Here is a 49,359-nt window from a genome sequence, read left to right as displayed (position 1 = left end):
CGCCTACTCGAACATGAGACGGCGATTCCCGCTGCCGCTTGACAGGCATAGGAGCGTCATTTTGGGAGGCTGCCGGCGGCGAAGTAGGCCGCGGCCCGGCGCAGGATCTCGTTATCCATCTCCAGCCGGCGCTTGTCCCGGCGCAACTGCACCAGCTCGTTCTGCTCGGCGCTGGTCTGCCCGTCGACGACGCCGTCATCGACGTCGGCCTGGCGCACCCAGCGGCGCACCGACTCGACCGAGATGTCGAAGTCGGCAGCGACCTCGGCCTGGCTCAGGTCCCCTCGTCGGGCGACCCGGACGACGTCGCGCTTGAACTCCGGCGGGAACTTCTTGGGCACAGCGACATCCTTCCCGCGGGACAAGGTCCCGCAGAACGAGTGTCAACTGAAGTCGCAACAGTCCCCTTGTTCGGTTGAAGTAGGCCTCGTCGTCCAGCAGCCGGTCCGGTCGGGTCCGCGGTCGCCCGGACCACCGCGGCGCACCCTCAAGCGCCGCAGCCGGCGCAGGTGTCCGGCCGTGGACCACGACCTCATCGGGTGCTTCGGCCGGCCGCAGTGTGCGCCCCTCCCGTCCCGGCTGCCCGCCCGGCTTGCGCCCGGACCGGCCGCGCAGCGACTTCGGCGTCGGCTTGCCCGGCCCGTCGGCCGACGGCGGCCTGGAGGAGTTCCGCGAAGACGCGGCCGGCAGCCGCCTCAACTCCGCGATCTGCGCGTCCTGCTCGGCGATCCGGACCTGCAGCTCGGCGATGATCCGCTCCTGGGCCGCGACCAGCGTCGCGAGCTGCTCGTAGGACGGAGCGGTCATGAACCGATCCTTCACACCCCGGCGCTGATCACCTGACTACGACACGTCAGCGTCCACGACCTGAACAGTCACCGTTTTGCGGCACGCGAAGAAACGCCTGCACCGGTGATCGGTCCGGGCGGAAGCCCATGTGCACGAAGCCGATTTACACCTCCGCGTCCTGTTTGGCAAGAACTACGTCTCTTCTTCTCCTACTGGCTCGCGTGGTACGCCTATTCCAGTCCGCAACTGAATGCGAGAGTCTTCGAACCAGAGAGGTTTTTCATTTCTCAGCATACCAACAAGAACTAAAAATTCCTCAGGACTATTGGTGTTGTGGAAATGAAGGATGTTATCGCTTGTGTCGTACAGCTGGATCCGTCCCTCGTGGGTATCAAGATCCCAGCGACTGTAGTAACTGCCTACTTCTATCTCAGCCATGACATGCACACCTTCGATTGAGGTTGGTTACGGAATAGCATCGCAATCTGCTGGCAACTGTGAATAAGTCCACACCTCCTGTAATTTGTCCGTCAACTTCTCAAGCTAGCTTGGGTGGCGTCACCGCTGCGTCACGACGACGTCACAGCGTTGTCAGATTGAGGCGATGGGAATGAGCCATTCCCAGTAACGGCTGGGCCAGGTCGATGATCATGGCGTCCGGCCGTGCTCGTGATGGAGGAGGACGAGGGCGGCGGCGGTGATCGCGCCGATGCGCCACGGCAGAGGCTGACCCGGCGAAGCGCCTTGAAGGTGGTCTTGAGCAGCGAGTTGCCGCGCTCGGCCGGAGCCCGGGTGGCCGCGTGCAGCAGGTTGACGGTGCGCTGATCGTCGGTCAGCGGCGCGTCGGTGGTCTTCTCGATCGGCGTGGTCAGCGCCGCCCGCTCGCCCTCGTAGCCCAGGCCGGCCAGCACCGCATGGGCCTGGTCGGTCCACTCGGCCAGCAGCGGCAGTGTCTCGGGTTGGGTGCGCAGCGCGGTGGTGTCGTGCTCGCGGCCGGGCCGTACCGGCGAGGTCCAGATCGGCCAGCCGTCGGGGGCGGCGATGACCTGGACGTTGCCGCCGTGGGCGGCGTGCTTGCCCGACCACCACAGGTCCACTTGCCGGCCGCATCGGTCGGTCCGGGCGGTCGGGGCCCGGAACGTGGCAGCGAACGGTACGGAGCAGCGTCCCGTCCACCGTCACATGCGGATGGCCGGCGGCGCGGGCGGCCAGCAGGGCACCCCGCAGCCCGGGTGCGGCCGCGGCGAGAACGTCGATGCCCTCGTGCAGATACCAGTAGGCCGTCGAGGAGCCGATCCGGTTGTCGGCGGTCAGCCGGGCCAACCGGGTCCCGTCGAGAAACCAGCGCAGCACGAGCACCGCCTGCCGGTAGCAGCCCAGCGCCCGCCGCCGGCCACGCGTACCGCGGCGACGGCGCTCGGCGGCCAGCAGGCCCGACACGAACCGTACGGTCTCCTCGGCGACCGGGAGCACGGCGGTGTAGGTGACAGGATCGGACACAGCAGGACCTCGGGTGGGAAAAACGATCTGTGAGAAGACGTCCCTCCTACGGAGGTCCTGCGCTTCCTCCCGTCACGCCGCGCTCGTCGGCGTGTCCTGGTCCGACCTGCCAGCCGCCCGCTACTGGGAAAGGCTCAATGGCCCAGGGCGACGGTCGCGCACTCGCAGTCCGCACAGATTCCGCAGAAAGTCCGCAGATGTCCACGGTGAGGCATCAACGGCCAATCGCTTCGCTCGCTCGTGCACGCAGGTCAGGACGGCAGTCCGTCCCGTTCGGGCATGTCAGTGGCCCACGCTGAGATACTCCGAGATGGCCAGGTGCAGCCGCGACCCGGACCAGCGCTTTCTGTCCGTCGACGGACTTTTGGCGATCGTCTGCTGCCTGCGAACCGTGGCAGCTTCCGAGCTGCCATCGATAGGTGGTCACCCCCTTCGAGCGGGGATAGTTCAATCCCCACCCGAACGACCGCCGGCGAATCAGCATTACGAGCCAGTGCAATTTCCTACCGGACTACTCGCAAGCGCGAGATGCCACGCCGATCACCGAGTCGGCGCCAGGCTCTTATGACAGGGAAGACTCGAGGTCCTCGCGGTCAAGAATGTTAACGCGAAGCTGCTGACGCTCGAGAAAGCGCCTCAACTCATGCAAGCGGAAGTCAAGCACTTCAACCCACGGCCGCTCATGCAACGCCTCAGGCAGCATTTGCGACCTAAGGATGCTTGACGGTCGCTGCATGACGAGGCTGTCCCCCCTTCTCGGAGCAGAGCTGAGGGCGGTGTCACAGCGAGGACAGCCGACAAGGTTCGCTTAGATGCAGGCGGATCTGCAACGGCGCCGGGTGACTCGCGCTGGTCAAAAAGGGATATGTCCTGGATCTCGGGGACCCTGCCCGCATCGAGGGACTCCGCCGACAACTCCTTTCCAGGCCGGCGTAGCCGCATTGGTCGCGTGGGTCCGGGACGGGGAAGGCGGATCACCGCCCAAGGACTCGTCCCTCGGTTGGATTCGGAGGAAGGCGTCACCGAGGTCTTCGAGGACGAGGTCGAGTTGGACGGTCCTCCCGCCGGTCAATACAAGCTCCTGAACGTCAACCTAGGCCTGTCCGTCAATCCGGACCACGGACTCCCAGTTTTTCTGATCGAGACACACAAGGCAGTCGAAAAGACGTGGATGCAGCCCCTTGAAAACGCTGCCGATGAAGTAGCAGTTGCCGAGCAGGTCAAACGCCAGGTGCAGCTCGCGGTCGAGTAAGAAATCGCGGAAGGCGGGGCTTCGATTGGCCCCACCCTGACCGATCACCACACACGTCGCTACGCCTGGTCGAGGAGGCCTCAACCCTGCCGGTCCGAGGCGACGGGTCAGCGCCTGGCGCTGGCGGTCTCGGACGTCAACCCCGTCGTGTTGCGGAAGGCTGAGTCCGACAGGGGCCGCGGTTCGTGCGGAGCGGCCCCAGCGGCGAGCAGCACCCCAGCTAGAGCACTGACGTTCACGCGGGCCAGCAGGGCAGCTGCCATGGGCAAGAACCCCTCAGCAGCTTGAAGGCGACCCGACCGGGCACCGGCAGCACGAGGCCGGTAGCCCTGCCATTGGCGAGACCAAGGAGAACGCTGTAACGCACGCAGCAACCACGACATAGTGCCCTAACGCGCGTAATGGTCAGGGCTGTTGCGCGTCTAGGCTCCCACGGCAAGGACCCGGCGCCGGGTCACTACAACCCCGGGTGACGTCCCAAGAAGTGGTGTAGCTGGTCGGAGATCCTGAGCTCGTCGGCGAGGTGGTGGCGTGCGAGGGGCCACCGCGTGCCTGTTCTGCGTGTTCCCGCTCGCGTCTTCTGCCGCTGCGGTCAGCGTCGGCGACAGGGGCAGCGGTAGCGGGTATGCGGTGTCCGTCATCAGGTGCCGCATCACCCAGCCGACTCCGAGCGACGCAGACGAGCAGTGCCGGCCGGCTGACCCCTCGATCCATAGGCGGCAAAGCATTCTGCTACCCACGGCCGTGCCCGCTGCGTGCCCGTAGTACGGGCACGCAGGGGTCATTGGCGGTAGCCACCGGTCTCAGCAGTACCGTGGTTGACCTCCGGAAACGGTTGATCGGCGTTGGTTCGCGAAGAGCCTGTATCAGGCTTGAGAACCGCTATGGGGTGACACCCATCGTGGGCTCGAATCCCACGCCCTCCGCCCGCGTCGGTGCGCCCCGCACGACCAGTTCGCAGCCGTCCGCGGCCAACTCCCGGCGCAGCTGCTGCAGGACGGCCAGGCCGGCCGCGTCGGCGGCGCGGACGCCGCGCAGGTCGACCACGACCCGGGTGCACCCGCCGCTCCGCAGGGAGGCCGCCGTGCCGCGGACCAGGTCGGCGCCCTGACAGGTGAGGTACCCGCTGGCCGCGAGGACGCCGTCGGGACGGACGACGAGGTCGGTGCGCCTCACGTCCGCGGGGAGCGCCCCAGGTGCTCCGCCACCCCGAGGGCGCCCGTCGTCAGCACCATGGCCAGGCCGACCAGGGTCAGCCAGAACCAGCCGGTCACGACGGCGCCGACCACGACGACCGCCAGCCAGGCGAGCAACAGCACGAGGATCGGTCCGGGCATCGTGCACCTCCAGGGGACGGGGGGAGCGGGTCATGCCACGGCCTGCGCGGGCTCGACGGCCAGGACCCGCCACAGGCCGGTGCGGTGCAGCAGGTCCCGGGTGCGGCGGTCGGCGCCGCGCAGCACCACGGCGCCGCCCCGGGCGCGGCAGGTGCGGTGCGCCGAGAGGAAGCTGGCGACCGCCGAGCTCGACAGGGAGCGCACGCCGGAGAGGTCCACCACCAGGTGCCGGGCACCGGCCAGCAGCGCGTCGTGCAGCAGCCACCGCACGTCGGCCAGGCCGTCGGCCAGCAGCGCGTCGTCCAGGTGGACCGTCACCACGTCCGCCCCCGTGGGCGCCAGTGCCGTCATCGTCGTCCTCCTGGGTCCGTGGGGGCGGTCCTGCCGCCTGCACCTGACAGGGTCGTCGGGGTTGTTTGCGATCCGGCCGGGCGTTGCTTTGCGATCGCGTGACGCCGGGCGGACCGGGCGGGGGCCGGTGGCAGCATGGCCGGGGTGCCGCTGCGTCTGCTGGTCGTCGAGGACGACGACCCGATCCGCACGGCACTGCGCTGGGCGCTGGAGGACGAGGGCTACGACGTCGCCGAGGCGGTGAGCGGGGAGGAGGCCCTCGCCGTGGTCGCGACCGCGGCCCCCGACCTGATGGTGGTCGACCTGATGCTGGGCTCCATGGACGGGTTCGCCGTCATCCGCGAGGTCCGCCGCGGCCACGACCTGCCGATCATCGTGGTCAGCGCCCGCGCCGACACCCACGACATCGTCACCGCGCTGGAGGCCGGCGCCGACGACTACGTGACCAAGCCGTTCGAGGTCGAGGAGATCACCGCCCGGCTGCGCGCCCTGCGACGGCGGGCCGGGGCCGGCGTCGGCGGCGGCGGACCGGCGGAGGTGGTCCTCGACCGGTTCCCGGACGCGCCGCTGGTGCTGCGCGAGGCGGCCGGCACGGTGCACCGCGGCGAGCAGCAGCTGCCGCTCACGCTGACGGAGTTCCGGTTGCTGTGCGAGCTGGCCTCCGCCCCGGGCCGGGTCTTCAGCCGCCAGTTGCTGCTCGAGCGGGTGTGGGAGCACGGTTTCTTCGGCGACGAGCGGATCGTCGACGTGCACGTCCGGCGGCTGCGCACCAAGGTCGAGCGGGACCCCGCCAACCCGCGCACCGTGGTCACCGTCCGCGGGCTGGGCTACCGGCTGGACCCGCAGTGAGGCGGGCCCTCGCACCGCGGGGGCTGCGGTCACGGATCGTCCTCGGGTTCGCCGCGGGCGCGCTGCTGGTCTCCGTCGTCCTGGCCGGTACCACCTGGCTGCTCGCCCGCGGCTACCTGCTCGACCAGCGGGAGGCCCTGCTCACCCGGCAGGCGTTCGCCGACGCCAACGTGCTGGCCGGCCGGCTGTCGACCGCGGGCGCCGACGTCGGCGAGGCCGTCGCCGAGCTGGTGCCCTCCGGCGGCGCGGACGTCATCGTGCGCAGCGGCGACTCCTGGTACTCCTCCGGCCTGGACGCCGGCGCCCGCGACGTCCCGGCGGAGCTACGCGCCGTCGTCGGCCGGGGCTCCGCGGGGACGCTGCGGGTCGACACCGCGGACGGCCCGGCGCTCCTGGTGGGGGTGCCGGTCGACAGCGCGGACGCGGAGTTCTACGAGCTCGCCCCGCTCACCGAGCTGCAGCAGGTGCTCCGCACGCTGGCCGCCGTCCTCGCGGCCGGGGCGCTCGTGGCGACCGCGGCCGGGGCCGCGTTCGGTCTGTGGGCCAGCCGGCGCGCGGTGCAGCCGCTGGAGCAGGTGGCCGGGGCGGCCACCCGGATCGCCGGCGGCGAGCTGACCACGCGGCTGCCGTCCACGGACGACCCCGACCTGCTGGCGATCGTGGCGGGCTTCAACAGCATGGTCGACGCACTGGCCGCACGGATCGACCGGGACGCCCGCTTCGTCGGGGACGTCAGCCACGAGCTGCGCAGTCCGCTGACCGGGGTGGTGACCAGCGTCGAGGTGCTCGCCGCCCGGCGCACCGAGCTCTCGCCGCGGGCCGACCAGGCGCTCACCCTGGTGCAGGGCGAGCTGCGCCGGTTCCGCCGCATGCTCGACGACCTGCTGGAGCTGGCCCGCATCGACGGCGCGCCGGGGACGGCCACGACGGAGGTGCCGCTGGCCGCCCTGGTGCGCGAGGTGCTGGCCGCCTGCGGCCGGGACCCCGGGCTGCTGGTGGCCGACCCCGACGAGGAGACGGTGGTGGCGGGCGACAAGCGGGGGCTGGAGCGGGCGGTGCGCAACCTGCTGGACAACGCCGACCGGCACGCGGGCGGGACGTGCGCGGTGCACGTGCACCGGCGCGAGGGGACGGTGGTGGTGAGCGTGGACGACGACGGGCCGGGCGTGCCCGCCGAGGACCGGGAGCGGGTGTTCGAGCGGTTCGCCCGCGGGCCGAACGCGGCCCGCCGGTCCCTGCCCGGGGCCGGTCTGGGCCTGGCCATCGTGGCCGAGACCGCCCGGCAGCACGGCGGGGCGGCGTGGTGCAGCGCGGCCCCCGGCGGCGGCGCCCGGTTCAGCGTCTCCCTGCCCGCGGTGCACCGGTGAGCGCGGGGCGGTGGGCGGCGGCGGGACTGCTCGTCCTGCTCGCCGGGTGCGCGGTGCCCACCGGCGGCGCGGCCAGGGCGATCCCGGCGTCCGAGGTCCCCTACGGGCTGGCCTCCGCGGCGCCGGACCCGGCCCCCTCGACGGCTTCAGACCCCACGGTCGGACCCGGGGAGGTCTACCTGGTGGACGCCTCCGACGCCCTCGTGCCCCGGCCGCGCGAGGTGGCCGGGGCGACGGCGCAGGAGCGGCTCGACGTGCTGCTGGACGAGCTGGCGGCCGGCCCGACCGCCGACGAGCGGGACCGGCAGCTGTCCACCGCGCTGCCCCCCAAGGTCGAGCTGTCCGCCGTCGAGCTCACCGACGGGACGGCGACGGTCGACATCGCCGTCGCGACGGACGCCCCCGCCGGAGAGGCCAGCCGGCCGGCGGTGGCCCAGGTCGTGCTCACCGCGACCAGCGTGCCGGGCGTGGTGGCCGTCGTCCTGACCCTGGACGGCGAGCGCGTGGAGGCGCCGCTGCCCTCGGGTGCGCTGACCGCCGAGCCGCTGACCCGCGCGGACTACGCGGCGGGACCGCCGCCCGCCCCGCCGTCCTGACGCGGCGGCCGGGAGACGAACCGGCCGGCCGCCACCGGCCGGGGCGCGCACGTCGGGCCCGGGTGCACGCTCACCGCCCGGCCGGCAGCCGGCGGACCGCGGCGGCCAGGGTGCGCCCGCCCAGCCGCCCCTCGGCCAGGCCGAGGGCGACCACGTCGTCGAAGACCCGCTGGTCGGCGGCCGCCGCGCGGACCGTGGCATCCATCAGCCGCGGCCACCGGGACAGCTCGGAGGCCGCCCGGGTCGAGCGCAGGTGCGCGCCGAGCCGCCGCCGCAGCGCCGCCCGGTACCGCGCGCCCGCCCCGGCGCCCGCGGACCACGCCCCGCCGGCCAGCGCGCCGGACAGCACGGCGTAGAAGATGCCCTCCCCGGTGAGCGGGTTGACCAGCGACGCGGCGTCGCCGGCCAGCAGCACCCGCCCGCCGGGCAGCCGCGGGCGGCCGGTGGACAGCGGCAGCCGGTGCGCGCGCAGCCCCTCCGGCGCCACCCCCGGCAGCAGCCGGTGCAGCCCCTCGACCAGCGCCGCGCGGGTCGCCCCGCCGGACACCAGCTCCCCGTAGCCGACGTTGGCCCGCCCGTCGCCGAGCGGGAAGGACCAGGCGTAGGCCGGCCAGCGCTGCTCGGTGGTCACCAGCACCTGGGTGGCGCCCTGCCCGGGCAACGCCGGCGCGTAGCCGCGGATGGCCACCGCCAGCCGGTCGGGCCGGTTGCTGCCGAGCCCCAGCGCCCGGCGGACGGCGGACTCCGCGCCGTCCGCCCCCACCAGCACCCCGGCCCGCAGGTCGCCGTCGACGGTCACCCCGTCCGCGCCGGCCGCCACGGTGCGCACGGTGCGGCGGCGGACCTCCGCCCCGGCGGCGCGCGCCGCGTCCAGCAGCCGGGCGTCGAACACCGCCCGGGGGACGACGGACGACGGCCGGTGGGTGTCCCGCTCGACCACCGCCCCGCCGGGGGAGCGCAGCGAGAGCCGGGGGACCGGCGGGTACCCGGCGACCAGCGCGGCGGGGTCGACGCCGAGACCGGCGAGGACGTCGAGCGCCTCGGGGGCCACGCCGTCGCCGCACACCTTGTCGCGGGGGAACTCGGCGCGGTCCAGCACCAGCACGGAGGCCCCGTCGCGCCGCGCCGCCAGGGCCGCGGCCGACCCGGCCGGGCCGGCCCCGACGACCACGACGTCCCAGCGCTCCACCCGCCCGACGTTAGATGCCGACGGCCCGCCCCGTGCCCCGGTCAGGAGCGGGGCGGGGCGAACAGCTGCAGGTCGTTGCCCTCGGTGTCCTTGAACGGGGCGAGCCGGCCCCAGTCGTACTCGGAGATGTCGCCGGTGAACTCCACGCCCTTGTCGCGCAGCGCCTGCACCTCGGCGTCCAGGTCGCCGTCGGGCCGGAAGGAGATGACCGCGCCGCCGTCGGCGTGCCGGGCCGTGCCCTCGCGGGCGTTGAGCCCGATCACCAGGCCGCCGGCGTCGAGCTCGCTCCACTCGGGCGACGTGGACCTCTCCTGCAGGCCCAGGGTGTCCCGGTAGAACCCCAGGGCCCGGTCCATGTCGTCCACCGGGACCCACACGCTCGCCACTCCGCTGGCCATGCCGCCTCCTCGTCGTCGGTGTGGCCGCTCTACCCGGTCGTTCCGGTGGCAACCGGGACGGGCGCCGGGCGCGCCCGCGCGGTTCACTGGGAGCCGTGCTCGCCTCCACCGACGGCTGGACCAGCTGCGCCCTCGGCCACCGGCACTGGGGGCGGGCCGGCGCCGCGGGGCTGCTGGTGCACCGCGCCGGCGACGACGGCCCCGAGCTGCTGCTGCAGCACCGGGCCGTGTGGTCGCACCACGGCGGCACCTGGGGGACCCCGGGAGGCGCGCTGCACGTGGGCGAGTCAGCGGAGCACGGCGCGCTGCGCGAGGTGCAGGAGGAGCTCGGCCTGCTCCCGCAGGACCTGAAGCTCGGCCCCGCCTCGGTCGACGACCACGGCGGGTGGAGCTACACGACGGTGCTCGCCCGCCCGGTGCGCCGGATCGAGGCCGCCGACCTGCGGCTGGACGGCGAGAGCGACGGCGTCGCCTGGATCGCCCTCGGCGACCTGGTGAGCGTGCCGCTGCACCCGGGCTTCGAGGCCTCGCTGTACCGCCTGCACGACCTGTTGGTCCCTTGACCCGGGGCGCCTGCTGCGTCAGTGCGGCGAGACGGTGACTGTGAGCGCGCGGTGGTCGCCGACCGGCAGCGCCGTCGTCGCCGCGTCCCGCCCGCGCAGGCCGTCGCCGACCGCCAGCAGGTGGTCCAGCTGCACCCGGGGGCCGGACGCCGGGAAGCTGGGAGCCCGCACCAGGGAGGTGGCGCCGAGCAGCCGGGCGGGCACGCCGCCGGGCAGGTTGAGGTCGCCGGCCAGCACCACCGGCCCGGCCATGCCGGCGATCCAGCGGCGCAGCCGGAACAGCTGGCGCACCGAGGTGTGCGGGGCGAAGGACAGGTGGGTGGCCACCACGGTGAGGTGCGCCAACCGCGCGGCGACGGCGACCCTTGGCTCGTCGGGGATCCACCACCAGCGCAGCCGGCCGGTGCGCGGGTCGGGGCCCTGCAGCGGCAGCCGCGCCCGGCCGGCTCCCAGCCCCAGCACCGACCACTCGAGCACCGGCAGCCGGCTGACCAGCGCGATGCCGTAGGCCGGGCCGTCGGGGCTCGGGCCCGGCCCGCGCAGCGCCGGGTCGGCCGGTGTCCAGGTGGGGAACGGGGACGGCGTGCCGGCCACCGTGGCCGCGGCGCGCCAGTCCTCCGCGCCCAGCCCGGTGGCCAGGGCGGCGGCCTGGTCGGCCCGGTGCGAGCGCGGCTGCCCGGCGTCGACCTCCTGGACGGCGAGCACGTCGACGTCCAGGTCGGCGACCGCCTGCCCGAGCCCGTGCGCGTCCAGCACCGGACCGGCCGGGCTGCGGCCCGAGGCGATGTTCGCGGTGCCGACTCGCACGGCGGGTCCCCCGGGCACCCCGGCGACGCTACGCCCCGGACGGCGGCACCGCGGCCGGTGTGCCGGCACCCGAGCTGCCGTGACACGCCCGGCCCCCTACCGTGGGTGCGCCCCGTCGTCCCCCGAAGGAGCCGGCAGTGTCCCCCCGCCCGCGCCACTGCTCGGCCGCCGGCGAGCTGGCCGGCAGCCTGGTCCCGTGAGCGCCCCCCGGGCGGGGATAGGTTCGCGGCCATGAGCGCGCGCGAGGACGTCTCCGAGATCTTCGACCGCGCGGCGTGGCGGCCGGTCGAGGGGTTCGACCTCACCGACCTCACCTACCACCGGGCCGTCGACGCCGGCGTCGTGCGCATCGCCTTCGACCGGCCCGAGGTGCGCAACGCCTTCCGCCCCCAGACCGTCGACGAGCTCATCGCCGTCCTCGACCACGCCCGGCTGTCCACCGACGTCGGCTGCGTGCTGCTCACCGGCAACGGCCCCAGCCCGAAGGACGGCGGCTGGGCGTTCTGCTCCGGTGGCGACCAGCGGGTGCGCGGCAGGTACGGCTACGAGCACGCCCAGGGCAGCTCCGGCCGGCTGCACGTGCTGGAGGCCCAGCGGCTGATCCGCTTCATGCCCAAGGTCGTCGTCTGCGTCGTCCCCGGCTGGGCGGCCGGCGGCGGGCACAGCCTGCACGTCGTCTCCGACCTCACCCTGGCATCGGCCGAGCACGCCCGGTTCAAGCAGACCGACGCCGACGTGGGGAGCTTCGACGGCGGCTTCGGCTCGGCCTACCTGGCCCGGCAGGTCGGCCAGAAGTTCGCGCGCGAGGTGTTCTTCCTCGGCGCGGAGTACTCCGCCGAGGACGCGCACGCCATGGGCATGGTCAACCGCGTGGTGCCGCACGCCGACCTGGAGCGCACCGCGCTGGAGTGGGGACGGCGCATCGTGGCCAAGAGCCCGACCGCGCAGCGCATGCTCAAGTACTCGTTCAACCTGATCGACGACGGCCTGGTGGGCCAGCAGCTGTTCGCCGGCGAGACGACCCGGCTGGCCTACATGGCCGAGGAGGCCGTCGAGGGCCGCGACGCCTTCCTGGAGAGGCGGGAGCCGGACTTCTCCCGGTTCCCCTGGCACGTCTGACCGAGGACCCGGAGGTCTGCCCGTGATCGTCGAGGTGGTGGGGGGCGCGGACGAGCGCCCCGGGGTGCAGGTGGTCGACGTCGACGACCTGACCGGGCTGCAGCTGGCCCTCGGGGCGGTGACCGACGAGGAGGCCGACCAGGCGCTCCGGGACGCGGGCCTGGGCCGGCTGCAGGACGCCGACACCGGCCTGCTCGACGTCGCCGCGCTCCGGGCGGCCGCCGAGCCGCAGGCGACCGGCGGGGACTGGGCGCGGCGCTGGGACGGCATGGTCCGGCAGGCGGGCCAGGAGGGCCGGCTGGCCGACGACGGCGCCACCCTGCACGTCGCCGTGCAGAGCGCCGCCGGCGCCTGACCAGCCCGTTCGGGCCGGCCGCCGCGGGCCGCCGCGGGCCCTCATGCCCGCCGCGGGACGCCCGACCAGCGGGGCTGTCGTTGTGGCGACTCCATCAGCAGGTCACCATGTGCGCGTGATGCACACCTCCCACCGGGGCCCGGCATGACCGGCACGCCCGGGCGCCCGCTGAGTCCCCAGCTGTCCGAGCAGCTGCTCGTCGTCGCCGTCGACATCCTGGCCGAGGAGGGGTGGGGCAAGCTCAACAGCGACCGGGTGGCCTCGCGCGCCCGGGCCGGCAAGGCGGGGATCTACCGCCGGTGGCCGTCGATGGCGGCCATGGCCCGCACCGCGGTGGGCCGGTTCACCCTCGTGGGCACCCCCGCCGACCGCGGCTCGCTGCGCAACGACCTCGCGGCGCTGATCGAGCGCTGGTGCCTGCCCCTCGACCGCGAGGAGCGGGCCGCCGCCAGCCTGGTCGGTGCCGCCCGGCACGAGGAGGACCTCCGCGCCGGCCTGGACGCCGCGCTGGTCCGCCCGCTCGCCGGGGCCGTCCAGACCATCGGCGAGCGCGCCGCGGCGCGGGGCCAGGAGGTCCCCCCGGCGCGCCTCGCGCTGCTCGGGTCGGTCATCGAGGCCTTCTGGTGGCAGCGCCTGACCACCGACCGCACGCCCATGAGCACGCAGGACGTGCAGCGCGTGCTCGACGAGGTGCTCATGCCCGTCGTCCTCCCGGACGAGGAGCGCACCCCGGTCTGACTCAGCCGGTGCGCTGCAGCGAGCCGGCCGGTGTGGCCAGCGCCGAGCCCAGGCCGGTGAAGACCTGGTCGGCGACCATGCGCGCGACGGCCTCGCCCTCCGCGGTGTCGGCCGGCAGGCCGGCCTGACCGGAGAGCGCCCGGCGGTTCTGCACGATGAGCGTCCGGACGGCGGCCAGCCACACCGCGGCGGTCACCGAGGCGGCGGTGCGCGCGTCGGTCGGGACCAGCGGGGCGCCGCCCTCGGCCGCCCACGCCTCGACCAGCGCGTCGGTGACCCGGTTGACCGCCTCGTGGTGCAGCTCGCGCTCGCGGGACCGCAGCGCGGGGGAGGCCTCCAGCGTCGTGTCGAAGGAGCGGCCCTCCAGCGTGCCGAGCTGGCGGACGTGTGCGGCCACCCGGTCGATGAGGTGGGCCTGCAGCGCCCTCAGGGGGGCGACGCCCGCGTCCCGGTGGCGGATCGCCTCGGAGGCACCCTCGACCCACGGGGTGTGCCCGTCGAAGAAGAGGTCCTCCTTCGTCGGGAAGTGGTTGAACACGGTCTGGACGGCGACGTCCGCCGCTGCGGCGATGTCGGCAATCGTCACGGCCTCGAAGCCGCGCTCGGCGAACAGCGCCTGCGCGGTCTCGCGGATGAGCGTCCGGGTCTGCGCCTTCTTCCGGGCGCGCTGGTCGATTGCCTGACTCACGGTACTGGGTTCTCTCCGCTCCGTTGGCGTGGGCGATGTGCCACGGTGCCTTCCGCCATTGTGCGCCCCGACCGGCCATCCGGCCACGGTCCCCTCCACCGGGCCGCCCGGGGGGAGGGGTTGCCCCACCAGCAGCCGGGGCAGGACGTCGGCATGGGCCACGACTCCTCCGGGGACCGCCTGCGTGTCGCGCTCGTCGGCGCCGGGGGTGTGGGGGCCCGGCACGCGCGCACGCTCGCCGGCTTCCCCGACGTCGAGCTGGTGGGCGTGGCCGACGCCGTCCCCGGCGCCGCCGACGCCCTGGCCGCCGAGCTGGGCGTCCCGGTCGCCGGCGACGTCGACCGGCTGCTGACCGGGGACCTCGACGGCGTCTGGCTCTGCGTGCCGCCCTTCGCCCACGGGGAGCTGGAGCTGGCCGCCGTCCGCGCCGGGGTGCCGTTCCTGGTCGAGAAGCCGCTGGCCACCGGTGTCGCGGTCGCCGAGGAGGTGGCGCGGGCCGTCGCCGTGGCCGGGCTGCCCACCGCCACCGGCTACCACTGGCGGCACCTGGACACCGTGGCCGCCGCCCGCGCCGTGTGCGCCGCGCACCGGCCCCGGCTGGTCGACGCCACCTGGCTGGACAAGGTGCCGCCGCCGGCCTGGTGGTCCCGGCGCGAGCGCTCCGGGGGGCAGGTGGTCGAGCAGCTCACCCACGTGCTGGACCTCGCCCGGCTGTTGGCCGGCGAGGTGGTCGAGGTGCGCGCCACCGCGGCGCCGTCCAGCGCGGACGGCCGGGACGTGGACGACGCGACCGCCGCGCTGCTCGCCTTCGCCTCCGGCGCCGTGGGCACGGTCACGGCCGCCTGCTCGCTGCCCGGCAAGGTGCGCGCCGGCCTCGACGTGGTGTGCGACGGCGCCGCGGTCGAGCTCACCGAGACGTCGCTGACCGTCACCACCGCCGACGGCGCCGACCGCAGCGAGCCCCGGGTCGACGGGCGCACCGCCGTCGACCGGGCGTTCGTCGACGTGCTGGCCGGCGGGGCGCCCGCCGAGGGCCTGGTCGACTACGCCGAGGCGTTGCGCACCCACCGGGTCGCCGTCGCGATCGCCGAGTCGGCCCGGTCGGGGGACGCCGTCCGCCCCTGAGCCGCCGCTCAGCGCAGCACCGGCCGGGCGGCGGGCAACCGCGTGCCCGTGCGGCCGGCGGCGCGGGCCAGCGTCGCGGCGTAGAGCCGCTCGTAGCCGTCGGCCATGACCGCCGGGGCGAACCGGCGGCGGGCCTCGGCCGTGCAGGCCCGCGGGTCCACCTCGTCCAGCCTGCCCAGCGCCGCGGTGAACCCCTCCTCGTCGGTGGCCAGGAAGCCGGTGCGGCCGTCGTCGACCAGCGAGGGCAGGCAGCCGCGGGCCATGGCGACCACCGGCGTCCCGGCGGCCAGGGCCTCGCACACCGCGGTGCCGCCGGGCTCCTCCCAGCGGATGGGGAACAGCACCGCGCGGGACGTGCGCAGCAGCTCGTCCTTGGCCGCGCCGCCGACGCTGCCGATCCAGCGGGCGTGCACGCCGTCCAGGTGCGGGTCGACGTGCTCGGTGAACCAGGCGACGTCGGGGTGCGACCGGGCCGGGTGCCCGGGGGTGGCCAGCGCGCGCTCCAGCGCCGCCCGGTCGGGCAGCCCGCCGACCGGGCCGGCGAGCACCAGCGGCACCCCGGCGAGCCGGCATGCCCTCAGCGCGGTGTCGATGCCCTTGGCCTCGCAGAGCCGGGCCAGCACCAGCACCGAGGCGGACCGGTCCGCCCGCGGCACCGGCGGCACGTCGTCCACCGGCACCGCCAGGGGGACGACGCCGGCCACCTGCGCGCGCAGCCGGGCCGGTGCCTGCGCCACCTGGGTGTCGGAGACGCCGGCGAACCAGACCCGCCCGCGGCCGTCGAAGGTGGCCCAGAAGTCGGCGTTGCGGCGGGTGTCCCAGTGCAGCGTGGCCAGCGTGGGCGGCGCGGCGTCCCCCAGGCCGGCGAGCAGCGCCGGGCCGACCACCTCGACGTGGCTGTGCACCAGGTCGAACGGCGCGCCGGCCAGGGCGTGCTCGGCGATGGCCGACACCACCACCTGCTCGTGCGCGTGCGCGGTGCCCACCACCTGCGGGTAGGGGCCGCCCAGCTGCTCGAACCGGCCGGTGGGGAAGGCGGTGACCAGCCCGTCGACCGGCAGCGTCGAGTCGCCGACCGAGGCCAGCACGACGGTGTGCCCGCGGGCCCGCAGCTCGGTGGTCAGGGTGGCGACGACGTTCTCCAGGCCGCCGTAGCCCGGCGGCGGCACCGGCAGCCACGGGCCGGCGTCCATGAGCACCTTCACGACCGTCGCCCCGGTCGGCGCTCGGCGTCCCGGACCGACCGCATCGGCGGGCGCTCCACCACCCCGACGTCCCAGCTCACGCCCTCCAGGCCGTCGGCGGTGCGCAGGAACTGCAGCAGCTCGCGGTCCGGTTCCGCCCCGCCGGGGCGCCGGGCCAGCGCGGTCTGCAGGATCTGCCCGGCCATGCGGCCCAGCGCGGCGTCGGCCTGGTGGCTGTGCTGGCGGGTGCCCAGGTCGACCTGCGCCAGCGCGTCGAGGCCGGTCAGGGCCACCAGGTCGACCAGCAGGCCGAGCTCCACGCCGTAGCCGGAGACGAACGGCACCTGCTCGAGCAGCTCGCGGCGGCCGGCGTACTCGCCGGACAGTGGCTGCACGAACCCGGCCAGCTCCGGCCAGAAGGCGTTGAGCAGCGGGCGGGCGAGCAACTCGGTGACCCGGCCGCCACCGGAGGGGACGATGCCGTCGGTGGTGGTCAGCGGCCGGTCGTAGAGGGCCTTGACGTAGCCGATGCCGGGGTCGGTCAGCAGCGGGCCGAGCAGGCCGACGACGAACCCCGGGTCGAAGGCGATGAGGTCGGAGTCGACGAACACCAGCAGGTCGCCGCTGGTGGCGTGCAGCGACTTCCACAGCGCCTCGCCCTTGCCCGGCCGGCAGCCGTAGCGGGGGAGCACCGCGTCCGCGCTGACGACGCGCGCGCCGGCGGCCGCCGCCACCTCCGCCGTCCGGTCGCTGGAGCCGCTGTCGATGACGACCACCTCGTCGACCAGCGGGCAGGCCTCGACCAGGGTCCCGCGGATGGCGGCCACGATGGCGCCCACGGTGCGCTCCTCGTCGAGTGCGGGCAGCACCACGCTGACGGTGGAGCCGCGGGCGCGCTTGGCGGCCACCAGGTCGGCGGCCCGCCACGTGTCGGCGGTGAAGGTGCGGTGGTGGAGCCAGCGTCGGACGTCAGGGCGCACGTGTACCCCCAGGCCGGGTGCCGCCGCGGGGGACGGCACGTGGTCCCCGTCGGGCGACAGGATGCACGACGACGGGCCCTCGCGTCCGGTGTGACGGTCCTCGCCGGGACGCTCCGACGCCGCCCACCGGTGTGGGCAGCGCGCGGGCGACCGGGGGGACGGGTACCGCGGGCGTCACCCGACCACCTGGTCGGTCAGCAGCGCCACGTACTCCGGCACCGTCACCATCGGGGGCCGCTCGTCGACCGCGACCGGTGTGCTGACCGGGACGAACCCGCCGCCGTCCTGCCGGAACTGGGTGAGCAGCCCGCCGGCCTCCGACCCGGTCCCGGCCCGGGCGAGCACGGTGGACACGACCTGCCCCGCCATCCGGCCGAGGGCCTCCTGCCCCTGGGAGGTGTGCCGGCGCACCCCGAGGTCGACCTGGGCCAGCCCGGCCAGCCCGGACAGCCGCAGCAGGTCGACCAGCAGCCCGACCTCCACGCCGTAGCCGGACACGAACGGCACCTGCTCCAGCGCCGACCGCCGCCCGGCGTACTCGCCGCCCAGCGGCTGCACGAACCCGGCCAGCTCCGGCCACAGTGCGTTGAGCAGCGGCCGCGCGGTCAGCTCGGTGACCCGCCCGCCGCCGGCCGGCGCCCACGAGCCGTCCACCTCCAGCGGCCGGGTGTAGCAGCCCTTGACGTAGTCGACCTGCGGGTCGGTGAGCAGCGGCGCGAGCAGGCCGGGCACGAAGTGCCGCACGTCGCCGAGCAGGTCGGCGTCCAGGAAGACGACGAGGTCCCCGGTGGTGGCTGCCAGCGACTTCCACAGCGCCTCGCCCTTGCCGGGGCGGGTGCCGTGCCCGGGCAGCACGTCGGCCGCGGCGACGACGTCGGCGCCCGCGGCGCGGGCCGCCGCGGCCGTCCCGTCGGTCGAGTCGGAGTCCACGACGAGCAGCTCGTCGACCAGCGGGGTGCCGGCCACCCACGACTCGTGCAGGTCGGCGACCAGGCCGCCGACCGTGGGCTCCTCGTCCCGGGCGGGCAGGACGACGCTGACCCGGTGCTGCCCGCGGCGCTTGGCCGCGAGCAGGGCGTCGAGGTCGAGCGCGTCCGGAGTGCGCGCCACGGTGGTGCGCAGCTCGAACCAGGCGCGGGCGTCGGGTCGCATCGGCACACTCTCGGCGAGCCGATCACCGGCGCGCCACGAGGCGCGAGGGAGTTCACCTGGCCGTCACCGCCCGTGCGGCCGGGCGTCACACCCGCACGCCGGAGGAGTGCCGGGCGGTCGCGCTGAGTTCGCCCATGACCGCGCCGTCACCGGTCGGCTCGGGGTGGCCCAGGTCGGTGAGCCAGCCGCGCAGCACCCGGTGCAGCGCCTCGGCCCCGACCACCTCACCCGGCGGCCGGAACCCCCGCGGGTGCAGCAGGAAGCCGTGCTGCTGCGGCCCGCCGAGCCCGCCGTGGGAGCCGACGTGTGGCTCGAAGGCCGAGGCCTCGTCGGTGTCCGGGTCGTAGCGGCTGTTGACGACGACGTCCGCGCAGCTGGCGAACGACGACCCGCGGGCCACCAGGCGGGCGGCGTGCGGCCCGTAGGGGGCCAGCGGGTCCTCGCCGAGCACCTCCCCGGTGGCCAGCCGGCGCAGCCCGTCGCGGCCGAGCACCACCGGGCCGTGCTCCTCGGAGTGCACCAGGACGAAGCCGACGCCGTCGTGGTCGACCAGGCCGGGCAGCAGCGCCGGCCAGTGCCGCTCGACCTCCTCCAGCGACACCCGCCCCGGGATGTCGGGGAAGGACACCATCGCGGTGTGGCCGGAGACGACGACCACCACACCCGGGGCCACCCGCGGCACCCGCCCTGCGCGGCCGGCGGGCAGCGCGTGGGTGTGCGGCACCGCCTCCGCGCGCTCCACCCGCTCGCGCAGCCGGCGCGCGATCGGCCCGCCGCCCTCGGCCAGCGCCGCCCCGACCTGCCACCCCTCGGTGAGCCGCCGGCTGTCCGGCGGGCCGGTCAGGGCGCGGTCGGGCAGGTCACCGGCGCCGCAGAGCCGGCCGACCACCTGCTCGACGGTCTCCCCGAAGCGGGTGGCGAAGCACTCGCCCTGGGTCTGCCCGTGGTCGGACAGGCACACCAGGTGGTACTCCCGCGGGGCGAGCTGGGCGGCGCGGTGCAGCCGGCCGACCTGCTGGTCGACGCTGCGCAGCACAGCCAGGCTGTCGGCCCGCTCCAGGCCGCCGTGGTGGGCGGCCTCGTCGTAGCCCAGGAAGTCGGCGTAGGCGACCGGCCGGCCGGCCAGCATGTCCTCCAGCAGCGCGAAGACGACGACGTCACGGGAGATCACCGTCGTCGCCGGGCGGGCCAGCGGGTAGACGCCGCCGCGCGGGACCCGCGGCCGCACGTCGTCGCGGCGCTCGCGGGCCGCGGCCGCCAGCTCCCGGTACACGTCGATGAGGGAGACCGCGAGGGTGCGCAGCGCGTTGACCGGGTTGGCGAAGTAGGCGTAGTAGCCCGCCCCCGTCCGCTCGCGCCGCCGCCGGGCGCGCCGGCTGGCGACCGGGACCACGTGCGCGAGCGAGCTCATCGTCAGGCTGACGTGGTCGGCGTCGCCGGTGAACAGGTTGCCGTGCCCTGCCCCGCCGCCGGCCAGCAGCCCGCGGCCGTCGGAGTGCGCCCGCTCGATGTCCGCGGCGTCGGTCGGCGAGGAGACCCGGACGACCCGGTCACGCCGCTTGTCGTACCAGCGGAAGCCGGGGATCTCCGCGTTGGAGCCGTGCAGGATGCCGCACACCGCGGCGCCGGTCTGCGAGCTCCAGTCGGTGTGCCAGGAGGTCAGCACGTGGCTGCCCGAGCGCAGCCAGGAGGCCAGGTGCGGCATCGTGCCGTCGCGGACGGCCCGCCGGGCGGTGTCGTGGGACAGCGCGTCGATCTGCAGGAACAGCACGCCGGGCGGCCGCGGCGCGCTGTCCGCCGCCCCCCGGGCGCGGCGGCGGGCGCGGCGGAAGAACACCTCGTCCTCGTCGATCGCCAGCACGCTGCTGACCAGCCCGGAGACGCCGGCCATGGCGACGGCGACCACGAGGGCGGTGCGCAGGTCGGCAACGACCACCCCGGGCACCAGGAAGGACAGGCCGAGCACCGCGGCGCCCAGCAGCAGGAAGCTGCCCAGCCCGAGGGTGAAGAAGGCCAGCGGCAGCACCACCCGCATGACCAGCGGCCAGACCACGCCGGTGAGCAGGCCGAGCAGCAGCGCGGTGAGCGGCGGCTGCCAGCCCGACGGCATGGCGAACCCGCCGAGCCAGCGGTCCAGGACGACGAGGGCCGCGGTGCTGGCCGCCCAGGTGAGCAGGACGCGCGCCGGCGTCCGGCCCCGCTGCAGGACCCGGCCGGGCGCCGCGGTCACGGCCGGCCGCGGGCCGGGGCGTCGCGCGCCGGCTCCGGGGTGCTGCGGCGGTGCGCGGAGACCGCGTTCAGCACCGCGCCGACCAGCAGCACCAGTACCGTCGCGAGCAGGACGGCGACCAGCGGCGAGTCGAAGACGCCGCCGCTGAGGACGCCGAGGGAGGCGTAGGCGACCGCCCACAGGAACGCCGCCAGCAGCGACGCCGGCAGCAGCCGGCGCCACGGGTAGGTGAGCGCGCCGGCGGCCAGCAGCACCGGGATGCGCCCGGCGGGCAGCAGCCGGCCGGCGACGACGATCTGCCAGCCGTGCCGCCGGAACTGCTCGCGGACCTCCTCGATGCGGTCGGCGTGCTGGCCGCGGGCCACCCAGCGCACCGCCGCGGGCCCGCCGGAGCGGCAGACCGCGAAGGTGACCAGGTCCCCGGCCCAGGCGCCCAGCGTGGCCACCAGGACGACGAGGGCGAGGTCCAGCTCGTGGGCGGTGACGGCGAACGCCGCCCCGGCGCCGACGACCGCCCCGGTGGGCACGACCGGCACGACCGACCCGAGCAGCACCCCGGCGAACAGCAGCGGGTAGCCGATCGAGCTGCCGTCGGCCCAGCCCGCGGCCAGCGCGCCGGCCGTCACGTCGCCGTCCCGACGCCGGCGGGCAGCCCGATCCGCTGCCCCGGCTCGGCGACCACCACCGCGGTGTCCAGGCCCCGCGCGGCGACGGCGGCGGCGAAGGCGCGCGGCGGGGCGGTGAGCAGCCGGCGCATCCGGGGCGTGCGGGCGGTGCCGGGCAGCGCGAGGGTGCCCCAGTGCACGGGGACGGCGACCCGCGGCCGCACCCGCGCCACCGCCTCGGCGGCACCGGCGGGGTCGAGGTGGCCGGGGCCGAGCGTGAGCCCCCACCCCGACACGGGCAGCAGCGCGACGTCGACGTCCGGCAGCCGCGCCATCGCGCCGGTGAGGGCCGTGTCGCCGGCGGCGTAGACGCGGCAGCCGCCGCCCTCGACCAGGTGGCCGACCGCGCGGCAGTCCGGCCCCGAGGTGAGCCGCGGCCCCCAGCGGTGCCCGGAGTGCGCGGCCGGGACGGCGGTGACCCGCAGCGCCCCGTGCCGCACCGTCTCGCCGGGCGACACCTCGGTCACGTGCCGGAAGCCGCGGCCCCGCAGCCACGCCCCGGCGCCCCTGGGGACGACCACCCGCACGTCGCGCCCGACCCGCCGCAGCGAAGGCAGGTGCAGGTGGTCGCCGTGCAGGTGGCTGATCAGCACGAGGTCGACGCCCGCGGAGTGCTCCGGCGCGGGCACGGGCACCACGCGGCGCAGCGGCCCGACGCGGCGGGTGAGCAGGGGGTCGGTCAGCACGGTGTGCCCGGCCAGCCCGACGCGCACCGTCGAGTGGCCGAGGAAGTGCAGCTGTGGACCGCCCACGGGGCCAGTATCGACCCGCCCGGTGACACGACGGGGCCGTTGTCCCCCTCCGGGGCGCCCGGCCCTCCGCGACCGCCGGCCCCTCCGCCTCCGCCCTCCGCCGCCCCTCGTCGTTGGTCAAGAGGGCGGTGCGGGCGACGCGCGACGACACGCCGACGTGGCTGGCGACGACCCCATGATCACGGCGACGAGCCGATCTCGTGCGTCGTCGTCCTCGCCGCGACCGGGGTGTGGGCCGCGGTCGTCACCGGGGTCGGGGCACTGCTGTCCCCGCCGGCTGGTCGGACGACGACGACTGGTCCGTCGACCTCGTCGACACCTCCCTCGGCTCATCGTCCTGACCTGGCTGGTGCTCTGGGCCTGGCGGGCAGCGAGCGCTCCCGGCGGGGAGGACTCCTCCGGCTCGCCGTCGTCCCCGACCACCCGACCGGCCAGCCGAGTCGATCATGGGATCGGTGCACCAGACACGCACCGACCCGCCGGCTGCGGCCATACCAACCCCATGATCACGGCCGGAGGTCCAGGCCGGTCAGGCGTCCACAGGGCGGCCCGGAGTCCACAGACGGACGTCGGCCCCACCGCACGAGCGGGCCCGCCAGCAGGCTCCCGGGCATGTCGGAGATCGAACTCGGCACCGCCTACACGTGGCGCGACGCGCGCAGCCGGGGTGCCACGCGGGGGCAGGTCGCCCGGGACGGCGTCCGGATCGGGCGCGGTGTGTACCTCTGCTCCGCGGCCGAGCCCGACCTGGCGACCCGCTGCCGCGCGTGGCGGCTCGCCCTCCCCGGTGACGCGGCGTTCGGCCACGGGACGGCGGCCCGGCTGCACGGAGCGCCGGTCGGGGAGCCGACGACCGTCCACGTCGTCATCCCCTCGCGACGCCGGCTGCCGCGGCGTGCCGGGCTGACCCTCCACGAGCGACACCTCGACGTCGAGGACGTCGTGGTCGCCGGCGGGCTGCCCGTGACCTCCGGCCCGCAGACGTCCCTCGACCTCGCCGCCACGCTGCCGGCCGCGGAGCTGGTCCCCATCGGGGACCCGCTCGTGCGCACCGGCCGGATGGACGCCGGGTCGCTGGCCCGGCGCCTGGACCGTGCCGACCGTGTCCGGGGCGTCGTCCGTGCCCGCGAGTGCGCCCCGCGGCTGGACGGCCGGGCGGCGTCCCGGCCGGAGAGCCTGGTCCGCCACTGGCCCCCGGTCACGGATCGGACACGGGAACGGCCCGTTGCCCCAGGTCGCGGCGGGTCCCGGGGAGCCGACGCGACAGGGGAGTGGCACAGTTGGCGCCGTGAAGACCTGGCTCGAAGCCTGGCCGGTGTTCCGGCAGCTGACCGGCCCCGACCCCCTGGGTCGTGGCAGCGCCGCGCGCAGCAAGGCGACGGAGGACGTGGTGAGCCGCACGGCCACCGCCGACCGGGTGGTGCAGAGCATCTGCCCCTACTGCTCGGTGGGCTGCGGCCAGCGGATCTACGTGAAGGACGAGCAGATCGTCCAGATCGAGGGCGACCCGGACTCGCCGGTCAGCCGCGGGCGGCTGTGCCCGAAGGGCAGCGCGAGCAAGCAGCTGGTCACCAGCCCGACCCGGGTCACCACGGTCAAGTACCGCCGTCCGTACGGGACGGAGTGGGAGGACCTGGAGCTCGACACGGCGATGGAGATGATCGCCGACCGCGTCCTGGACGCCCGCCGCACGTACTGGCAGGACGAGGACGGCGGCAAGCGGGTCAACCGCACCATGGGGATAGCGAGCCTCGGAGGGGCAGCCCTCGACAACGAGGAGAACTACCTCATGAAGAAGCTCTACAGCGCCATGGGCGCGATCCAGATCGAGAACCAGGCCCGCATATAGCACTCCGCCACGGTGCCCGGTCTGGGCGCCACGTTCGGTCGTGGCGGTGCCACGAACTCCCAGCAGGACCTGGTGAACTCCGACTGCATCGTCATCGAGGGTTCCAACATGGCCGAGTGCCACCCGGTCGCCTTCCAGTGGGTGACCGAGGCCAAGGCGCGCGGCGCGAAGGTCGTGCACATCGACCCGCGGTTCACCCGGACCAGCGCGATCGCCGACCTGCACGTGCCGCTGCGCGCGGGCAGTGACATCGCCTTCCTCGGCGGGCTGATCAACTTCGTGCTGGCCAACGACCTGTACTTCCGGGACTACGTCGTCGCCTACACGAACGCGGCCGCGCTCGTGCAGGAGCGCTTCCGCGACGCCGAGGACCTCGACGGCCTGTTCTCCGGCTTCGACCCGGACACGAACACCTACGACCAGGCCAGCTGGCAGTACGAGCGCGAGGAGGGCCGGGACGGCGTCTCCGAGGACGACCCGGCCCGCGCCGACCGGCAGGAGGAGCTCTCCCAGGAGTACTCCGTCAAGCAGGCCGACCAGGCGCAGACCTCCGGCTCCGGCGGGCCGCCGATCCACGGCAAGCCCAAGCGCGACGAGACGCTGCAGCACCCGCGGAGCGTCTTCCAGATCCTCAAGCGGCACTTCGCCCGGTACACCCCGGAGAAGGTCGCCGAGGTCTGCGGCATCGAGCCCGAGGTGTTCCTCAAGGTCGCCGAGTGGGTCACCGCGAACAGCGGCCGCGACCGGACGACGGCGTGGGTGTACTCGGTCGGCTGGACGCAGCACACCGTCGGCGCGCAGTACATCCGGACGGCGGCGATCCTGCAGGCGCTGCTGGGCAACATGGGCCGCCCCGGCGGCGGGATCCTCGCGCTGCGCGGGCACGCGTCGATCCAGGGCAGCACCGACATCCCGACGCTGTTCAACCTGCTGCCCGGCTACCTGGCCATGCCGCACGCGGCCCAGCACGAGACGCTGGACGACTACGTGGCCGACGCCGCCGGCGTCGCCGGGTTCTGGGGCAACAAGCGGGCCTACATGGTCAGCCTGCTCAAGGCCTGGTGGGGCGACGCCGCGACGCCGGAGAACGACTTCGCGTTCGACTACATGCCGAGGATCAACGGCGACCACAGCTCCTACCGCTCGGTCGCGGACATGATCCAGGGCAAGGTCGGCGGCTACTTCCTGGTGGGGGAGAACCCGACGGTCGGGCACGCCAACGGGCGCATGCAGCGCTTCGGCCTGGCCAACCTGGAGTGGCTCGTCGTCCGCGACCTGCAGATGATCGAGTCGGCCACGTTCTGGAAGGACGGGCCGGAGATCGAGACCGGTGAGATGGTCACCGAGCAGATCGCCACCGAGGTCTTCTTCATGCCGGCTGCGAGCCACGCGGAGAAGGACGGCACGTTCACCCAGACCCAGCGGCTGCTGCAGTGGCGGCACAAGGCGGTCGAGCCGCCGGCCGACGCCCGCAGCGACCTGTGGTTCTACTACCACCTCGGCCGCATCCTGCGCGACCGGCTCAAGGACTCCACCGACCCGCGGGACCGCCCGCTGCTCGACCTCACGTGGGACTACCCGCTGGAGGGCGAGACGCGGGACCCCAGCGCGGCGGCGGTGCTACGGGAGATCAACGGCGTCGGCCCCGACGGCCGCGCGCTCTCCGGCTACCTGGAGCTCAAGGACGACGGCTCCACGTCGTCGGGCTGCTGGATCTACTCCGGCGTCTACGCCGACGAGGTCAACCAGGCCGCCCGGCGCAAGCCCGGCCGCGAGCAGGGCCCGGTGGCCGCCGAGTGGGGCTGGGCCTGGCCGTACAACCGGCGGATCCTCTACAACCGCGCCTCGGCCGACCCGGACGGCAAGCCGTGGAGCGACCGCAAGAAGTACGTGTGGTGGGACGAGCAGGCCGGCCGGTGGGTCTCCACCGGGGACAACCCGGACTTCGAGGCCACCAAGCCGCCGAGCTACGAGCCGCCGCCCGGCGCCAAGGCGCAGGACGCGCTGTCCGGCCGGGACCCGTTCGTCATGCAGGGCGACGGCAAGGCCTGGCTGTTCGCGCCCAAGGGCGTGACCGACGGGCCGCTGCCGACGCACTACGAGCCGGCCGAGTCCCCGGTCAAGAACGCGCTCTACGACGGCGTGCAGTCCAACCCGACCATGGAGCACATCAAGGGCCCCTGGAACCGGGAGCACGGGTCGGCGTCCGACGTCTTCCCGTACGTGTTCACCACCTACCGGCTCACCGAGCACCACACCGCCGGCGGGATGAGCCGCACGCTGCCCTACCTGTCGGAGCTGCAGCCGGAGTTCTTCGTCGAGGTCAGCCCCCAGCTGGCCGCCGAACGCGGGCTGGTCAACGCCGGGTGGGCCACGCTGGTCACCGCGCGGGCGGCGATCGAGGCGCGGGTGCTGGTCACCGAGCGGATGCGGCCCATCCGCACCGCCAGCGGCGTGGTGCACCAGATCGGCGTCCCCTACCACTGGGGCGAGCGGGGCATCTCCACCGGCGACTCGGCCAACGACCTGCTGCCGGTGGTCATGGACCCGAACACCCACATCCAGGAGAGCAAGGCCGCGACCTGCGACATCCGCCCCGGCCGCCGGCCGCGGGGCCCGGGACTGGTCACCTTCCTCGAGGAGTACCGGCAGCGCGCCGGCCTGCCCACGGGGCTGGTGCCGGTGGGCGCCCGCGGGACGGTCGAGGGATGAGCGCACGCACGAGAGAGGAACGCGAGTGACCACGGTCAGCTCGGCCAGTCCCGGGCTGTCCGGGGACGGGCGCTCGAAGAACCGGCTGTACGGGCCGCTGCCGGACGTGCAGGAGGAGGCCGGCTACGACAGCGACCACCCGGCCCGCGTCGGCTTCTTCACCGACACCTCGGTGTGCATCGGCTGCAAGGCCTGCGAGGTGGCGTGCAAGGAGTGGAACCTGCTGCCGATGGACGACGCGCACGGCACGCGCGACGTCATCGGGCTGTCCGGCATGTCCTACGACAACACCGGCCAGCTGGGCGCCAACAGCTGGCGGCACGTGGCGTTCATCGAGCAGAGCCGCAGCGTCGACCTGCCGATGCCGTCCTTCCCGCCCGCGCCGGACGCCACCTCCCGGCAGGACGCCGGGAACGCCCCCGACGACACCGCGCCGGGCGACAGCGTCACGAGCGCGATGACCAGCGTGCTCAACGCCGAGTCGCTGTCCCAGTTCGACCCCCAGACCGGGCACTCCGGCGACCGGGAGATCCGCTGGCTGATGAGCTCGGACGTGTGCAAGCACTGCACGCACGCCGGGTGCCTCGACGTCTGCCCCACCGGCGCGCTGTTCCGCACCGAGTTCGGCACCGTGGTCGTGCAGCAGGACATCTGCAACGGCTGCGGCTACTGCGTGCCCGCCTGCCCGTACGGCGTGATCGACCAGCGCAAGGGCGACGGCCGGGTGTTCAAGTGCACCCTCTGCTACGACCGGACCCTCGACGGGTTGCAGCCGGCGTGCGCGACGGCGTGCCCGACCCAGTCGATCCAGTTCGGCAACCTCGACGAGTTGCAGGCCCGCGCCGACGCGCGGCTGGCCACGCTGAAGTCGCAGGGTGTGCAGACCGCCCGGCTGTACGGCCGGGACGAGGACGACGGCGTCGGCGGCGCGGGGGCGTTCTTCCTGCTGCTCGACGAGCCGGAGGTGTACGGGCTGCCGCCGGACCCGGTGGTCACCACCCGGGACCTGCCGGCCATGTGGAAGTCCGCCGGGGCCGCGGCGGCGATGATCGTCGGAGTGGCGCTGTCGGCCGTCCTCGGCTCGCGGAGGTCGTGATGACCGAGGGTCTGGCGACGCCGGGGGCCGGCTGGCGGCGGGCGGACGGCCCGCCGTCGGCCAAGCGGGAGAAGCGCCGCCGCCGGCGGGGCGGGGGCCGCCCCGGTGGCGAGGTGGCGATGGTCGAGGAGGCCGAGTTCACCTCCTACTACGGCCGGCCGATCATCAAGCCGCCGGTGTGGAAGACGCCGGACGTGCCGCTGTACCTGTTCCTCGGCGGCGCCGCCGGCTCCTCGTCGATCCTGGCATCGCTGGCCGACGTGACCGACCGGCCGACGCTGACCCGCAACGCCCGGTACGTCTCCGGCGGGGCGGCCCTCGCATCGGTCGTCTTCCTCATCCACGACCTCGGCCGGCCCGAGCGGTTCCTGCACATGCTGCGGGTGTTCAAGCCGACGTCGCCGCTGTCGGTGGGCTCCTACATCCTGGCGCCGTTCAGCGCGGCGGCGTCCGCCACCGCGGCGGTCGAGCTGCTGGGCTGGTTCCCGCGGCTCAAGCGGTTCGGCGGGGTGGTCGCGGCGCTGTTCGGCGGTCCGCTGGCCACCTACACCGGGGTGCTGTTCTCCAACACCGCCGTCCCGTCGTGGCACGCCGCGTACCGGGAGCTGCCGTTCGTCTTCGGTGCCTCGGGGATGGCCGCCGGTGGCGGGATCACGATGGCACTGACGCCGGTCGGGGAGGCCGGGCCCTGCCGGAAGATGGCGGTGACCGGCGCGGTCGTCGAGCTGGCCACCCTGCACCGGGTGGAGAACGGCATGGGGATCGTCAGCGAGCCCTACCACGAGGGCAAAGCCGGACGCTTCATGCGCGCGGCCCGGGCCTGCACCGCGGCCGGTGCGGCGCTCACCGTGGTGGCCGGGCGCCGGCGGGCCGGGGCGGTCGTCGCGGGCACGCTGCTCGGCGCCGGGTCGCTGCTCACCCGTTTCGGCGTCTTCGAGGCCGGCATGGCCAGCGCCCGGGACCCGAAGTACACCGTCGTCCCGCAGCGCGAGCGGCTCGCCGCCCGGGAGAACGGGCACGCGTCGACCGTCACCCGCTGAGGCCGGCGTCGGTCCGAGCCGACCACCAGCGAGGGGCTCACTGGCTGCTCGGCTGGGGGTCCGGTGACGTCCCCGACGCCACCGGACCTCCCCCACGGATCACCCGGAGACGGCCATGTGGCACCACATGGCCGTCCCGATCCCTAGGATGCGGGCAGCCGTCTGCCCATCGAGCTGCGTGAGGAACTGACCGGCACTCGACCCATCCACTCGGACCGACCCGCCCTCGAAGACCGGAGGAGCGACCTTGGCCGTGCCCCGGAAGCGCTGGACCGGCACGGGGAGGCGGCGACTGGCTGGCGTGGTCGCCGTGGTGACCGGTGCGGTGCTGGCCTCGGTCGCCCTCATGGCCGCGACCTCGTCCACTCCGACGTCCACCATGGCACAGGCTGCCGGGCTGTTCTACGGGTCCTCCCCGTCCGGCGCGGTGGCCTACGCGCATCCCGGTGGTCTCGTGGTGGCAGGCCGGGACAACTACCAGGACCAGGCGTTCAAGGACGTCTCGGCCGGCGGCGGCAGCGTCCTCATCTACCTCGACCCGATCATCGACAACCCGTACGGCCGCTATCACGACATGCTGATCAACCCGTCGGTCTGCGGTCCGGCGACCTCGCGGTGGCCCGGGGACCACCGGGCCAACCAGTGGGGGCACCTCACCGATTTCCGGGTCGGTTCCGTGTTGCAGGACAAGATCAGGTGCGTCCTGGAGACGATGGTCGCGGAGAACCCGCACATGGCCGGCTGGTTCGTCGACGACCTCGGGTCCCGCTCGTGGTTCCCCGGTTTCGACTGGGCGAACTTCCCGGACAAGGCGGCCTACCGGGAGGGCGCCATCGCGCTGAGCCAGACACTGCGCAGCGTGGCCGACGAGCACGGACTGGTCTTCATCGTGAACGGCACCTGGTCGCCGAACGACGGTGGCGGCTACCCGAATCCCTCGAAGTCCGGGAACGCCCTCGCCGACGGCGGCTTCGTCGAGCACCACGACGGCGAGATCGACTTCTTCGGGCCGTACGCCTGCTCCTCGCAGTGGGCTGCGCAGTCCTCGGTCACCAAGGGGGAGGCGATCAACTTCGCGGTGACCGACACCGCCGCGGGCCTGGCGGAGTACGTCGAGTCGGGCTGCTACGCCTACGTGAACCGACAGCCCACGGTCGAGTTCGGCGGGGTGGCTCCCTGGGGGAACTCGTGCATCACCGGGCTCCCGCCCGGGGTCTCGTGCTAGCGCACGAGGCGCGATCCCGGAGGCCCTGAGACGGACGTCCCGGTCCCTATGATGCGGCCAGCATGGCCGCAGGCAGGCAACGCTGGACCGGCACCGCAGCGCGGCGACTGATCGGGGCGCTCGCGGTGGTGACTGCTGCGGTGCTGATCCTGGTCGCCGTCCTGGCCACCACCACTGGGGTGCCCGAGCCCACCGCCGCCACCCCGACGCCCGATCCACCGCCCGCGGTCACGACCGTCACGAGCCTGCCTGCGCAGCCGGGGGCGCTCTTCTACGGGTCCTCGGCCGGCGCGGTGGCCTACGCGCATCCCGGTGGTCTCGTGGTGGCAGGCCGGGACAACTACCAGGACCAGGCGTTCAAGGACGTCTCGGCCGGCGGCGGCAGCGTCCTCATCTACCTCGACCCGATCATCGACAACCCGTACGGCCGCTATCACGACATGCTGATCAACCCGTCGGTCTGCGGTCCGGCGACCTCGCGGTGGCCCGGGGACCACCGGGCCAACCAGGGTGGGCACCTCACCGATTTCCGGGTCGGTTCCGTGTTGCAGGACAAGATCAGGTGCGTCCTGGAGACGATGGTCGCGGAGAACCCGCACATGGCCGGCTGGTTCGTCGACGACCTCGGGTCCCGCTCGTGGTTCCCCGGTTTCGACTGGGCGAGCTTCCCGGACAAGGCGGCCTACCGGGAGGGCGCCATCGCGCTGAGCCAGACACTGCGCAGCGTGGCCGACGAGCACGGACTGGTCTTCATCGTGAACGGCACCTGGTCGCCGAACGACGGTGGCGGCTACCCGAATCCCTCGAAGTCCGGGAACGCCCTCGCCGACGGCGGCTTCGTCGAGTACCACGACGGCGAGATCGACTTCTTCGGGCCGTACGCCTGCTCCTCGCAGTGGGCTGCGCAGTCCTCGGTCACCAAGGGGGAGGCGATCAACTTCGCGGTGACCGAGACCGCCGCCGGCATGGGCGAGTACCTCGACTCCCACTGCTATGCCTATGTCAACCAGCAGTCCGACTACAACGGCACGGCCCCCTGGGGTGACTTCCACGCCACTGGACTCCCCTCGCGCGTCGGGTGACCGGCCGCGCCACTGCTCGTGGATCCGGTCTGGAACAGCAGTGCGATCGAGAACCGAAACGAGCCGCGAAGAACCTATGGTGGGTCGGCCGCAGGCTGTGGCCGCGGCTGCGTCACCGGTCGATGGGACTCAACCGCCGCCGGAACGCGCGTGCGCTACCGGCGAGGGGAGCGGCAGTGTCAACACACGCGGCGTCGAATGCCGTGCGTACGGGAGGCGCGGCGGTTGGCGGCAACACCGTGGGTGCACTGTTGGCGCGGCTGCGTCGCTACTGGTCGGTCGTCCTGGTGGTCACTGCAGTGGCCGTGCTGGCTGCCCTCGCAGTGACGGCGACGACCCCGACCACCTACGTGGGCCGGACCTCGTTGATCGTCTCGTCCAACGACAGGTCCCCGGACCAGGACGCCGTGCTCGTGCAGGGGTACGCCGTCTACTTCGACGACGGCGCCTACCAGGAGCAGCTGCTGCGGGACGCGCAGATCCCCGGCGACGTCCCGGTCTCCGCCGAGTCTGCGGCAGCCAGCCCCATACTCGTCATCAGCGCCACCACATCCGATCCCGACACCGCCCAGTCGTACGCCATCCGGGTGGCCAAGGCGTTCATGGACGACATCAACCGGGTCCGCGCCCAGAGCCAGGCTCAGCAGTTGGTCACGCTGCAGGACCAGTTGGACACGGCCCTGGGGTCGAACAGCCCGACCGCCCAGGCGGTCGTTGCCGGTCTGCAGGACCGGATCGAGCAGATCCAGGACGACCAGGTCAACGTCCTGCAGGAGCTGCAGGCGCAGGGCGGCGTGTCGGCGCAGTCTCCCTCGCTGTTCGGCAACCTCCTGCCCGCCCTCGCGGGCGGGCTCTTCCTGGGCCTGGTGGCGGCGCTGTTCCTGGCAAGCCTGTCGGGACGTCTCCACACCGGGCAGGACGTCGCCGACAAGGTCGGGCTGGGCACGTTGGTGGAACTCCCGCGGACGCGGGCCAGGAGGGAGCAACGACTGGGTCAGCTGGCCAACATCACCAGAGCTCGGCTCGGCGGTTCCAGGGTGGTGGCTGTCGCCCAACCCGAGGAGGGCTCCGCGGCCTCGCTCGTCGCGTGCGAGCTGGCACGTGAGTGGGCGAGGCAGGGATTCCGGACCGTCCTGGTCGACACGGGCGGGGAGAGCGCCATCGTCGACCAGTCAGCGGTGCCCCAGGTGCGGCCCGGCCGCCTGCCGGGACTCTCGCTCCTCCCGCTCGCCCTGCGGTCGACCGAGGACGCCGAAGGCCTGCCGGTCAGCGAGGTCGGCGAGCTGCTCCATCACGAGGCCCTCGCGGGGCAGTACGTCGTCATGGCGGCGCCCGCCGCGGTGCAGTGCGCGCTCGCTCAAGCCATGTGTCAGACAGCTGATCAGACCATCCTCGTCGTCGACACCGAGGTCACCCGCGTCGCCGCGGCTCGCGAGGCCGTGGCCGTCCTCCGACAGATGGGCGCGACCTTGATGGGTGCAGTGGTGGCTGCGGTGAGCGAGGAGGCGGACGCGGAGGTGGACCGACCGACGTCCCCAGAACCGGATGGGCGATCCCCCGAGAGCCGCGAACACCTTCCCCCCGACCGGTCCGAACGCGTCGGTCCCTCGCCTGTCGACGTGGCCGCCACGCGCGTCTTCAGTCCGAACGCCCGGACGGGCCGAGGATGAGCGCCGTTCTGCCGAGGGTGCCTTGTCCGGGCTGAGCCGGCTTCCGCACGGACCGCTGGTCGGCGTCCGCGCGGACGGGCGGGTCACCGCAGCCGTGGCGGCAGTCCTCGTGGGGATCATCCTCGTCACGCTCGGTCTCCTCGCGAAGGCTCCCGGCCAGCTGGGCGCGTTGCTCCTCGTGGGCGCCATCGGCCTGCTGGCTGTCGCGCTGGGGTTGGGGAGCCCGGTGGTGGCCTGCACCTACCTCTTCGTCACCACCTTCTTCCGGCTGGCGGTCCCGTCCGGGACCCTGCCGGTCGACCCGTTCATCCTCGCCTTCGCCGGGGTGATCGCTTCGGTCTGGCTGTGGTGCAGGCCCTGGCAGCGACGGGTGACCGACGTGCCGGTCGAACCCCTCACGTGCCTGATCGGGTTGTACATCGCCTGGAACCTCCTCTCCATGGTGATGCCGCATGCCCTCCCGGCAGGGGACGAACGGGACCCGGGGTCGTTCTCCGTGCTGCGCTTCGTGCTCATCGGCACCGCAATGCCGTTGACGATGTTCCTGGTGGGGCGTCTGCTGTTCGTCACCGAGCGAGCCGTCCGGGTCCTGTTGTGGTCCGTTCTGGCGGCGGCCGCATATTCCGCGATGGTGAGCATCCTCCAGTTCGCCGCGCCGCAGGTCGTCTGGCCCAGGTACATCGCCGACAGCCCCAGCTGGCCTGATCGGGCCGTCGGTGTCTTCAACCAGCCGGTGGTGAACGGTCTGGTGCTCGTCGTCGGGTTCCTCGTCGGGATGCTCATCGCCTGCAACCGGGGCGAGAGACCCGCGCTCCGGGCTCTCGCCGGTGTGGTGGCCGCGGTCAGCGTCTACGGGGTGTACCTGACGCACACCCGAGTGGCTTGGCTGGCCTTCGGGGTGGTGGTCCTGCTCGGCGCGGCTGCGGCCAAGGGCTTCCGCACCGGCTTCGTGCTCGTCGGGACGGCAATCACCGGGGCAGTGATCGTGAACTGGTCGACGTTCACCAGTGCGGACCGGACCGCCGGCGGCGTGGGGTCGCCGGACGAGATCCACGACCGGCTGAACAACATCGCGACGTCGCTCTGGGCCTTCTCCCGGGAGCCGCTCTTCGGGTGGGGCATCGGCCGATTCACCGCGGTGAACACCTATCACCACCAGCAGTGGTCACCGGCGGTTCCCTGGCAGCGCGGGTACGGGATCGCCTCCCACCTCGACAGCCTGGGGATCCTGGTCGAGCTCGGCATCGTCGGGTTCGCCCTCTGGCTGGCGATCCTCGCCCTGATCGGCGCCGGGCTCGTGCGGGCGACCCGCCGCCTCCGGGCCGGCGAGATCTACGGCCGTGCGCTGGGACTGACCGCCGTGCTGTGCCTGGTCGCCCACGTGGTGACCGGTCTGACCGTCGACCTGCGCTTCTTCGACTTCCCGAACATCATGGTGATGGTCCTCGCGGGTGCGGTGATGGGTCACTCGCGGGAGCAGGCTCGCAGGACCGGGTGCAGTGGCTCGGTGGGCCGTCACGCCGCGGACACCGTGCCGCTCGGGGACCTGGTCGTCCGATGAGGCCTCGGCGCGTGCTGTGGGTGTCGACCCGCACCGACACGCGGGGTGGCGTGGCGACGTACGTGCGGACCCTGCAGGGGACGCCGCTGTGGGAGCGATGGCGGATCCGTCACGTGGCGACCCACCGGAACGGCTCGCGCACCGCGCGGGTGGGGACCTTCGCCATGGGGGTCGGCGGAGTCGTGCGAGAGCTCGCCGTCCGCCGGCCTGGACTCGTCCACCTGCACACGTCGTGCTACGGCAGCTTCGCCCGTAAGTCCGCACTGGCGTGGATGTTCCGGGCCGCCGGCATCCCCGTGGTCATGCACGTGCACGGGGGTGCGTTCGGGGACTTCTACGCACGGTCCCCACGGCTGCTGCAGCGGTACATCCGCAGGACGCTCAGCAGCGCGGAGCGGGTCATCGGCCTGGGGGACCGGTGGGCGGCAGCCCTGCAGCGGATCGCTCCGGACGCCCGCGTCATCGTCGTCCCCAACGCCGTCAGCCCGCGGACGCTGGTCGACCAGCCCGGTCCGGGAGAGCCCGTGCACGTGCTCTTCGTGGGGGAGATGACCGAGGACAAGGGCGCTTTCGCTCTCCTCGAGGCATGGCGACAGTTGCGCGAGGAGCCGCACCTCCCCTGCGCCGACCTGGTCATGGTCGGTCCGGGGGACCTGGAGCGGGCGTGGCGGGAGACCGAGGAACTCGGTCCCGCCGGGCAGGTGCGTGTCCTGGGTTGGGTCGAGTCCGCCGAGGTGGAACGCCTGCTGAGCCACTCGCACGTGCTGGTGCTCCCCTCCCGCTTCGAAGGGCAGCCGATGGCGGTGCTGGAGGCGATGGCGCACGGGCTCTGCGTGGTCGCCACCGAGGTGGGGGGCATCCCGGATCTCGTCGACGACGAGTGCGCCGTACTCGTCCCGGTGGATGACGGGAACGCTCTCGTCGCGGCCCTGCGCACCGTCATCTCGGACCCGGGGAAGCGCTCGGAGCTGGGTGCGCTGGCGTTGGCCCGGGTGCGGGCGAGGTTCGACGTGGCCCTGGCCTGGCGCACGCTCGACGCGCTCTACGAGGAGCTGGTGAGGTGAGTCCTCCGCGTCCGGTGCGGGTGACCTTCGTCGTCCCCGACCTCGGCATCGGTGGGGCCGAGCGGCACGTCACGACCCTGGTCAGCCGGCTCGACCAGCGGCTGGTCGATCCCTCGGTGATCTGCCTCGGCCGTGAAGGAGAGCTCTTCCCGTCCCTCGCGGCAAGCGGTGTGCCCGCCGTTGCGCTGGACCGGACTAAGCGGGAAGCGCCGCAGTGCCTCGCGGAGCTCGTGCGCGAGTTGCGGAGACTCGCGCCGGACGTGGTCGTCCTCCGTGGGTACAACGCCGAGGGGCTGGGCCGGTTGGCCGCCGTCCTGGCGCGCGTACCCCACGTGGTCGTCTGGGTCCACAACTGCGGCGACCTCGAGCGCCGAGGGCGGGTCAGACAGCTGGCGGATGCCGTGCTCGACCGGGTCACCGACGCGTACTTCGGCGTCGCGCAGGCGCAGGTCCCCTACCTGGTGCGGGAACTGGGCCTCCCGCACCGCAAGGTGCGGATCATCCACAACGGGGTGGACCCGTCCCAGTTCGACGGCCGGGCCGACCCCGTGACGAAGGCCGGTCTGGGGTTGCTCGAGGACGACCTCGTGGTGGGCATCGTCGCTGCGCTGCGACCGGAGAAGGACCACGAGACGTTCCTGCGAGCGGCTGCGCTCGTCGCCGAGACCGAGGCGAGGGCACGCTTCCTGGTCGTCGGCGACGGGCAGCGGCGAGCAGGGCTCGAGGAGACGGCTCGCCGGCTCGGCATCGCCGACCGCGTCGTCTTCGCCGGCGCGCGCGGCGACGTGGCGTCCCTGCTCTCCGTGATCGACGTGTTCGTTCTCAGCTCCTTCACCATCGAGTGCCTCCCGATGGCGCTCCTGGAGGCGATGGCCTCGTCCCGTCCTGCTGTCTGCACCGCCGTGGGAGGCATCCCGGAGTTGCTCGAGGACGGGGTCACCGGCTACCTGGTCCCTCCCCGCGATCCTGCTGCGCTGGCGGACAAGCTGATCGGGCTGCTGGGGGCGGAGGACGAGCGGCTCGCGTTCGGGGCCGCTGCGCGGGCGCGCGTGGAGGCGGAGTTCACCCTCGAGCGCAGTGTCGGGGAGGCGCAACGGCAACTCCTGGGCATCGCGTCGCCTCCTCGGGCGGGAGACGCCGTCCGCAGGCCGCTCCGGTTGGCCCTCGTGCTGGACGAGACCTCCGTCGGGGGGGTGGAGCTGCTGATGCGCGACGTCTTCCGCGCCTTCGACCCCGCCGTGGTGGAACCCTGCCTGGTGAGCCTCCGAACCCCCGGGCCGCTGGCCGAGGAGTTCCGGGCGGCGGGGTTCCCGGTGCATGTGATGGGCCGCAGCGGGAAGTTCGACCTCCGGACGCTGCCCCGTCTGGTGAGGACCCTGCGCCGGGGGAGGACGGACGCCGTGCTGGTCACCCATCACCACCGTGCCTCGCTGGCCCTGGGCCGACTGGCCGCCCGGTTGGCCCGCGTCCCGGTGACCCTGGTGGCGGTGCACGACATGGACCTCACGGGCGTCGGCGGGCGGGTCCTGCCCAGGTGGGCCGCCGCGACGCTGCGCGAGACCGACGCGCTGATCCTGCTGGCTCCCAGCCAGGGTGAGTACCTGCACCGGGAGGAGGGGGTCGGTCGTCGCCCGTGGAGTCGCACGCGGGAGGTCGTGATCCCCAACGGGGTCACGGTGGGCCCGCTCCCCGACGAGGCGGCCCGGGCAGCGGCGAGAGCACGGCTCGGCCTCCCCGTCGATGCCTTCGTCGTGGGGATCGTGGCCCGGCTCAGCGCGCAGAAGGCCCATCACGTGCTCTTCGAGGCCTTCGCGATCCTGCGCAGGTCGCACCCGGCAGCCCGCTTGGTCGTCGTCGGCGGCGGTCCGCGGGAGCGGGAGCTCCGCGCCCTCGCGACGAGTCTCGGGCTCGGCGACAGCGTCCAGTTCACCGGCATCCTCCGGGACGTCCCCACCGTGCTGCCCGCCTTCGACGTGTCCTGCCTGTCGTCAGTCCACGAGGGCGTCCCCATGGCGGTCATCGAGGCGATGGCGTCCGGGATCCCCGTGGTGGCGACCGACTGCGGTGCCCTGCGGGACATCGTGGTCGACGGGGAGCACGGCCACCTCGTCCCGGTCGGGAACGCCAAGGCGCTGGCCGACAGACTGGGTGAGCTCGCCGAAGACCCTCGACGTCGCCAGCGGATGGGTACGGCGGCACGCCGACGAGTCGAGGAACGCTACCGGGTCGAGCAGACGGCGCACGGCTACGAGGAGCTGCTCGTGGACCTCATGACTACCCGATGAGCAGGCACGTCCTGATCCTGGTCGAGAACCTCCCCGTGCCGTTCGACCGGCGCGTCTGGCAGGAGAGCCGCGCGCTGGTCGACGCCGGGTACACGGTCACGGTCATCTGCCCGATGGGGACCCACGCGGAGGAGGCCGAGGCGACCTTGGAGGGCGTCCACGTCCTCCGCTATCCCCTGCGTCCGGCGCAGGGCGGCCCGCTCGGGTTCGTGCGCGAGTACGCCGCCGCGATGTTCCACACGGCGAGGCTTGCGCTGCGGGTGCACCGCGCACACCCGGTCGACGTCGTGCAGGCCTGCAACCCACCCGACCTGCTGTTCCTCGTTGCCCTGATGCTCCGGCCGCGAGGCGTCCGGTTCATCTTCGACCACCACGACCTCGTCCCAGAGCTCTTCCTGTCCCGGTTCGCCGGTGGTGGCCGGGCGCTGTACTGGGTCACCCGGGTGCTCGAACGGCTCACGTTCCTCTGTGCGGACGGCGTGATCGCGACGAACGAGAGCTACCGGGCCGTGGCCACGGGACGCGGACGGGTGGATCCGGGCAAGGTGGTGGTGGTGCGCAGCGGACCGGACCTGTCGCGTTTCGAGCAGCAGCCGCCGGATCCGCGACTACGCAGGGGTAAGCGCCACCTGGCGGCATACCTCGGCGTCATGGGTCCGCAGGACGGCGTCGACTACGCGCTGCGGGCCCTGCACGTCCTGAAACGCGACCTGGGGCGTGAGGACCTGCACTGTGTCTTCATGGGCGCGGGCGACATGCAGCACCGCATGATCGCGCTCAGCCAGGACCTCGGGCTCGAGGACATGGTGGAGTTCACGGGGCGGGTCCCGGACGAGTTCGTCCAACGGTGTCTCTCCACCGCCGACGTCTGCCTGTCGCCCGACCCCAAGAACCCCCTCAACGACGTCTCCACCATGAACAAGGTGCTGGAGTACATGGCGATGGGCCGCCCGGTGGTGTCCTTCGACCTGGCGGAGGCACGGGTGTCGGCCGCGGACGCGGCTGTCTACGCGCCGGCCAACGACGAGGCCGAGTTCGCGGTGAGGATCGACGAGCTGCTGCGCGACGAGGAGCTGCGGAACGCGATGGGCCGACGTGGGCGACAGCGCATCGAGTCCCACCTGTCGTGGGACAACTCCCGGAAGGCACTGATCGACTTCTACGACCGGTTCTTCGAGCCCCCTGTGTGACAACGCGGCCGGCGCCCACCGGTCATGCGGTCGGCAGTCGGACGCCAGCGTGGCGTTCCCTGCTGGTCGAGCGGGGGATGTGGTCGAGGACGCGGAGGTGACGGTCAGGCCGGACCGGAGAAGCAGAACGGCGACCGGCGTGCCGCCGACCGGGCTCAGCGGCTCCCGACCGGCCCACCGGGGGCCGCGGCGGCGTGCTGTGGCGTCCCCCTGCTCGGCGTCATCCGTCGCCACAGGACGCACACCAGGACGGCCAGTTCCCGGAACACGGTCGGGGCGAGCACGCGGAGCGCCCCGACGTACACCAGGAGGAAGACGGTGCCGTCGAGGGCAATGGTCGCGAGTCCCCATGCCCCCATGCGCTCGGAGTGCAGGAGCAGGTGCTCCAGCGGAGCCGCGACCGCGCACGCCACCAGAGAACTCGCGATGGTCGGGACGGTCGCGCCGAGCGCCTGACGGGGCGAGACGCCGACGACCGGGCCGGCGAGCGCCGCGACCAGCACCCCGCACACGACGGCGGTCAGCGAGATCGACAGGCCCACGCCCACCAGACCGAGGGGGCGGATCAGGACGAGCAGCAGCACGATGCTCAGGCTGGTCTCCGTCAGGGTGTACCAGTGGAGCAGCCGCGTCCGCCCGCTCCCCTTGATCGCCTCCTCGCTGACCGTGATCACCGACTTGCCCAGGGCCAGGCCGGTCATGGCGACCAGGACGACCCCGGCTTCACGCCACTCCTCCCCGAGGACGATGACCACGAGGGGAACGCCGACCGCGACGAGCATCGCCGCCATCCCCGCGGCCACGGCAACGGCGAGCCGGAGAGCGCGCAGGTAACCGCTCCGGAACCGCTGAGGGTCAGCGGCAAGGCGCGTGAACGCCGGGAACAGGGATATGGAGCCGCCCTCGACGAGCACCATGGTGGGGATGCGGGCCATCCGCTCGCCGTACCGCAGCAGGCCGAGGTCCCCGGCGCCCAGCACCCGCCCGGTGGCCACCGCCTGAACCGCCTTCTGGGCGCGGTCGCCGATCATCCCGAGCACGAGCGGGAAACCGAAACCGGCGAGCTCGCGCCAGATCCGGTACGACGGACGCCCCCACCACGGGCGCCAGTCGCAGAGGAGCCACAGCGTCACGACCCACACCAACGCGGACGCGTAGCTGCCCAGGACCATGCTCCAGACGCCGAGACCCAGCGCGGCGGCGCCCACGGCGACGACCGCGTACGACGCCGCCACCGCCGGGCCCACCACGAGGCGCCGCCGCACACTGAACTGGCGCTGCAGCAGGGCCTCCGGGACGTTGGTCAGGGAGTACAGGATCAGCCCCCCGGACATGGCGGCCGCCACCAGCCCGGCGGTGTGGCTGCGGAAGACGTGCCCGATCAGCGGGGCCACGGCGAGGGCGAGCAGAGTCATCAGGACACCCGTGCCGAGGGTCGCCCAGAAGACCGTCGCCGCCGCGTCGTCGAGGTCGCGGTCCCGGTGGACCAGCCCAGACCGGAGACCACCCCCCATGAAGTTCCCGATGAACGTGGTCAGGACGCCACCGGCTACGAAGAGGCCCACCTGCGCGGGTGTGAGCAACCGGGCCAGTGCGACCGTCTGACCGAGGGTGATGAGCTCGCCGATGACGAGCGCAACTGCTGACGCGGCCGCCACCTTGCCGATCCTGGCGCGCAGCGAACCGGCCCTGGTCGCGGGAGCCGCGGGCCGTTGGTCCTGGGACACGGTCGGTGACTCAGACAAGGTCGCAGACCCGGTCGAAGGTCCTGCGGCTGGTGGCGATCTGCTCCTCCGCGCTCGCCAGCAGGGCCGCCCTCTCCTCCGGGGCCCGTTCCCACGCCGAGCGGATGGCCGCCGTCAACCGTTCGGCGAGATCGTCGCGGTCCAGTCGGACCAGCTCCAGGCCGGCGCCGAACATCCCGGCCAGGCCGAGGAACTTGTCGTCGTAGTACCGCGACGAGGTGAGTGCGACCACCGGGACGCCCTGGGACAGCGCGAACACCGCCGCGTGGTAGGCGCCCGTGACCAGGACCCGGCAGCGGCCCACCTGCGCGGCGACGTCCTGAGGACGGGCGAACCGGCCGAGGGGGCGCCTCGCGTGGTCGGACCCCGCGACCAGGGGCAGTGTCGACCGGCGGTCCTCGGACCGGAACTCGCTGATGATCACCGGTGTCAGACCGGCGCCGAGGGCCTGCGCGAGCAGGCGCAGCCCGGTGGTCACGATCTCTCTCGCACGCGTGCTGACCGGTGAGTAGCCGGCGATGCGCAGGCACACGCCGAGGTCGCGTCCCAGCACCTCCGGGCACTGCGCGAGCGCCAGCTCGATCGCGTCGTCGCCGGTGACCGTCACCCGGGACGACGCCACGCCCACCCGCTCCAACAGCGCCGGCCCGCAGCGCCTCTCACGCAACGCGATGACGTCGACGCGCGGCAGCACCTCGGCCGCCCGGGACATCAGCGCTGGGTTCTCGAGCGGTCCGAGCCCCTGCCCGAGCATGGCCGTGGGGACCCCGCGGGAAGACGCGTACTCGAGCAGGCCGAGGACGCGGGTCGTCTGCCCGGGGTCCACGTCGGTGAGGTAGCCGCCGCCCAGGGCCACCACCAGGGACGACGAGGCCAGGGCCGCCGCCGTGTTCGGCGCCGGTCCCGCGCTCGCCTGGCCGACCGGGTCCAGCGGGCGCCCCTCTCCGCCAGCCGGTGCGGGCCGGCCGCGCCGGAGCAGGCGCTCGGCCCGCCGCCCAGTGCCTCTCATCCAGGCGCCCACCCGCAGGCGGGTGACGTCGTACGGACCGACGATCCGCGGCGCCGCCGCCTGGGACAGCCGGACGAGCGGACCGGCGGGGGACCAGGCCGACCGGCCCCACGGCACGATCGGGTCGACTCCCGGGAAGTAGGCCCCCAACAGCGCGGGGGTCTCGGTGAGCACGCCGACGCGGGCTCGCGGCCACCTCGCCCGCAGCCGCCGGATGGTGACGTCCAGCATGGCGAGGTCGCCCATGTTCAGCAGCCAGTACTCGCCGTTCTCGACGAGGATCCGGGGTCCGTCGGGTGATGGCTCTGCCACGGAGGGGTTGGTCACGGCGTCGTCCTCCCGCAGGGTCATTCGGTGGCGACTCGGATGGCGGGCCGCAGCTTGCCGCTGGACGCGCGGGGGATGTGGTCGAGGACGCGGAAGGTGACGGTCTGGCCGGGACCGAAGTACGTGTCGACGTTGGCGCGGGCCTGCGCCTGGGTGGCCGGGATGTCGGAGTTCGGGGTGGGGACCATGCGGAACTCGAAGCAGCCGGGGGCGAGCTGGGCGACCTGCACCTCGCGCAGCCCGACGAGGTCGTCGACCACCTGGGACGGGAGGGGCAAGGGGCGTCCGTCGGCGGCGGTGAACGCGTCCTCGACGCGGCCGTCGATGCGGCCGAGCAGGGGGAATGCCCGTCCGCACGTGCAGGGGCGGGGTGGGGCGGGGCCGACCTCGTCGCCGGTGCGGTAGCGGAACAGCGGGAAGCCCCAGTTGTGCAGTGGGGTGCCGACGATCTCCCAGCAGTCGGTGCGCCCGGGCACCGGCAGCAGTTCGGTGATCCCGTAGTCGGGGAAGGAGTGGTAGCCGCCGGCCTCGCAGTTGCCGGCCATGGCGACCCGCTCGGTCTGCCCGTAGTGGTCCACCACCGGGCCGCCGAAGCCCTCGGCCATCAGCGCCAGCTGGGGCGCGGTCATGACCTCGGAGGAGGTGATGACCGCTCCCACCGGCAGCTTCTCGCCGCGCTCGCGCAGCAGTCCGGCGAGCAGCGTGAGGCTGGAGGGCCACCCCTCGACCACCTGCGGATCGAAGGCCCGGATCTGCGCGAGGAGGTCGGCCAGCCGGTCGCGGTCGAGCCGGTAGCTGGAGACCACCAGCTTCCGGGCGCCGGGCACCTCCCGGGTCAGCGCTCCGTTGCCGTGGGGATCAGGGTCGTGGTTGCGCAGCAGCAGGCTGCGCGGCCGGGGCGGCACACCGAACCAGCCCCACTGGCGCTGCAGCGCCGAGAGCTCGAACGCCGAGGAGCCCGGCGTGCGGTACACGGTCACCACCCGCCCGGAGGTGCCACTGGAGTGCGCCGGCCAGGTCAACGCGCGGGGATAGGCCAGGAACCGCTCGGGCGCGTGGACCAGGTGGTCGCGGTCGAGCAGCGGCAGCCGGCCTAGGTCGGCCAGGCTGCGGATCGAGGCCGGATCGATCCCGGAGGCGGCGAACCACTCGCGATAGAACGGCGATCGGCGTGCCGCCAGCCGGACCAGATCCCGCAACCGACGCTCCTGGTAGGCGACGATCTCGTCGGCCGTGGCCCGCTCCATCCGCCCCAACGACGAGCGCATCCCGCCCCGCAACGGAAAGGCGTGCCGCAGCCGGTGTTGGAGGCTCGGCGACCTCAGGGGCGGCGCCACCGGCGGAGTCTGACACGAATCCGCCCTGGCTCGTACGGCCCGACGCGTGGCTCGCTCCGGTCGGCCGACCGGTCGGCCGGGTCAACGACGACGTGCGGAGATGGCGAGGTCACGCCCTACGAGGACCCGCTCGAGTGCCGACCTCCACGCCTCTCCCAGGTGCAGGAGCGTGAAGCCGCCCCGGAGGGTCCGGCTGTTCAGCACGCGGAGGACCCCGCGGTCCCCTGCCGGCTGCAGGGACCGGACGCGGACGTCCGAGAAGCTGCTGGACGCCAGCATGGCCCGGAGCTCCCTCAACCGGGGCCAGTTGCGGATCATCCCCCGGCTCGTCGGCTTCAGCTGGCTCCACCGGCGCCACACGAAGCCGTTCTGGGTCATCAGGAGGAACACCCCTCCGGGGCGCAGCAGGTCCGCGACGCGCCGGACGTACCCCGCCTGGTCGGCGACGTGCGCGATGACCTCGGAACTGATGACCAGGTCGAACGGACCGGTGAGGGACGCCTCGTCGAAGCTGCCGGCCATGAAGTGGACCTCGGGGAACTCGCGCTCTGCGTGTTCCACGGCCGCCGGGGCGAGATCGATCCCCGTGACGTCGCCGAGATCCGTGAGCGAGGCGCCGAGCCACCCCGTCCCGCACCCGAGGTCCAGGATGCGGAGCGGCCCCTCCTGGCCGGGCGACGCGGCGAGGCGCCGGGCGGCCCGGCGTACCCAGTCGATCTGCCGCAGTTGGAGGAGTCCTCGCTCGGAGTAGGCGTGATGGGCCAGGTTCCACTCGCCCCAGAAGCGGATCTGCTCGTCCAGCGGAGGATCGTTCCGTGCAGTGGACACGTCATCCATCGGCGCACCGTAGGGGCGCGCCGGCAGGGGTGTCCATGACTCCGGCGACCGGGGACTCGTCGCTGCGGGGCGGGGCGGCACCGCCGGCCGACCGTGTCCGGCAGTCACCTCACCGTGTCCGGCGGGTCACCGCCCCCGGGCGCGATCGGTCGACGACGGCTTCCCAGCGCTCTGCCCCGCAGCGCCAGGCGACAGTGATGAGGTCGCTCCTCCGGGCCACCGTGAACTCGTCGACGGGCACGTGTCCCGGCGGGCAGAGCAGCGTCGCCGCCACGAGCGGGGTCGCCCCGCGCGTGGACCCCCCGACGAGCCAGGACGGCACCCGGCTCTCGAGCCGGTCCGACCACCACCCCAGGTGGGTCTCCTCGTCACCGCGGACCTCGTCGAGGGTCGCGCCGGGCACCGCGGCGGCGAGGATCTGCAGGACGGTGGTTCCGTTCCGGGTGACCAGGTGTCCCTGGGGCACCCGCTCCACGTCGAGGTCAGGGTGCAGAGGCCACGACGTGCGCATCTCGTGGACGCCGGCCCCGGTGACCTCGTCGATGACGAGGACCACCGGCTCGCCCCGCGGAGCGGACAGCCACCGGCGGTGCGTGACCGGCGCGGCGAGCCGCTGGTACCCGTCGTGCTCTGCGTCGACGATGCCCCGGTCGAGATCGACGGACCGGACACGGACCCGGGCGTGCCGGGTCCACAGGAAGGGGCCGCCGGGGACCGACGAGCTCTGCCCGTCCACCGTCACCGTGGGATGGGCACGGGTGCTGCGATGGACCGACCGCCACTCCGGGTGCCCGTAGTAGCTCGCGGCTCCCGGCTGGCCGACGACGTCGTGGCCGTCCAGGCTCACGGTCACCGCCAGGGCATCGGCGTGCCCGTGCGCCGCGATGGCGAGGTAACCCAGCGGGCCGACGTCCACGGTGATCCGGCGGCCGGGTGAGCGCAGGACCACGAGCCCTCCCTGCGGAGCCACGAAGCCGCTCTCGCGCCGGGCAGCCGGCACGTCGGGCGACGCCTCCACCGTCCCCCGGACGGCGCGGACCCAGCCGGCGGCCAGCGTGCTGGTGCCTGCCTCGCGAGCTCGCGCGTTGTCCGTGAAGGCGGCGACCAGCCCCAGGTGGTCCCGGACGGTGCGGCGCGGCTCGGGTCCCAGCCGGAGGGCGAAGCCCTCGTCGTCGTCGCCGTACCGCGGATCGGGATCGGTGTCGCCGACGACGGCGGCCAGGTAGTCCGCGCTGCGGTCGATGGCCGCGGTGAGCGGAGCCGGGATGACGTCCCCACGCGCCGAGAGGAGGACGGCCACGACCATCAGCAGCTCGACGGTGAACACCTGGTAGCCCACGGCCTGCTCGGCGCCGGCGCCGTCGGGAAGGATCTGCCGGGAGGCCTCGTCCGCCAGGCCGTGGACCGCCTGCCGCTCCCACCTCGGCGAGGGGGCGAGCTCCGGGAAGAGGATCGCGACCGTTGCGAGACCGGCGAGCTCGCCGACGAGGTGGTTGTTCGCCGAGCTGTAGCGCGACCGGTGCCGCCAGCAGAGCTCGGCGCTGCTCGCGAGCATGCGGACGACCCGCTCGAAGCGGGCGTCGGTGAGCCTGTCGAAGTCCCGCAGCCCCTGCAGGGCGACGGCCACCGACACCGCGCGGACCCCGGCCTCGAACGCACCGCGCCAGGCGATCCCCTGCCCCACCCGGTTCTGGTCCAGCCAGGAGTCCAGGTGTACCAGCGCCAGCTCCGCGAACTCGTCCCTCCCCGTGAACAGCCATGCCTCGGCGAGCCACGGGAGGTGCTGGAGCCGGTTGAGCTCCCAGATCCACTTGGGATCCGCCGCCGCCGTCCGGTGGTCGATGCGGGCGGCGTCCACGAGGGGCCACCGGACGTCGCTGACCGGGTCGTGGTTCCAGTCGATCGGCCACCCGAGTCGCGCTCCGGGGTGACCGAAGTAGGTGACGACGCCGGCGCGGATCCGGTCAGCCGCTTCGACCAGTGCGGCCACCTGGTCGGGGTGGCGGCCGGCGATCTCCCGGGCACGGGAGCGGTCGAGCAGTACGGGCCTGCCGACACCGTTCCGGAAGTCGTGCAGGACGGGCTCCCAGCCGGCGTTCGCACGGCCGAGGAGCCGGGCGCGCGATGCCGCCCCCAGGGAGCGCCGCGGAAGGCGCTGCTCCACCAGGCGCCCAGCACGCCAGCCCACCTCGCCGGGGGTCATGGCGTGCAGCCTGCGGAGGTACCACTCCAGCCGCTGCACCCGTGTCGTCGACCGACCGTTCACCAGACGTCTGCTCCTCGGTCCACCGGCGCGGCAGCTCCCTCGGCACGGGTCTCGACGGGACGCAGGCAGGTCAGCCCGACCGGGGAGGAGCTAACCACCCACGGTCCCGGAGGACGGCGGGCTCGTCCGCGCCGGACCCGGCAGCACGCGTCCTTCACGAGGTGAGCAGGAGGACCCAGTCGTGGTCGCCGGCGTCGTTCGGTCCCGGGGTGGTGAAGGTGCTCGAGACCGGCGCCGGGATCCTGCGCCCGGACGTCGGGTCGACCCAGACGGCGGAGGTGCCGGTGGGCAGGACCGCGGGATCGACGGTGATGGTGCGGGCGGTGGGCACGTAGACGACGGCCTGCCGGCCGTCGGGCGTGCGCGCCGCCGTCACGTAGTCGTTGTCGAGGACGTCGACGGGGGCGTCGTCCAGCGGGGTGCCGCGCCCTGCCGTCACCAGCGTGCCTGCTGTGTCGGGCACGAGCTGCCACCACCGCAGGCCGTCGAACAGGTCGCGCAGGCCTGCGATCTGGGTCGTGGCCGGGCTGGACAGCCGCGTCCGCCAACCGGGGTGGAAGTCCCAGTCGTGGGTGCCCATGAACTCGCCGGCGGCGCCGGAGGTCAGGCTCCACAGCACCTGGCGGCGCAGCGTCTCATCGGAGGTGGGCGCCGACTCGGACTGGTTGTTCTCGCCCTCGTAGTTGGCCTCGCCGAGCACGGCCGGCATCGTCGGGGTGCGCCCGTACGCGTCCAGGACGGCGGCGTAGGTGGGGTGGTAGGTGTAGACGAAGTTCCAGTCGATCCGCCGGGCCCAGAACGGGTTGTCACTGGAGATCGACCTGTCGAAGGTCAACTGGATGGAGAACGGTCGGCCGTCGCCGGCCTCCCGCACGCCACGCATCATGGCGTCCCAGCACCGGTCGACGTCACTGCCTCCGGCGAGGTCGTCGGTGGCCGGCACGTAGTCCCCGCCGATCACCCACACGATGTTGGGGAGGCCGGCGAGCCGCTCGGCGACCAGGCGGCCGAAGTCGCGGCACTGTTGGATCGACGTCGGTACGAAGGAGTGCCCGATGCTCCAGCCGTCGACGGGGTAGAGCAGCACGGTCACGCCGCGCTCGGCCGCCATCTGCAGGTAGGACACCACGCGGTCCCAGTAGGGCTCGTCGAACCGCAGCACGTCCCCCCCGACGAACGGCGCCAGCCCGTCGTGGGTCCGGCCGTCGTCGAAGGGACCTCCGTTGCCCAGTGCGCCGAGCAGGGAGACGATCACCGCGTTGAACCCCTGGCCTGCCCGTGTCGAGAAGTAGAGCGCGGCCTCGTCCGGGGACAGGTCCGTCATCAACGACCAGGGGGTGTCGCCCTTGAGCCGGATGGGCTCCCCGTACTGGTCCAGGAAGAAGCGGCGATCGGGGCTGATCGACGTGACGAAGGGCCGTCCGGTCGATCCCACCCTCGGCGTGGCCTCGGGCCAGGGGGCGTCGCGGTAGGTGCTCGCACCGGTGATGTGCATGGCCTGTCCCTGGGGGCCTCCCCGGCGGAGGAGCCACCCACCGGAGGCGGCCACCAAGCACAGCAGCAGCACCAGCGCGCCTCCCGTCAGGAGACGTGCGGGATGCCGCGCCGTGGTCGGGCTCGCTGGTGTCATCTGCGATCGCTCCAACGCCTTCGAGCAGGAGCGTGAACTCGGGCCCGGCAGGTTACGACATCTCCGTCGGCGTCGCTACGCCCGCCGGACTCCCGTGGCCGCCGCTCCCCGGGCGTCCCGGGGACGAAGTCGTTGTGCCGTCGCGGTGAGTGCCGACGCGCCACGGCGCCCTCAGGGGGCGTGGACCTCGGATTGCCGTGGGTCGGCGCACTCCTAACCTGCCGCAATGCATCGCGCTGCGTCACCCGAGACAGGGCGGACTCGGATGGACGCGAGTGGGACGCTGCCCGCGATCAGCGTCTTCGGACTCGGGTACGTCGGCTCGATCTCGGCCGCGTGTTTCGCTGCCCGGGGGCACCGTGTCGTCGGGGTCGACGTCGACCCGCGCAAGCTGGAGTTGCTCCGCCGGGGGCTCCCGCCCGTCATCGAGGCGGGACTGACGGAGCTGGTCCGCGACGCGGTGACGTCGGGTCTCCTCTCCGTCACCGACAGCGCCACGGAGGCGGTGCTCGACAGCGACGTGTCCCTGGTCTGCGTGGCCACGCCCTCGCTGCCCGGCGGAGGTCTGTCCACCGCCTACCTCGAGGCCGTGACGACGCAGATCGGCGCCGTCCTGGCAGCCAAAGCCGGCTGGCACACGGTGGTGTACCGCAGCACGATGCTCCCGGGGACCTGCGAGGGCCGGCTGATCCCACTGCTCGAGCAACTGTCCGGGAAGCAGGTCGGTGTCGACTTCGGCGTCTGCGTCAACCCGGAGTTCCTCCGCGAGGGGACGAGCGTCCAGGACTTCTCCGCGCCACCGAAGACGGTCGTCGGTCAGACCGAGGAGAGATCCGCCGCACTGGTGGTCGGCCTCTACGACGGGATCCCCGGGCCGCGGTTCGTCGTCCCGATCGGTGTCGCGGAGATGGCCAAGTACGTGGACAACTGCTTCCACGCGCTCAAGGTCGACTTCGCCAACGAGATCGGGGCGATCTGCGCTGCCCTGGGACTGGACTCGCACGAGGTGATGGACGTCTTCCTGTCCGACACGAAGTTGAACCTCAGCGCGGCGTACCTGCGGCCGGGCTTCGCCTTCGGCGGGTCGTGCCTGCCCAAGGACGTCCGCGCCTTGGCGCACACCGCCCGCCAGCACGACGTCGAGGTACCCGTCCTCGCCAACATCCTGGCGTCCAACGAGGCGCACCTGCGCCGGGCGCTGGACAGCATCCTCGCGCTCGGGAAGCGCAAGGTCGGGCTGTTCGGCCTCTCGTTCAAGTCGGGGACCGACGACCTGCGCGAGAGCCCGATGGTGGAGCTCGCCGAACGCCTGATCGGAAAGGGCTGCGACGTCCTGATCCACGACGAGAACGTCGCCCTCTCCCGCCTCACCGGCTCGAACAAGGCGCACATCGACGATCGGCTGCCCCACCTCGCCGAGCACCTCGCCCGGGACCGGGACGCCGTCG

At 73.5% G+C, this 49,359-nt stretch carries 42 protein-coding genes and 2 pseudogenes (1 of these 44 cut by a window edge); 21 read left to right on the top strand and 23 right to left on the bottom strand.

The features are described from left to right. Positions 1–56 precede the first annotated feature (56 nt). From CHB98_RS20205 to CHB98_RS20190, 4 genes and pseudogenes are all read right to left on the bottom strand, one after another. Entirely contained in the window at positions 57–341 is a 285-nt protein-coding gene (locus CHB98_RS20205; RefSeq protein ID WP_179224754.1) for a transposase, read from the bottom strand. A gap of 280 nt (positions 342–621) precedes the next feature. Next, a pseudogene (locus CHB98_RS22600) lies at positions 622–807 on the bottom strand (DUF6444 domain-containing protein); the annotation flags it as partial. A 174-nt stretch (positions 808–981) separates the two neighbouring features. Beyond that, complete coding sequence (locus CHB98_RS20195; protein ID WP_089307400.1) at positions 982–1,227, bottom strand: hypothetical protein; 246 nt, start codon at positions 1,225–1,227, stop codon at positions 982–984. Between the two features lie 210 nt (positions 1,228–1,437). Further along, a pseudogene (locus tag CHB98_RS20190) lies at positions 1,438–2,262 on the bottom strand (transposase family protein). A 1,027-nt stretch (positions 2,263–3,289) separates the two neighbouring features. On the opposite strand from CHB98_RS20190, the gene CHB98_RS20185 reads away from it, so the two are divergent. Beyond that, positions 3,290–3,541 carry a hypothetical protein gene (locus CHB98_RS20185; RefSeq protein ID WP_089307399.1) on the top strand — a complete coding sequence of 84 codons (252 nt, stop codon included), beginning with the start codon at positions 3,290–3,292 and terminating at the stop codon, positions 3,539–3,541. An 882-nt stretch (positions 3,542–4,423) separates the two neighbouring features. Here the strand turns inward: CHB98_RS20185 and CHB98_RS21885 are convergent. Genes CHB98_RS21885 through CHB98_RS20175 form a run of 3 tightly spaced genes read right to left on the bottom strand, consistent with a single transcriptional unit; the run spans position 4,424 to position 5,229 of the window. Next, positions 4,424–4,717: an STAS domain-containing protein gene (locus CHB98_RS21885; RefSeq protein WP_179224752.1), complete on the bottom strand. Its 294-nt coding sequence runs from the start codon at positions 4,715–4,717 to the stop codon at positions 4,424–4,426. Beyond that, complete coding sequence (locus CHB98_RS21880; protein WP_179224750.1) at positions 4,714–4,878, bottom strand: hypothetical protein; 165 nt, start codon at positions 4,876–4,878, stop codon at positions 4,714–4,716. The genes CHB98_RS21885 and CHB98_RS21880 overlap by 4 nt, the downstream gene beginning before the upstream one ends. Before the next feature lie 30 nt (positions 4,879–4,908). Further along, positions 4,909–5,229, bottom strand: coding sequence for an STAS domain-containing protein (locus CHB98_RS20175; protein WP_089307397.1), 321 nt, complete (start codon positions 5,227–5,229; stop codon positions 4,909–4,911). Between the two features lie 135 nt (positions 5,230–5,364). On the opposite strand from CHB98_RS20175, the gene CHB98_RS20170 reads away from it, so the two are divergent. Genes CHB98_RS20170 through CHB98_RS20160 form a run of 3 tightly spaced genes read left to right on the top strand, consistent with a single transcriptional unit; the run spans position 5,365 to position 8,041 of the window. Beyond that, the gene (locus tag CHB98_RS20170) at positions 5,365–6,078 is read left to right on the top strand and encodes a response regulator transcription factor (protein WP_089307396.1); all 714 of its coding nucleotides are present in this window, start codon (positions 5,365–5,367) and stop codon (positions 6,076–6,078) included. Next, positions 6,075–7,445 carry a sensor histidine kinase gene (locus CHB98_RS20165; protein ID WP_089307395.1) on the top strand — a complete coding sequence of 457 codons (1,371 nt, stop codon included), beginning with the start codon at positions 6,075–6,077 and terminating at the stop codon, positions 7,443–7,445. The genes CHB98_RS20170 and CHB98_RS20165 overlap by 4 nt, the downstream gene beginning before the upstream one ends. Next, positions 7,442–8,041: a GerMN domain-containing protein gene (locus tag CHB98_RS20160; RefSeq protein WP_179224746.1), complete on the top strand. Its 600-nt coding sequence runs from the start codon at positions 7,442–7,444 to the stop codon at positions 8,039–8,041. The genes CHB98_RS20165 and CHB98_RS20160 overlap by 4 nt, the downstream gene beginning before the upstream one ends. A 70-nt stretch (positions 8,042–8,111) precedes the next feature. Here the strand turns inward: CHB98_RS20160 and CHB98_RS20155 are convergent, their stop codons facing one another. Beyond that, positions 8,112–9,230 carry an NAD(P)/FAD-dependent oxidoreductase gene (locus CHB98_RS20155; RefSeq protein WP_089307393.1) on the bottom strand — a complete coding sequence of 373 codons (1,119 nt, stop codon included), beginning with the start codon at positions 9,228–9,230 and terminating at the stop codon, positions 8,112–8,114. Positions 9,231–9,271: 41 nt separating this feature from the next. Beyond that, a complete protein-coding gene (locus CHB98_RS20150; protein WP_179224744.1) occupies positions 9,272–9,628 on the bottom strand; it encodes a VOC family protein in 357 nt (118 codons plus the stop codon). Positions 9,629–9,723: 95 nt separating this feature from the next. Between CHB98_RS20150 and CHB98_RS20145 the strand changes: the two genes are divergently transcribed. Next, entirely contained in the window at positions 9,724–10,191 is a 468-nt protein-coding gene (locus CHB98_RS20145; RefSeq protein ID WP_089307392.1) for an NUDIX domain-containing protein, read from the top strand. Between the two features lie 18 nt (positions 10,192–10,209). Here CHB98_RS20145 and CHB98_RS20140 read toward each other — a convergent pair whose 3' ends face one another. Further along, on the bottom strand, positions 10,210–10,998 hold the full coding sequence (locus tag CHB98_RS20140) for an endonuclease/exonuclease/phosphatase family protein (protein WP_089307391.1): 789 nt from the start codon (positions 10,996–10,998) through the stop codon (positions 10,210–10,212). A gap of 231 nt (positions 10,999–11,229) precedes the next feature. On the opposite strand from CHB98_RS20140, the gene CHB98_RS20135 reads away from it, so the two are divergent. From CHB98_RS20135 to CHB98_RS20125, 3 genes are all read left to right on the top strand, one after another. After that, positions 11,230–12,117: a 1,4-dihydroxy-2-naphthoyl-CoA synthase gene (locus CHB98_RS20135; protein WP_089307390.1), complete on the top strand. Its 888-nt coding sequence runs from the start codon at positions 11,230–11,232 to the stop codon at positions 12,115–12,117. A gap of 22 nt (positions 12,118–12,139) precedes the next feature. Beyond that, positions 12,140–12,472, top strand: coding sequence for a hypothetical protein (locus CHB98_RS20130; RefSeq protein ID WP_089307389.1), 333 nt, complete (start codon positions 12,140–12,142; stop codon positions 12,470–12,472). Positions 12,473–12,616: 144 nt separating this feature from the next. Beyond that, entirely contained in the window at positions 12,617–13,210 is a 594-nt protein-coding gene (locus tag CHB98_RS20125; protein ID WP_089307388.1) for a TetR-like C-terminal domain-containing protein, read from the top strand. 1 nt (position 13,211) lies between these two features. Here CHB98_RS20125 and CHB98_RS20120 read toward each other — a convergent pair whose 3' ends face one another. Then, positions 13,212–13,898 carry a TetR/AcrR family transcriptional regulator gene (locus CHB98_RS20120; RefSeq protein WP_179224742.1) on the bottom strand — a complete coding sequence of 229 codons (687 nt, stop codon included), beginning with the start codon at positions 13,896–13,898 and terminating at the stop codon, positions 13,212–13,214. Between the two features lie 153 nt (positions 13,899–14,051). On the opposite strand from CHB98_RS20120, the gene CHB98_RS20115 reads away from it, so the two are divergent. After that, entirely contained in the window at positions 14,052–15,023 is a 972-nt protein-coding gene (locus CHB98_RS20115) for a Gfo/Idh/MocA family protein (protein ID WP_089307386.1), read from the top strand. An 8-nt stretch (positions 15,024–15,031) separates the two neighbouring features. Here the strand turns inward: CHB98_RS20115 and CHB98_RS20110 are convergent, their stop codons facing one another. The 6 genes from CHB98_RS20110 to CHB98_RS20085 all read right to left on the bottom strand — a co-directional run bounded on the left by CHB98_RS20110 (position 15,032) and on the right by CHB98_RS20085 (position 21,986). Further along, positions 15,032–16,228: a glycosyltransferase gene (locus tag CHB98_RS20110; protein ID WP_089307385.1), complete on the bottom strand. Its 1,197-nt coding sequence runs from the start codon at positions 16,226–16,228 to the stop codon at positions 15,032–15,034. After that, positions 16,225–17,187: a glucosyl-3-phosphoglycerate synthase gene (locus CHB98_RS20105; protein WP_089307384.1), complete on the bottom strand. Its 963-nt coding sequence runs from the start codon at positions 17,185–17,187 to the stop codon at positions 16,225–16,227. Before CHB98_RS20105 ends, CHB98_RS20110 begins: the two co-directional genes overlap by 4 nt. Before the next feature lie 174 nt (positions 17,188–17,361). Next, entirely contained in the window at positions 17,362–18,339 is a 978-nt protein-coding gene (locus tag CHB98_RS20100; RefSeq protein WP_089307383.1) for a glucosyl-3-phosphoglycerate synthase, read from the bottom strand. A gap of 85 nt (positions 18,340–18,424) precedes the next feature. Beyond that, positions 18,425–20,569, bottom strand: coding sequence for a phage holin family protein (locus CHB98_RS20095; protein ID WP_089307382.1), 2,145 nt, complete (start codon positions 20,567–20,569; stop codon positions 18,425–18,427). Next, complete coding sequence (locus tag CHB98_RS20090) at positions 20,566–21,195, bottom strand: DedA family protein (RefSeq protein WP_089307381.1); 630 nt, start codon at positions 21,193–21,195, stop codon at positions 20,566–20,568. Before CHB98_RS20090 ends, CHB98_RS20095 begins: the two co-directional genes overlap by 4 nt. Continuing rightward, positions 21,192–21,986: an MBL fold metallo-hydrolase gene (locus CHB98_RS20085; protein ID WP_089307380.1), complete on the bottom strand. Its 795-nt coding sequence runs from the start codon at positions 21,984–21,986 to the stop codon at positions 21,192–21,194. Before CHB98_RS20085 ends, CHB98_RS20090 begins: the two co-directional genes overlap by 4 nt. Positions 21,987–23,274: 1,288 nt before the next feature. Here CHB98_RS20085 and CHB98_RS23135 point away from each other — a divergent pair. The 11 genes from CHB98_RS23135 (at position 23,275) to CHB98_RS20025 (ending at position 38,760) form a co-directional block, all read left to right on the top strand. Further along, complete coding sequence (locus CHB98_RS23135; protein ID WP_089307379.1) at positions 23,275–23,835, top strand: dehydrogenase; 561 nt, start codon at positions 23,275–23,277, stop codon at positions 23,833–23,835. A 12-nt stretch (positions 23,836–23,847) separates the two neighbouring features. Next, entirely contained in the window at positions 23,848–26,547 is a 2,700-nt protein-coding gene (gene fdh / locus CHB98_RS20070) for a formate dehydrogenase (protein ID WP_089307378.1), read from the top strand. A 25-nt stretch (positions 26,548–26,572) separates the two neighbouring features. Continuing rightward, on the top strand, positions 26,573–27,643 hold the full coding sequence (locus tag CHB98_RS20065) for a 4Fe-4S dicluster domain-containing protein (protein ID WP_089307377.1): 1,071 nt from the start codon (positions 26,573–26,575) through the stop codon (positions 27,641–27,643). After that, a complete protein-coding gene (nrfD, locus tag CHB98_RS20060) occupies positions 27,643–28,683 on the top strand; it encodes an NrfD/PsrC family molybdoenzyme membrane anchor subunit (RefSeq protein WP_089307376.1) in 1,041 nt (346 codons plus the stop codon). Before CHB98_RS20065 ends, nrfD begins: the two co-directional genes overlap by 1 nt. A gap of 247 nt (positions 28,684–28,930) precedes the next feature. Beyond that, on the top strand, positions 28,931–29,908 hold the full coding sequence (locus CHB98_RS20050; RefSeq protein ID WP_143425147.1) for a hypothetical protein: 978 nt from the start codon (positions 28,931–28,933) through the stop codon (positions 29,906–29,908). Positions 29,909–29,970: 62 nt separating this feature from the next. Next, positions 29,971–30,990 (top strand): hypothetical protein, encoded by a 1,020-nt coding sequence (locus CHB98_RS20045; RefSeq protein WP_143425146.1) that lies wholly within the window; start codon positions 29,971–29,973, stop codon positions 30,988–30,990. Positions 30,991–31,166: 176 nt separating this feature from the next. After that, a complete protein-coding gene (locus CHB98_RS21875; RefSeq protein WP_179224740.1) occupies positions 31,167–32,660 on the top strand; it encodes a hypothetical protein in 1,494 nt (497 codons plus the stop codon). A gap of 22 nt (positions 32,661–32,682) precedes the next feature. Further along, on the top strand, positions 32,683–34,221 hold the full coding sequence (locus CHB98_RS20040; protein ID WP_179224739.1) for an O-antigen ligase family protein: 1,539 nt from the start codon (positions 32,683–32,685) through the stop codon (positions 34,219–34,221). Continuing rightward, positions 34,218–35,285, top strand: a complete 1,068-nt coding sequence (locus CHB98_RS20035) for a glycosyltransferase family 4 protein (protein WP_089307371.1) — start codon at positions 34,218–34,220, stop codon at positions 35,283–35,285. Before CHB98_RS20040 ends, CHB98_RS20035 begins: the two co-directional genes overlap by 4 nt. Then, positions 35,282–37,570, top strand: a complete 2,289-nt coding sequence (locus CHB98_RS20030; RefSeq protein ID WP_089307370.1) for a glycosyltransferase — start codon at positions 35,282–35,284, stop codon at positions 37,568–37,570. Before CHB98_RS20035 ends, CHB98_RS20030 begins: the two co-directional genes overlap by 4 nt. After that, on the top strand, positions 37,567–38,760 hold the full coding sequence (locus CHB98_RS20025) for a glycosyltransferase family 4 protein (protein ID WP_089307369.1): 1,194 nt from the start codon (positions 37,567–37,569) through the stop codon (positions 38,758–38,760). Before CHB98_RS20030 ends, CHB98_RS20025 begins: the two co-directional genes overlap by 4 nt. 155 nt (positions 38,761–38,915) lie before the next feature. On the opposite strand, the gene CHB98_RS20020 is transcribed toward CHB98_RS20025, so the two are convergent. From CHB98_RS20020 to CHB98_RS19995, 6 genes are all read right to left on the bottom strand, one after another. After that, positions 38,916–40,418, bottom strand: coding sequence for an oligosaccharide flippase family protein (locus CHB98_RS20020; protein WP_179224737.1), 1,503 nt, complete (start codon positions 40,416–40,418; stop codon positions 38,916–38,918). Between the two features lie 79 nt (positions 40,419–40,497). Beyond that, a complete protein-coding gene (locus CHB98_RS20015) occupies positions 40,498–41,841 on the bottom strand; it encodes a polysaccharide pyruvyl transferase family protein (protein ID WP_218822450.1) in 1,344 nt (447 codons plus the stop codon). 20 nt (positions 41,842–41,861) lie between these two features. Continuing rightward, the gene (locus CHB98_RS20010) at positions 41,862–43,088 is read right to left on the bottom strand and encodes a phenylacetate--CoA ligase family protein (protein WP_218822449.1); all 1,227 of its coding nucleotides are present in this window, start codon (positions 43,086–43,088) and stop codon (positions 41,862–41,864) included. Between the two features lie 171 nt (positions 43,089–43,259). After that, positions 43,260–44,015 carry a class I SAM-dependent methyltransferase gene (locus CHB98_RS20005; protein WP_089307365.1) on the bottom strand — a complete coding sequence of 252 codons (756 nt, stop codon included), beginning with the start codon at positions 44,013–44,015 and terminating at the stop codon, positions 43,260–43,262. Positions 44,016–44,124: 109 nt separating this feature from the next. After that, entirely contained in the window at positions 44,125–46,218 is a 2,094-nt protein-coding gene (locus CHB98_RS20000; RefSeq protein ID WP_089307411.1) for an alginate lyase family protein, read from the bottom strand. Between the two features lie 217 nt (positions 46,219–46,435). Further along, the gene (locus CHB98_RS19995; RefSeq protein WP_218822448.1) at positions 46,436–47,776 is read right to left on the bottom strand and encodes a glycoside hydrolase family 140 protein; all 1,341 of its coding nucleotides are present in this window, start codon (positions 47,774–47,776) and stop codon (positions 46,436–46,438) included. 400 nt (positions 47,777–48,176) lie between these two features. On the opposite strand from CHB98_RS19995, the gene CHB98_RS19990 reads away from it, so the two are divergent. Further along, positions 48,177–49,359: the 5' portion of a nucleotide sugar dehydrogenase gene (locus tag CHB98_RS19990; RefSeq protein WP_089307363.1), read on the top strand. 158 nt of this gene lie beyond the right edge of the window; 1,183 of the gene's 1,341 nt are visible here — the first part of the coding sequence; it begins with the start codon at positions 48,177–48,179; the stop codon falls past the right edge of the window.

It is taken from the genome of Geodermatophilus pulveris (assembly GCF_900188375.1).
In the GTDB taxonomy this organism is placed as follows: Bacteria; Actinomycetota; Actinomycetes; order Mycobacteriales; family Geodermatophilaceae; genus Geodermatophilus; species Geodermatophilus pulveris.
The sequence above is the reverse complement of the archived record's forward strand: the minus strand, read 5'-3'. Positions and strand labels throughout refer to the sequence as shown.

What these genes read in the sequence shown, in the direction of transcription:
- CHB98_RS20195 (WP_089307400.1), bottom strand. Translation starts at nt 1,227, where the DNA reads ATGGCTGAGATAGAAGTAGGCAGTTACTACAGTCGCTGGGATCTTGAT.
- CHB98_RS21880 (WP_179224750.1), bottom strand. Translation starts at nt 4,878, where the DNA reads ATGCCCGGACCGATCCTCGTGCTGTTGCTCGCCTGGCTGGCGGTCGTC.
- CHB98_RS20175 (WP_089307397.1), bottom strand. Translation starts at nt 5,229, where the DNA reads ATGACGGCACTGGCGCCCACGGGGGCGGACGTGGTGACGGTCCACCTG.
- CHB98_RS20170 (WP_089307396.1), top strand. Translation starts at nt 5,365, where the DNA reads ATGGCCGGGGTGCCGCTGCGTCTGCTGGTCGTCGAGGACGACGACCCG.
- CHB98_RS20150 (WP_179224744.1), bottom strand. Translation starts at nt 9,628, where the DNA reads ATGGCCAGCGGAGTGGCGAGCGTGTGGGTCCCGGTGGACGACATGGAC.
- CHB98_RS20135 (WP_089307390.1), top strand. Translation starts at nt 11,230, where the DNA reads ATGAGCGCGCGCGAGGACGTCTCCGAGATCTTCGACCGCGCGGCGTGG.
- CHB98_RS20125 (WP_089307388.1), top strand. Translation starts at nt 12,617, where the DNA reads ATGACCGGCACGCCCGGGCGCCCGCTGAGTCCCCAGCTGTCCGAGCAG.
- CHB98_RS20115 (WP_089307386.1), top strand. Translation starts at nt 14,052, where the DNA reads ATGGGCCACGACTCCTCCGGGGACCGCCTGCGTGTCGCGCTCGTCGGC.
- CHB98_RS20100 (WP_089307383.1), bottom strand. Translation starts at nt 18,339, where the DNA reads ATGCGACCCGACGCCCGCGCCTGGTTCGAGCTGCGCACCACCGTGGCG.
- nrfD (WP_089307376.1), top strand. Translation starts at nt 27,643, where the DNA reads ATGACCGAGGGTCTGGCGACGCCGGGGGCCGGCTGGCGGCGGGCGGAC.
- CHB98_RS20045 (WP_143425146.1), top strand. Translation starts at nt 29,971, where the DNA reads ATGGCCGCAGGCAGGCAACGCTGGACCGGCACCGCAGCGCGGCGACTG.
- CHB98_RS20035 (WP_089307371.1), top strand. Translation starts at nt 34,218, where the DNA reads ATGAGGCCTCGGCGCGTGCTGTGGGTGTCGACCCGCACCGACACGCGG.
- CHB98_RS20025 (WP_089307369.1), top strand. Translation starts at nt 37,567, where the DNA reads ATGAGCAGGCACGTCCTGATCCTGGTCGAGAACCTCCCCGTGCCGTTC.
- CHB98_RS20010 (WP_218822449.1), bottom strand. Translation starts at nt 43,088, where the DNA reads ATGGAGCGGGCCACGGCCGACGAGATCGTCGCCTACCAGGAGCGTCGG.
- CHB98_RS20005 (WP_089307365.1), bottom strand. Translation starts at nt 44,015, where the DNA reads ATGGATGACGTGTCCACTGCACGGAACGATCCTCCGCTGGACGAGCAG.
- CHB98_RS20000 (WP_089307411.1), bottom strand. Translation starts at nt 46,218, where the DNA reads ATGACCCCCGGCGAGGTGGGCTGGCGTGCTGGGCGCCTGGTGGAGCAG.
- CHB98_RS19995 (WP_218822448.1), bottom strand. Translation starts at nt 47,776, where the DNA reads ATGCACATCACCGGTGCGAGCACCTACCGCGACGCCCCCTGGCCCGAG.